The sequence below is a fragment of the Streptomyces sp. NPDC111520 genome, assembly GCF_055635295.1.
Genome location: NZ_JBVKBW010000006.1, coordinates 517212 through 573520, shown reverse-complemented (window position 1 = coordinate 573520; position 56309 = coordinate 517212). Strand labels below are relative to the sequence as shown.

Here is a 56309-nt window from a genome sequence, read left to right as displayed (position 1 = left end):
GCTTCGGACATGGAGGAAGTCCTCTTGCTGTCGTGACTCAGGAGCCGCCGTTGATCTTGGCCTCGGTGACGGCGCCGTCGGTGACGCCCCACTTCTCCATGACCTTGGTGTAGGAGCCGTCCTTGATGACGGCGGTCAGCGCGGCCTGCAGCGCGTCGCGCAGCTCGGTGTTGCCCTTGGCGACCGCGATGCCGTACGGGCCGGCCTCGACCTGCTCGCCGGCGAGCTCGAAGTCGTTGCCGCCGCCGGAGGTCTTCACGGCGTACGCGGCGACCGGGAAGTCGGAGACGTCGGCGACGACGCCGCCGGCCTTCAGGCGGGTCTGCGCCTCGGTGTCGGTGTCGAAGGGCTCGATCGACATCGGCTTGTCGCACTTCTGCGCCTTGAGCAGGTCCTGCGAGGTGGTGCCGCGCTGCACGGCGACCTTCTTGCCGCACAGGTCCGCGAGGGACGTGACGCCCTCCGGGTTGCCCTTCTTCACGATGATCGAGGAGCCCGCGGTGAAGTAGTCCACGAAGTCGACGCCCTCGCCGACCTTCTTGCCGGTGGAGGAGTCCACACCCTCCTGGCGGTCCTTGGTGTCGCTCATCGCCGACATGACCATGTCGTAGCGCTTGGCGCGCAGACCGGTCAGCAGGGTGTCGAAGGTGCCGTTGTTGAACTCGACCTTCACGCCGAGCTGCTTGGCCATGGCGTCGGCGAGGTCGGGGTCGATGCCGACGTTCTTGCCGTCCTTGACGAACTCCACCGGCGGGTACGCGATGTCGGAGCCGACCTTGAGCACGCCCGCCGACTGCACCGACTTCGGCAGCTTGTCGAACAGGGGCGCCTTGGAGGCGTCGCTCGACGCGGACGAGGAGCCGCCCTTGTCCGTCTGGTCGCCGCAGCCGGTGAGGACGAGGGCGCCGGCGACCGCGATCGCGCCGACCGCGGCGAAGCGGCTCGTCACGGTCGAGCGACGGGTGGTACGTGCGGTCATTGCTGGTTCCTCCTGCGGGGAATCCTGGGAGCAGCCGATCTTCCGGGTACACGCGTTCGGGTGTCGCGAACGCGTGTGATCTCCGCATCTTGCCATCCGGACACGTCCTCTTGGGTGTCCGGATGTGTCAAAATCGCATAACGGGCGATCCCCTGACCCCCACCAGGCCGGTACACCAGGGCCGGACCGCGGTGGGGCCGTGCCGCGAAGTTGCGTGCATCACTTTCCTTGTCCCGCTATTCGGACGACTTGTTGCGTCGTGCGCAAAAGTTCCCGATGTGCGAGGCCCTGCGGCGGCGAACAGACTCGTCAGCGGAAACCGTCTTCCGGTACAACGGACCCTCACCCCTCACCGGGGGCCCCTCGGCGTGCGTGCGGCGCGCCCGGCCTCCGTCGCGCCCGGGACCACTCGAGTCCGGGTGTACGGAAGCCGAGCCCACCTACCCCCTGTTGTAGGGGGTAGTACCCTCATAGACAATTCGGACAAAGGGGTCAGAAGTGGCAGCGGAGATTGTCAATCCTCGCACCGACAGCAGTGACGACGCCGGTGGCGCCGGTAGCACCGAACGCATGGAAGGCACCGACGCCGACGGCCCGGAAAGCCCCGTGGACCCGGTGTTCGCCCTCCACCGCGGCGGCAAGATGGAGGTGACCGCGACCGTCCCGGTGCGCAACGCCGACGACCTGTCGCTCGCCTACACGCCGGGTGTCGCCCGCGTGTGCACCGCCATCGCCGAGCAGCCCGAGCTGGTCCACGACTACACCTGGAAGTCCCAGGTCGTGGCCGTGGTCACGGACGGCACGGCGGTGCTGGGCCTCGGTGACATCGGGCCCGAGGCGTCCCTGCCGGTGATGGAGGGCAAGGCGATCCTCTTCAAGCAGTTCGGCGGCGTGGACGCGGTCCCCATCGCGCTGGCCACCACCGACGTGGACGAGATCGTCGACACCGTCGTGCGCCTCGCCCCCTCCTTCGGCGGGGTGAACCTCGAGGACATCTCCGCCCCCCGCTGCTTCGAGATCGAGCGCAAGCTGCAGGAGCGCCTGGACATCCCGGTCTTCCACGACGACCAGCACGGCACGGCCGTCGTCACGCTCGCCGCGCTGCGCAACGCCACCCGGCTGACCGGCCGCGCGCTGGGCGAACTGCGCGCGGTGATCTCCGGAGCGGGCGCCGCCGGCGTCGCCATCGCCAAGATCCTCGTCGAGGCGGGCATCGGGGACGTCGCCGTCACCGACCGCAAGGGCGTGGTGCACGCCGGCCGCGAGGACCTGAACGGCGCCAAGCGCGAGCTCGCCGGCTTCACCAACAAGGCCGGGCTCACCGGGACGCTGGAGGAGGCGCTGGCGGGCGCGGACGTCTTCATCGGCGTCTCCGGCGGCACGGTGCCGGAGGAGGCCGTCGCCACGATGGCGAAGGGCTGCTTCATCTTCGCCATGGCCAACCCCACGCCGGAGATCCACCCCGACGTGGCGCACCGGTACGCGGCCGTCGTCGCCACCGGGCGCAGCGACTTCCCGAACCAGATCAACAACGTGCTCGCCTTCCCCGGCATCTTCTCGGGCGCGCTGCAGGTGCGGGCCTCCCGCATCACCGAGGGCATGAAGATCGCGGCGGCCGAGGCGCTGGCCGCCGTCGTGGACGGCGAGCTGTCCGCCGACTGCGTGATCCCCTCGCCGTTCGACGAGCGCGTGGCCCCCGCGGTCTCCGCCGCCGTCGCCGCGGCCGCCCGCGCCGAGGGCGTCGCCCGGCGCTGAGCGCCGCCGTACGCCCGCAGACCGCGCCGCCGCGCGGTGCGGTGCCCGCCGGTCGGGGGCACCGCGCCGCGCGGCGCGTGTCACATCCCCGCGCGGTTACGCGGGGGCACCGCGCGGCGCTAGCGTCAAGGTCATGTTCGCTGCCTACGCCGCCCGAATCGACCGCGACCAGCCGCTGAACGGCCTCGAACTCGGGGAGCGCCCCGAGCCGGAGGAACGGCCCGGCTGGAGCACCGTCACCGTCAAGGCCGCCTCACTGAACCACCACGACCTCTGGTCGCTGCGCGGGGTGGGGCTCGGCGAGGAGAGCCTGCCGATGATCCTCGGCTGCGACGCCGCCGGGATCGACGAGCACGGCAACGAGGTCGTCGTCTACCCCGTCGTCGGCCTGAGCGGGCACGGGGTCGGCCCCGACGAGTCCCGCAGCATCCTCACCGAGAAGTACCAGGGCACCTTCGCGGAGAAGGTCTCCGTGCCCACCTGGAACCTGCTGCCCAAGCCGAAGGAACTCTCCTTCGAGGAGGCCGCCTGCCTGCCCACGGCCTGGCTGACGGCCTACCGGATGCTCTTCACCAACGCGGGCGTGCGCCCGGGCGACTCCGTCCTGGTCCAGGGCGCCGGCGGCGGTGTCGCCACGGCCGCCATCGTGCTGGCCAAGGCCGCGGGCCTGCGGGTCTTCGCCACCAGCCGCGACGCGGCCAAGCGCAAGCGCGCCGAGGAACTGGGCGCCGACGCGGCCTTCGAGCCGGGAGCCCGGCTGCCGCAGCGCGTGGACGCGGTCATCGAGACCGTCGGCGCCGCGACCTGGTCCCACTCGGTCAAGTCGCTGCGCCCCGGCGGCACGCTGGTGATCTCCGGCGCCACCTCGGGCCCCGACCCGAGGTCCGCCGAGCTGAACCGGATCTTCTTCCTGGAGCTCAAGGTCGTCGGCTCGACCATGGGCACCAAGGACGAGCTGGCGGACCTGCTGAGCTTCTGCGCGCTCACCGGGGTGCGCCCGGTCGTCGACACCGTGCTGCCGCTGGACCGGGCCCGCGAGGGCTTCGCGAGGATGGCGGGCGGCGAGCTGTTCGGGAAGGTCGTCCTGACCGTCTGAGGCCCGGTCCCGGGGGCGTTCCGCCGGCCGGAGGAGCGGACCCGGCAGCGCCGGCCCCACGTGCGGGCCGTGCGCCGGCGTGCGCCCCCGCTGTCGAGGGGGGCGCCGCCGGGCCCTGGTGGCTGCGGCATCACGGGGTCCGCGGCACCCTGGTCCAGCGACGTGGTGGCCTGGGACTTCGGGGTGGGGCGATGGACGCGCAGGGGACGGCGGGGACGGGAAGCGGCAGGGCGGCTGCCGCCCGCGGGCGGGGCCCGGACGGCGGCGGCCTGGCCCCTGCCTAGCCCCGGTCCTTGCGGCCGCCGCGCAGCACGACGCCGATGTGGGCCGCCGCGGTGGAGAGGTGGCGGCGCACCTCGCGCAACTGCTCGGCGTCCACGCCGTTGTCGCGGGCGGCGTCGCGGACGTCGTCGCGGAAACGGTCCAGCAGGCGTTCCAGGTCGCGGGCCGGGTCCTCGGTCACGGCGGCGTCCTCCGCGCCCCACTCGGGCGCCTCTGCGGGTTCGGGCTTCACGTACGGCGGCCAGGTGGACGTACGGCCGAACTGGCCCAGTTCCCGGGTGAGTTCCGCCAGCCCCTCACGGACTCCGGTCTGCCAGTCGCCGCGCCGGACGTGGTCCTGGACCTCCTCCTGGACGCGGCGTGCGATGCGCTGCACCTCGTCCCGGGCGGCGTCCTGGGCCTCCCGCGCGGCACGCTTGGCGGTGCGCGCCTCCTCGCGGGCCTGCCGGATCTCCTCCTTCGAGCGGCGCATCTGCTCCTTCCAGTCCGCCGGGGAGGACTTGGGCTGGGTGCGCGACGCCTGCTGGGCGGCCGCCCGGATCTCGCGCCGCAGGTCGCCGGCGGCGCCGCGGACGTCCTCGCGGATCTCGGCGGCGAGCGTGGAGACGGAGTCGCGGATCTCGTTCTCCAGGTCGGCGATCTCGTCGCTGCGGGAGACGAGTTCGGCGCGGCCCGCGTCGGTGATCGAGTACACCTTCCGGCCGCCCTCGGTGGAGTGGGTGACCAGGCCCTCCTTCTCCAGCTTGGCCAGCCGCGGGTAGACGGTGCCGGCGGAGGGGGCGTACAGGCCGTGGAAGCGCTCCTCCAGCAGCCGGATCACCTCGTAGCCGTGGCGGGGGGCCTCGTCGAGCAGCTTGAGCAGGTAGAGGCGGAGCCGGCCGTGGGCGAAGACGGGGGCCATCTCAGACGTCCTTCCGGAACGGATCGGTGTCCGCGGGCCCGTGCTCCTCCTGCGGCGGGCGGCGCAACAGCGCGATCGCGCCCGACACCGTGGTGGCCTTCAGCCGCGAGCCGCCGGAACCCATCCGGCCGGAGATCCGCTTGGCCCCCCACTGCCCGCTGACCCGCAGCTCGTCGAAGGCGCAGGAGACGTCGCCGCTGGTGGTGTTGGCGTCCACCTCGGCGTCACCGGGGTCGGGGATGCGGATCGCGATCTCCCCGGAGACGGAGGTCAGCCGGACGTCGGCGCCGCTGCGCGGGTCCAGGTCGAGCACCATGTTGCCGCTGACCGAGTCGGCCTTGACGTGGGCGCCGCTGCCCTCGACCACCGTCAGGTCGCCCGAGACGGTGTTGACCCGCAGGTCGCCGGAGACGGCCTGGGCCTCCACGTTCCCCGCGACCGTCTCGGCGGTCACCGGCCCGGCCTGGCCGACCAGCGTGATGTCGCCGTTGACGCCCCGTACGGCGGTGCGGTCGGAGATCCCGGAGACCACGGCGCTCGCCCCGACCACCCCGACCGACACGTTGGTGCGCTGCGGTACCGCGAGCGAGACGACGGCGTGCCGCCGCCAGCCCTTGCGGTCGAGCCACTTGAGCAGGCCCTTCCAGGGCAGGTCCTCGTAGGTGACGGTGAGCGTGCCGCCCTCGTGGGACACGATCAGCGGCGGGCCGTCGAGCTCGCTCACCTCCAGCCGGGCCGGGCCCTCGTCGACGCCGACCACGTTGACGGCGCCGTTGACGACCCGGACGTGCAGCGTGTCGACGCTGCCGTCGAAGACCATCTTGTGCGGCTCGGTGACCGTCCACTCCCGTGAGCCGGGTGTTCCGCTCATTTCGCCCCTCCTTGGGGTCACCCGGGCACGCCGGGGCAACGCCGACAACGCAACATATCGCGTCTCTCCGATAGACACGATATATCGCGTGGATGGGAAGTCAAGGGAGCGCCGTGCGCGCCCTGGTGGCGTTTCCCGGCGGAACGGCCGGCGTCCGCGCGGGGCCGGTTGTGCGGCGTACGGGTGAGGTCCCGCACGCGGGGGACGACCTCGCGCGCGCCGTGACGGGCCGTACGGGGCGCCGGGTGATGTGCTCGTCCGTCATGCGCCCCTCGTGCCCCCTGCGCCCCCGCGCTGCCGTCGCCGCCGCCGTCCTGCTCCTCACCGGCCCCGCCCTCGCCGGCTGCGGCACCCGGGCCGGGACCCGCGCGCCCGCCGTCGCGGTGAGTCCCGCGCACGCCCGGGCGAGCGCCTGCACGGCCGGCACGACCACCGTGCGCTTCGTGGCGGCCGGCGTGCACGCGACCGTGTGGCAGCCCGCGGTCGGCAGGGTCGAGGTCACCAACACCTCCGGCGCCACCTGCACCCTGGCCGGCGCCACGACCCTCACCGCGAGGGACGACCAGGGCAAGGCCGCCCCCGTGCGGACCGACAACTCCGCCGCCGGCACCGACGCCGTGGACCTGCGCCCCCACGCCACGGCCGTCGCCGACGTCCGCTACACCGACGTCAACTTCGAGGGCACCCCCTCGGCGCGCGAGGTCTGCGCCGTCCAGGCCTCCCGGGTGGAGATCGCCCTCCCCGACGACGTGGCCCGCACGGTCGGGGTCACCGGGGCCGACGGCGCCCCGGCCGTCCTCAGCCTCTGCGGGGAGCAGGTGGGTTTCGGCGCCTTCCGCGCCTGAGCCCGGCGGCCCGGCGGTGCGCCGTCACTCGTCCTCGTCGTCGTCCAGCCGGGCCAGCCAGGTCGCCAGCCGTTCCACCGGGATCTCGAACTCCGGGTTGAGGTCGACGAACTCCCGCAGCCGCTCGGCCAGCCACTCGAAGGTGACCTCCTCCTGGCCGCGCCGGTTCTCCAGCTCCTCGATGCCGCGGTCGGTGAAGTACAAGGGGTGCTCCGGATCAGGGTCGAAGGATGACGTACCAGGCCAGGATAGGTACTCCCGCCGCCCGGGCCCCGGCCTGCCCCTCCCGCGGGCCGGCGCACGCGGGAGGGGCCCCGCACTCGGTGAGTGCGGGGCCCCTGCGCTGCGTACCGGGGACTGCGAGCCTCAGAGCTCGAAGACCTCCTGCACCAGCTGCTCCTGCTCCTGCTGGTGCCGCTTGGCGGAACCGACCGCGGGCGACGAGGAGGACGGACGCGACACACGACGCAGCCGGTCGGCGTTGTCGGGCGCGGCGCCCAGCACCAGGTCGAGGTGGTCGATCAGGTTGAGGGCGATGAACGGCCAGGCACCCTGGTTGGCCGGCTCGTCCTGGGCCCAGACGAACTTCTGGGCCTTGGTGAACGGGGCCAGGGCGGCCTGGATCTCCAGGCCCGGCAGCGGGTAGAGGCGCTCGATGCGGATGAAGGCGGTGTCGAAGGCACCGCGCTTCTCGCGCTCGGCGACGAGGTCGTAGTAGACCTTGCCGGAGCAGAAGACGACCTTGCGGACGTCCTCGGGCCGGCCCCCGCCGGAGGTGAAGTGCGGGTCGCCGATGACCGGCTGGAACTCGCCGGAGGTGAACTCGTCCGTCCTCGACGTCGCCGCCTTCAGACGCAGCATCGACTTCGGGGTGAAGACGATGAGCGGCTTGTGGTGCGGGTTGTGGACCTGCCACCGCAGGAGGTGGAAGTAGTTCGCCGGCGTGGTCGGGACCGCGACCGTCATGTTGTTCTGCGCGCACAGCTGCAGGAAGCGCTCGATGCGGGCCGAGGAGTGGTCCGGGCCCTGGCCCTCGTAGCCGTGCGGCAGCAGCAGGGTGACGCCGGAGGTCTGGCCCCACTTCTGCTCGGCGGAGCTGATGAACTCGTCGACGACGGTCTGGGCGCCGTTGACGAAGTCGCCGAACTGGGCCTCCCAGGCGACCAGCGCGTCCGGGCGGGCCAGCGAGTAGCCGTACTCGAAGCCCATCGCGGCGTACTCGCTGAGCAGCGAGTCGTAGATGTTGTAGCGCGCCTGGTCCTCGGAGAGGTAGAGCAGCGGGGTGTAGTCCTCGCCGGTCTCCCGGTCGACCAGGACGGCGTGCCGCTGGCCGAAGGTGCCGCGGCGGGAGTCCTGGCCGGCGAGCCGGACCGGGGTGCCCTCCATCAGCAGGGAACCGATGGCAAGCGTCTCGCCCATGGCCCAGTCGATGCTGTCGTCCTCGACCATGGCCGCGCGGCGCTGCAGCTGCGGCATCAGGCGCGGGTGGACGGTGATCCGCTCGGGGATGTTGACCTGCGAGGCCGCGATCCGCTTGACCGCCTCCTCGCTGATCGCGGTGCCCACCGGGACGGGGAACTCCGGACCGGTGGCCTGGTTCTCCTCCTGCTGCGCGGCGGCCGGCGCGGTCGCCTCGCGGACCTCGGTGAAGACCTTCTCCAGCTGGCCCTGGTAGTCCTGCAGGACCTGCTCGGCCTCCTCCAGGGTGATGTCGCCGCGACCGATGAGGGACTCGGTGTAGAGCTTGCGCACCGAGCGCTTCTTGTCGATCAGGTCGTACATCAGCGGCTGCGTGAAGGACGGGTTGTCGGCCTCGTTGTGACCGCGGCGGCGGTAGCAGATGAGGTCGATGACGACGTCCTTGTTGAACGCCTGGCGGAACTCGAAGGCCAGCCGCGCGACGCGGACGACGGCCTCCGGGTCGTCGCCGTTCACGTGGAAGATCGGCGCCTCGATCATGCGCGCGACGTCGGTGCTGTACATCGACGAGCGGGAGGACTCCGGGGCGGCGGTGAAGCCGACCTGGTTGTTGATCACCACGTGCACGGTGCCGCCGGTGCGGTAGCCGCGCAGCTGCGACATGTTCAGGGTCTCCGCCACGACGCCCTGGCCGGCGAAGGCCGCGTCGCCGTGGAGCACGACCGGCATGACGGTGAAGTCCGTGCCGCCCTTGCCGATGACGTCCTGCTTGGCGCGGGCGATGCCCTCGACGATCGGGTCGACCGCCTCCAGGTGCGAGGGGTTCGCGGCCAGGGAGACGGTGATCTGCTCGCCGTCCAGGCCGGTGAAGGTGCCCTGGGCGCCCAGGTGGTACTTCACGTCGCCGGAGCCGTGCATCGACTTCGGGTCGAGGTTGCCCTCGAACTCGCGGAAGATCTGCGCGTACGACTTGCCGACGATGTTGGCGAGCACGTTGAGGCGGCCGCGGTGGGCCATGCCGATGACGACCTCGTCCAGACGCGACTCGGCGGCCGCGTCGATGACGGCGTCCAGCAGCGGGATGACGGACTCGCCGCCCTCCAGGGAGAAGCGCTTCTGGCCGACGTACTTGGTCTGCAGGAAGGTCTCGAAGGCCTCGGCGGCGTTGAGCCGGCGCAGGATGCGCAGCTGCTCGTCGCGCTCGGGCTTGGTGTGCGAGCGCTCGACGCGGTCCTGGATCCACTTGCGCTGCAGCGGGTCCTGGATGTGCATGAACTCGATGCCGACGGTGCGGCAGTAGGAGTCGCGCAGCACGCCGAGGATGTCGCGGAGCTTCATCAGGGACTTGCCGGCGAAGCCGCCGACGGCGAAGTCGCGCTCCAGGTCCCACAGGGTGAGCCCGTGCTCGGTGATGTCCAGGTCGGGGTGCTTGCGCTGCTTGTACTCCAGCGGGTCGGTGTCGGCCATGACGTGGCCGCGGACCCGGTAGGAGTGGATCAGCTCGAAGACGCGGGCGGCCTTGGTGACGTCGTCGTCGTGGCTGGCGTCGATGTCCTTGAGCCAGCGGACCGGCTCGTAGGGGATGCGCAGCGCCTTGAAGATGTCGTCGAAGAAGTTGTTCTCGCCCAGCAGGAGCTGGTTCATGATGCGCAGGAACTCGCCGGACGCGGCACCCTGGATGACCCGGTGGTCGTAGGTGCTGGTCAGCGTCATGACCTTGGAGATGCCCAGCTTGTTCAGGGTGTCCTGGGAGGTGCCCTGGAACTCGGCGGGGTAGTCCATGGAGCCGACGCCGAGGATCACCGACTGGCCGGGCATCAGGCGCGGCACGGAGTGGACGGTGCCGATGCCGCCGGGGTTGGTGAGCGAGACGGTGACGCCGGAGAAGTCGTCCATCGTCAGCTTGCCCACGCGGGCGCGGCGGACGATGTCCTCGTAGGCCTGCCAGAACTCGAAGAAGTTGAGGGTCTCGGCCTTCTTGATGGCCGCGACGACCAGCTGGCGGTCGCCGTTGGGCTTGACCAGGTCGATGGCGAGGCCGAGGTTGACGTGGTCGGGCTTGACCAGCGTCGGCTTGCCGTCCTTCTCCGCGAACGACCAGTTCATCGCCGGCATGATCTTCAGCGCCTGCACCATGGCGTAGCCGATGACGTGGGTGAAGGAGACCTTGCCGCCGCGGGCGCGCTTGAGGTGGTTGTTGATGACGATTCGGTTGTCGAACAGCAGCTTCACCGGGATGGCGCGCACGGACGTGGCCGTGGGCAGCTCCAGCGAGGCGTGCATGTTCTTCGCCACGGCCGCCGACGGGCCGCGCAGCGTCACGTACTCCGGGCCCTGGGGCGCCTCGGTGGCCGGGGCGGCCTTGGGGGCCGGCTGCGGCTGTGCCGGGGTGGGCTTCTCGGCGACGGGCTTCGCGGGGGCCGGGGCCGGTGCCGCGGGCGCGACCGGCGCGGGGGCCGGGGCCTGGGCGGCCGGGGCCGGCGCGGCGGCGGGCGTCACGGCCGGCTGGACCGGCGCGACCGGTGCCGCGGCAGCGGGTGCGGCAGCAGGAGCGGCCGGAGCGGCCGGCGGCGCTGCGGGGGCCGCCTGAGGCTGGCCCGAGGCGACTGCGGAACCCGTATCCGCTCCCGGCTTGTAATCGGCGAAGAAGTCCCACCAGGCTCGGTCCACCGAGTTCGGGTCCTGGAGGTACTGCTGGTAGATCTCATCGACAAGCCACTCGTTAGGCCCGAAGCCCGCGGCAGGGCCCTGGCCCTGCCCATCGGTTTCGGTCGGGACGCTCGAGCTACTGGGGTGTGGCGACACGGCGGCAACCGCCCTCTTCCGCTTCACAAGGTGATGGACAGCGGAAATAAAGGCTACGCCTACCGGAGCGTTTCCTGCAGGCGGGGAGGCCAGTCGTCGCCTAAGTCACATCGGAAAGGCGGTTTCGGGGCGGAGTTTGGCGGGAATGGGGTGCTGAATCGACTGGTCCGGTTGCCTCTGGCAACGTCCGCCCCGGTGGGAGCGTCAAGCCGGCGCCGCGTGCGACCCCGGGAGGGTGACGCGGATCCGGCAGCCGCGGGGGGATTCGGCCACCGCGATGCGGCCGCCGTGGAGGTCCACCGCCCAGCGCGCGATCGCCAGTCCCAACCCCGTCCCGCCGTCGCCCGGTCCCGCGGTGCCGCGGTTGAAGCGCTCGAAGACGCGGTTGCGCTCGGCCTCCGGTATGCCCGGGCCCTCGTCCAGGACCTCCAGGTGCAGGCTGCCCGGGCCGGGGCCGCGGCGGGCGCTGACGGTGACCCGGCCGCTGGGCGGGCTGTGCTTGACGGCGTTGTCGATCAGGTTGGCGACCACCTGGTGCAGCCGCTCGGCGTCCGCGTACGCCGTCAGCTCCGGCGGTGAGACGTCCAGGTGGAGGTGGACGTCCTTCCGTGTCCGGCGGCCCGGCGCCTGGCCGTCCTGGAGGCCCAGCCCGGCGGTCTTGATCACGGCCGACAGGTAGGGCCAGACCTCGAAGCGCTTGGCGTCCAGCGGCACGATGCCGTTGTCCAGGCGGGAGAGGTCCAGCAGGTGGGTGACGAGCAGGCTCAGCCGCTCCGCCTGCTGCAGCGCGGTGCGCATGGTCTCCGGGTCGGCCTCGGAGACCCCGTCGACGACGTTCTCCAGCACCGCGCGCAGCGCCGCGATCGGGGTGCGCAGCTCGTGTGAGACATTCGCCACCAGCTCCTTGCGGTGCTGGTCGACGGCCTCCAGGTCGGCGGCCATCCGGTTGAAGGTCTCGGCCAGTTCGCCGACCTCGTCGCGGCGCACGGCGGTGACCCGCCGGCTGTAGTCGCCGCGCGCCATGGCGCTGGCGACCGAGGTCATCTCGCGCAGCGGCGCGGTCAGGCCGTGCGCCACCAGCTGCGAGATCAGCAGCGAGGCGATGATCGAGAAGATCGTGATGATCCGGATCTCGGTCGCGGAGTGCATCGCCACGAAGACCAGGCCCGTGGTGATCAGCACGGAGGCCAGCACCAGGTACTGCAGCGCCGCCTTGATCGACCGGAAGGGGTCGTACGGCCTCAGCGCGGCCCAGACACGTTCCCGCAACTTCGGCGGGCGCGGCGCGCTGTAGGGGCTCACGGCGTGGGCGTCTCGAGCGCGTAGCCGACGCCGTGGACCGTACGGATGCGCTCCGCGCCGATCTTCCGCCGCAGCGCCTTGACGTGGCTGTCGACGGTGCGGGTGCCGGAGGCGTCCGCCCAGTCCCACACCTCGGCGAGCAGCTGCTCCCGGGAGAGCACCGCCCGTGGCTGCTGGGCCAGGCAGACCAGCAGGTCGAACTCGGTCGGGGTGAGGTGCACGTCCGCACCCCGGACCCGGACCCGGCGCTGGGCGTTGTCGATCTCCAGGTCGCCGAGCTGCATGTTGGCACCCCGCGGGTCGCGGGCGGCGATCGTGGCGCGCTCCACGCGGCGCAGCAGTACGTGCACCCGGGCCACCAGCTCGCGCAGTGAGAAGGGCTTGGTCATGTAGTCGTCGGCGCCCACGCCGAGCCCGACCAGCATGTCGGTCTCGTCGTCGCGGGCGGTCAGCATCAGGACCGGGACCGGGCGCGAGGCCTGCACGCGGCGGCAGACCTCCAGGCCGTCGTAGCCGGGGAGCATGACGTCGAGGACGAGGAGGTCGGGCTGCCAGGAGGCGGCGGTCTCCACGGCGGCGGGGCCGTCGCCCGCGGTGCGGACCTGGAAGCCCTCGGCCCGCAGGCGCGCCGCGATGGCGTCGGCGATCGTGGCTTCGTCCTCCACCACCAGCACGCGGCGCTGCGCCCCGGGGGTGGCCGCCACCGCTGCGGCGTCGGCGGTCGTCGGCTGTGTGCTGTCCATGTGGGGTCCCCCATGGTCGTTTACGTTGCGCAGCAGCGTACGGGGCGGGACGACGACGCGGCTATGCGGGATTGGTTGCCAGGTGCACGACATCCGGAACGCCCCGATTCACCGGGATCTCGATGGTCCGGACCTGCGTGAACTGCGCCGACCTCAGTGCGTCGTCGAACGCGGCGGACGGCTGCGCCGACCATACCGCCAGTACGCCGCCCGGTTCGAGCCGCTCCTTGCAGGCCGCGAGGCCCGCCGGACCGTACAGCCCTTGGTTGCCCTCGGTGACCGTCCAGTCGGGGCCGTTGTCGATGTCCAGGCAGAGTGCGTCGTACGTCACGTCCGCATCCCGGACGTACTCCACCAGATCGCCCTCGACCACGGTGACCCGCGGGTCCTCGAGCGCGTGCCCGGAGAAGGCGCCGAGCGGGCCCGTGCGGTGCCAGTCGACCACCGCCCGCTCCCGCTCGGCCACCGCGATCCGCGCCCAGCGCGGCTCGCCCGCCGCCCGCGCGAGGGAGAAGCCCACCCCGAGCCCGCCGATCAGCACCGACAGGCCGGACCGGTCCGCGGGCAGCGCCTCCAGGGCCGCGTCGACCAGCAGCCGCTCGGAGCGGCCGTCGGAGGTGTCCATGAGGAAGGTGCCGTTGGCGATGATCTCGTAGCGCCCGCCGCTGCGCCGCAGCGCGACCTCGCCGTAGGGCCCCTCGCGGCGGTCGATCGTCACGGGTCGTGTGTCGTCCTCGTCGTACATGCCCACACAGCGTAATGACGCGGTCGCCCGGGCTGTACCGGTTATCGGACCCCGTCCGCCGCCGGGCCCCGGACCGCCACCAGGGCCGCGCCGGCGGCGAACAGCACGACGGCCGTCGCCCAGGCGGCGGGCTGGGCGCCCGGCTGCATCGACCAGGCCCACACCGCGGCCACCCCGCCCGGGGTGCGGGGCGCCGCCAGGAAGGCGGCGCCGCCGAGGACCACGGGCGGCAGCCAGCTCAGCCGGGCGCCGAACAGCGCGGCGCCGGCCGCGGCGAGCCCGGTGAAGCCGAGCACGCCGCGGACCATCGCCGGGGCGCCGAAGTGCGCCGGGTCGCTGGGCACCGCGGTGCCCAGCCAGAGCGCGGCGAGCCCGGTGAGGCCGAGCAGGTGCGCCGCGCGCCACCGCCACCACGGCAGCGGGGCGGAGCGGTCCAGTTCGCCGGAGCGGCTGTGCAGCGAGAGCCCGGTGACCGCGGCGGCGAGCACCGGGGCCAGGACGACCAGCGGCACCCGGGCACCCGGGTCGAAGAGGGCCCGGTCGACCAGCCGGTCCGCGCTCCAGCGCGAGACGGCGAGGAGGACGGCCAGGGCGGCGACAGCGCCGGGCAGACGGCGCGAGCGCAGGTAGAGGGGGACGAGCGAGGGCGTCATGGCACTGCCTCCTCGGCGGGTAGGGTTGACGATCACGGCGCCGGGACACCACTGGTGTCGCACACCCGCGCCGCCGCCAGGTAGCGGCCCAGCCAGGCCCGGCGGTCGGCGGGTGCCAGCGTGCGCAGGCGACGTGCCGCCGCCTCCGCCTGCCGCTCCTCGGCCGCAGTGTCCGCGAACAGCGGGGGTCCGAGGTCCAGCCACTCCTGGGCGGCGTACTCGGCGGGGTAACCGGCCGGGTCGGACTGGCCCTGACAGCCGGGCGGCCTGGTGACCGCGTACACGAAGTCCCGGTACAGCATCTCCGGATCGCCCAGGCGACCGCCGAAGACCCCGCCGTACAGCTCGAACCGGACCTCCCCGGGCGGTGTGGCGTCGCCGGTGCCGCCCTCGCGGTAGCGGACGGGCGCCCCCGGCGCGCCCGCGAGCCGGGCGTCGATCCGTGCCACCACCGCCCGCACGGCGGGCAGCGCGCCGGCGTGGGTCGCGCGGACGCACACAGCGGGCGTGCCCCGGTCGCAGACCAGCGCGGTGGCGGAGGAATCGGAGCGCAGCAGGCCGTCGCCGGTGCCGTAGAGCACGGACCCGGCGGCGACCGCGGCCACGAGCGGCAGGACGGCGAGGGCCCTGCGTCGCGCATGGCCCGCCAGCAGGGCGGCGACGGCGAGTCCGGCCGACCAGACCGCGCAGAGGGCCCCGGCCCACCACACGGGGACGTCGCCGCCGAACCTTCCCCAGTCGCCGTTCGCGGGGCTCAGCCACGCCGTTCCCGCTCCGGTGTACCCCGAGACGCCGAAGCCGAGCAGGACGTACCCGGCGACGCCGACCAGCGGGGGCGAGAAGCGCCAGGGCAGGGCCCGCCCCGCCGCGAAGCCGAGCGCCCCCAGGGAGCCGAGCGCCACCGCGTCCACCGCCGCCAGGTGCCAGACGGGGTGCCCGTAGGACGCGTACGGCAGCAGCACCCCCAGGCAGACGGCGGTCGCCGCCAGGTAGCCCAGCACCGGCCAGGTCACCGACGGCAGGGCCGCCACGAGTGCCCTGCGCAGCGGCGACCGCGCGGCGGAGGCGAGCAGGTCGCCGGTGTCGCGCCGGTGCTCGCGGCCGCCCTGCCGGCAGCCCGCGGCGAGCGCGAGCGGACCGCCGAGCAGCAGGCCCGCCTCACGGAGCGCCGCCTGGGTCGTCGCCCAGGTGTCGAACAGGAAGTACCGCCTGGCCAGTACGGCGACGATCACGCTCACGGCCAGGACGGCGCCCACCCACATCCCGCCCCCGCGCAGCAGTTCGGTGCGGTGCGCACGGGGAGCGGCGGGAGGGGCCTGCGGCGCGGTGGTCAGGGTGTCCGCGGCGCTCATACGGCGGCCTCCAGGGAGGCGGCGCGCGCGGAGCGGTGGCGGCGCAGCGCCGCCGTGTAGCCGCGTTCGGTCGGGCTGTCGCCGGCCGCGTCGTCGTCACCGGCGGCGGCCAGTTCCCCCGCGGTGCCCCGGAAGGCGACCCGCCCCTCGTCGAGGAGGGTCACCTCGGTGCAGGCGGTGGCGACGTCCTCGACGAGGTGGGTGGAGACCAGGACGGTCGCCGTGGCGCCCAGTTCCCTGAGCAGCGCGCGGAACTCCACCCGCTGCTCCGGGTCGAGGCCGGCCGTCGGCTCGTCGAGCAGCAGCAGCTCCGGGTCGTTGACGATCGCCTGGGCGATGCCGACCCGGCGCACCATGCCGCCGGACAGCGTCCTGATCCGCGCGTCCGCGCGCCCGGCGAGACCGACCCGTTCCATCGCGCGCTCGACGGCCTCGGGCACCACGTCCTTGGGCAGCTCCTTCAGCCAGGCCATGTACGCCACGAACTCGCGCACCGTGAAACCGGGGTAGTGGCCGAACTCCTGCGGCAGGTAGCCCAGGCGGCGCCGCACCGAGGTGCGCCCCGCGGGGACCGCCGGATCGAGGCCCAGCAGTTCCAGGCGGCCGGAGCGGTACGGCGCCACGGTGGCCAGCACCCGGATCAGCGAGGTCTTCCCGGCGCCGTTGGGGCCGAGCAGCCCGTGGACGCCGCGCCCGATGCGCAGGTCGAGGGCGTCCAGGGCGGTGGTCCTCCGGTGCCGTACGGTCAGGCCGTCCACATGGACGGTGGTCTCGGTGGTCACGTGCGCTCCAGGTGGTCGAAGGCGGTACGGCGCAGGATCAGCAGGCCGGCGCAGGCCGCGGCCGCCGCGGCCCAAGCGGGCTGCGCCGCGGGGGAGAGCAGCAGGGGCACGGCCGCGGCGGGGAGCCCGCACAGGGTGACGGCGCCCAGCCAGGCGGCCGTGACGGCGCCGGCGGCCCGATGGCACCCCGTCCAGCTGCCGAGCGCCAGGGTGGCCCCGGTCAGCACGAGCCCCGGCAGCAGCCAGGCCACGGCCGCCCCGGCCCCCGCGAGCACGCCCCCGGCGGCGCTCAGCAGGGGCACGCACACCGCCAGCACCAGCCCGGTGCGCGTCAGCAGCAGCCGCAGCCCCCCGGAGGGCGTCGACGCGGTCAGTTCGTGGGCCGGGTCCCCGTACCTGCCGTACGCGAGCGCCACGCCCAGGGGCGGCAGCACCGGCGCGAGCGCCAGCAGCCAGGGGCGTCCCTCCGGCGCCGCGCCCAGCCGGGACATGGCCACGGCGACCGCGAGCGTGAGCAGTACGGACCCGACCCAGGCGGGCCGCAGGACGCGCGCGGACCGCAGCGCCGCCCGCCAGGGAAGGCTCCGCGCGGCCCGGGGCGCCGGCGCGGCCGAGGCGAGGACGGCCTCGCGGACGCCGGCGAGGAGTGGGCCCGCGTCGCCCGCCCTGACCAGCGCGGAGAGCCGGGTGGCGCAGGCCGTGCAGGACTCCAGGTGCTTGTCCACCGACCACGCGGCGGAGTCGGCGAGGGTGCCGTCGGCGTAGGCGGCGGCAGCAGCGTCCGGCACGTGCCAGCCGGTCCGGTCCGCGGGCGGCGCGGCGGGGGTGCGACGGGGGTTCAGCATGCGGCTCCTCCTGCGGGGCCGAGGGCGACGAGGGCGGCGCGCAGTTCGCGGCGGGCCCGGGAGGCGCGGGTCTTGACGGTCCCCTCCGGTATGCCGAGCAGGCGCGCGGTCTCCCGGGTGGTGAGGCCGTCGACCACGGTGGCCCGCAGCACGTCCCGCAACTCGGGGGAGATCCGGTCGAGTGCCGCGCCCACGTCGCCGTACTCCAGCCCGGCGAGGACGTCCTCCTCGGCCGACGGGGCGGTACCGGATTCGTGCGTCCGCGCGGCCAGCAGGTCGCGGGTGCCGGCCCGTACGGCGGCGCGGCGGGCGTCCGCCAGCCGCCGGACGGCGATCACCCAGAGCCAGCCGCCCACGGCACCGCCGCCGTGGCCGCCCGCCGAGCGCCAGGCCGTGACGAAGGTGTCCTGCAGCACCTCGCGGACGGTCTCGGGGTCGGAGCAGCGCCGGGTGAGCCGGGCGTGCAACCAGCCGGAATGTCGGTCGTACAGGTCCGCGAGGGCCTGGGCGTCACCCCGGGCGACCGCGCGCAGCAGCGCGTCGTCCCCGGGGGGCTCGTGGCTCATGGGCCGGAAGAGTCTCACACCCCTCTATCGCCCCCGCTCCCTCGCACGGTTCTCGTGCGGCCGCCCCCGTGTGCGCTTCGGCGTCTCCTTGGTGCCGGTCGGTCTCGTCGCGGCCTTAGGGGACGTCTGTTCGGTCGGCCCGGGGGTGTCCGGCGTCGGTGACGGGCGTGTGGCGCGGACGGAGGTCCGTGGCGTCGGTGCCGGAGACGGACGCGGGCCGGCGCAAGGTGGCCGGCCGTGGTGTGGGCGTCGCCTTGGTGCCGCCCTGACTTGTCGCGCGCCGAAAGGCCCCGGCTTCCGGGGAAGTGGAGGTCGGTGACGGTCCGTGGGGTGCCCTGCGCGCACGGCGGGCGCCGGGGGCGGGACCGCTCCAGCGGGGCGTCCGTGCCTGGCGGGTGGCCGATCGCTCAGAGCGAACAGGGGCTGGGGAACACGAGGGGCATCAGATGCATTGAGTCTGCATAGCTCAACTTGATTGCTTAGGGAGAGATAATGGCTCAATCGTCTTCGTCGGCGTTCGCGCCGCTCACCCTGCCCGTGCTGCCCCTCGACGACGCGGTGGTCCTGCCCGGCATGGTCGTGCCGGTGGACCTGACCGACGCCGAGGCGCGTGCCGCGGTCGAGGCGGCCCAGGCCGCGCAGCGGTCCGGTCTGCCCGGTGTCGGCAACAAGCCGCGGGTGCTGCTCGTTCCCCGGGTGGACGGCGACTACGCGGGCGTGGGCACGCTGGGCACCGTCGAGCAGGTGGGACGGCTGTCGGACGGCGATCCCGGCGCGGTGATCCGCGGCGTCGGCCGCGTGCGCATCGGCGCCGGCACGACCGGACCGGGCGCCGCCCTGTGGGTGGAGGGGACCGAGCTCGCCGAGCCGGTGCCCGCCGAGGCTCCCGGCACCGTCGCGGAGCTCATGAAGGAGTACAAGGCCCTGGCCACCAGCTGGCTGCGCAAGCGCGGGGCCTGGCAGATCGTGGACCGCGTCCAGCAGATCGAGGACGTCTCGCAGCTGGCCGACAACGCCGGCTACTCGGGCTTCCTCACCACCAAGCAGCGCGTCGAGCTGCTGGAGACCGTGGACCCGGTCGCCCGGCTGAGGCTCGCCACGCAGTGGCTGCGCGACCACCTGGCCGAGCAGGACGTCGCGGAGACCATCCGCAAGGACGTCCAGGAGGGGATGGAGAAGCAGCAGCGCGAGTTCCTGCTGCGGCAGCAGCTGCAGGCCGTCCGCAAGGAGCTGGCCGAGCTGAACGGCGACCCGGAGGACGAGGCGGACGACTACCGTTCCCGCGTCGAGGCCGCCGACCTGCCCGAGAAGGTGCGCGAGGCCGCCCTGAAGGAGGTCGAGAAGCTGGAGCGGTCCAGCGACGCGTCCCCCGAGGGCAGCTGGATCCGCACCTGGCTGGACACCGTCCTGGAGCTGCCGTGGAACACCACGACGGAGGACGCCTACGACATCCCCGGCGCGCGGGCGGTGCTGGACGCCGACCACGCGGGCCTGGAGGACGTGAAGGAGCGCATCACCGAGTACCTGGCCGTGCGCAAGCGCCGCACCGACCGCGGGCTCGGGGTCGTCGGCGGCCGTCGCGGAGGCGCGGTGCTGGCCCTTGTGGGCCCGCCCGGTGTCGGCAAGACCTCGCTCGGCGAGTCCGTGGCCCGCGCGATGGGGCGGAAGTTCGTGCGCGTGGCGCTCGGCGGCGTCCGGGACGAGGCGGAGATCCGCGGCCACCGGCGCACCTACGTCGGCGCGCTGCCCGGCCGGCTGGTGCGCGCCATCAAGGAGGCCGGGTCGATGAACCCGGTGGTCCTGCTGGACGAGATCGACAAGGTGGGCTCCGACTACCGCGGCGACCCGTCCGCGGCCCTGCTGGAGGTGCTGGACCCGGCGCAGAACCACACCTTCCGGGACCACTACCTGGAGGTCGAACTGGACCTGAGCGACGTGGTGTTCCTCGCCACCGCCAACGTCCTGGAGGCCATCCCGGAGCCGCTGCTGGACCGCATGGAGCTGGTGCGGCTGGACGGCTACACCGAGGACGAGAAGGTCGTCATCGCCCGTGACCACCTGCTGCCGCGCCAGCGCGAGCTGGCCGGACTCGGCGAGGACGAGGTGACGGTCGACGACGCGGCCCTGCGCAAGCTGGCCGGGGAGTACACCCGCGAGGCGGGCGTGCGCACCCTGGAGCGGTCGCTCGCCCGCATCCTGCGGAAGGTCGCGGCCAAGCACGAACTCGGCGAGCGAGAGCTGCCGTTCACCGTCACCGCCGAGACCCTGCGGGACCTGATCGGCCGTCCGCACCACGTGCCGGAGTCCGCGCAGGACCCGCAGGAGCGGCGCACGGCGGTGCCGGGCGTGTCCACGGGTCTGGCGGTCACCGGCGCCGGCGGCGACGTCCTCTACATCGAGGCGTCGCTGGCGGACCCGGAGACCGGTGGCAGCGGACTGCAGCTCACCGGTCAGCTGGGCGACGTGATGAAGGAGTCCGCGCAGATCGCGCTCTCCTTCCTGCGCTCGCACGGCGCCGAACTGGAACTGCCGGTCGGTGACCTGAAGGAGCGCGGGGTCCACATCCACGTCCCCGCGGGCGCGGTCCCCAAGGACGGCCCGAGCGCGGGTGTCACCATGACGACCGCGCTGGCCTCGCTCCTGTCGGGGCGCCGGGTCCGTACCGACGTGGCGATGACCGGCGAGGTGTCGCTGACCGGGCGCGTGCTGCCCATCGGCGGCGTCAAGCAGAAGCTGCTGGCGGCGCACCGCGCCGGGATCACCACCGTGGTGATCCCCAAGCGGAACGAGGCGGACCTGGACGACGTCCCCGCCGAGGTGCTGGAGAAGCTGGAGGTCCACGCGGTCTCCGACGTCCGGCACGTGCTCAAGCTGGCCCTGGAGCCCGCCGGCACCGGCGCGGACTCCGGGCTGGAGGCCGGCCCCCTGCCTTCGGCGGAGGAGCCCCCGGTCGCGGCCTGAACCAGGCCCTGACCGGGTGAACGAGAGCGGCCCCTCCCACGGCCTGAGGAGGGGCCGCTCCCGTGCGTCCGGCCTTCCCGGCAGGACACCGGCGCACGGAAGGGCCCCTGGTCACGCCGTTGGCGCCGGCCTGCGAAATACTGGGCACGCTGCGCACAGGGCGGCCGGAGACGAGAAGTTTTCACGACGGAAGGCGGGTGACCAGGTGGCCGGAACCGCCGGCTCCCCCAGGGAGGCGGACCCCGTGATGGAGGCGCTCGAACGCGAGCTCACCGTCCTGCTGCGGCGGGCCCGCGCCTCCTCCGGCGAGATGGCCCGGGAGGTCCATCCGGAACTGGAGCCCGCGGCGTACGGGATCCTCGCCCGGCTCGCCGAGACGGGCCCCGAGCGGGCCACCGTGCTCGCCGGCTACTTCGGGGTCGGCAAGGCCACGATGAGCCGTCAACTGCGCGCCCTGGAAGTGCTGGGGCTCCTCCGCCGCGAACCCGACCCGGCCGACGGGCGGGCCTTCCTGGTGCAGCTGACGGCCGAGGGCGCCGAGCGCTTCTCGCGCGTCCGGCAGGCGCGCCGGGCGCGCTACGTCAACCGGCTCCGCAACTGGGACCGGGACGAGCTGCGCGAACTGGCCCGGCTGCTGGGTCAGTTGAACGCCTCGCAGGAGTAGGAGGGCGCGCGACCCGCGCCTGTCCCCGCCCGGCGCGCGGCCACGCCGCCGTCACCACCGCGCGAACACCGCGGTCGCGTCGTCGCGCACCTTGCCGCGCGGGAAGCGGGTGCCGTCCGGGTCCGCGGACTCCGCCGCGCGCACCCGCCGCAGGAGTTCCCCGGGCCCGGCCTTGCGCAGCAGGGTGAACGTGTCCTGCCAGGCGTGCTCGTGGAAGACCTCGACCAGGCGGGCGGCGCCGTCCGTGAGGGCCGCGACCGCGCGGACCCGTGAGCGTGGCCGGCTGCCCGTGACGGCACGGGCGGCGACCGCGGGGTCCGCCGCCGCGGTGAAGAAGCCGCCCTCGGCGTTGCGCAGGGCCTCCACGGCCCGCCCGTACTCGGCGGCGGCCTCGGCGCGGGCGGCCGTGCCGCGCGGCAGGGCGCGCACCGCGGCGCGCAGCGCGGGCAGCGGAGGGGGCAGCCGGTCGAGCCGGTCGTCGCGCACGGCACCGACCTGACCTGCGGTGTCCTCGATGAGCAACACCGAGTCGGATAGCACCAGATGCTCCACGGTGTCCGCATTCCACCGGACCGCCACCACGGTCGCCTGGGGGGTGCGGCGGTGATAAAGGTCACAGGTTTCGCGGTGCGCGTCGGCGGTGCGCAGGACGGCTTCCGCGAGACACTGCGCCAGGCTCGGGGCCGTGGGCGAAACGGACAGTTCGATCATGGATCCGCCCAGCTGGGAGACGTACCAGGGCACGTCGTGGCGGCACCCCGTGGGGCCGTCGGGAGGGGTGACGCCGTCCAGCAGGACCAGTGAACCGCCGCCGCCTGACGCGGGCATGGCCACTGCCACGAAGTCCTCGTTGGGGCGTCCCGGGTCGCCGGGCTCGGTGGCCGTCTCGATGCGCATGCGGCCAGTCTGCAGCAGCCGCCCGGGGGAGCTGTTCGAACCCCGGGGGCGCCCGCCGGGGGTTACCGGTCGGTGAAGGTGCGCATCCTGCCAGGACGGCGGCTCCGATGCCAGTTCCGGGACCGCCCGGCGCGGAGGTGGGCGCGTAACGATCGTGCGGGGGAGTTGAACGTCAACTTGTCCGTGCGATTCACTCGTTCGAGTGTCGAGGCGGGGGACGCACATCTGCATTCCGGGTCGGCCTGAGAAGGTCGGGACGATGCCGGGATGAGGCCAGACGTTGCCGTGCTCGGCGCTCGGCCGATGTGTCGTCATCTCGGGACCAGTGGATCAGGCGAGACGGGATAGCGAGCACCGGTGCGAACACGACGTAACCCGCGGACCAAGCGCGTACGGCAGAGACTGCTGGTCGCCCTGCTGATCTGCGCCGTCACGGTCCTGGCCGCCTCCGCTCCTGGCGTTGCCACGGGCGTGCGCGACCTGGCCGAGTCACAGCGACTGGTCGGCATGGCCCGACTCGGGGCCCAGGCGGTCTCCTTGTCGCACGCCCTGGCCGACGAGCGCGACGACATGGCCGTCTTCGTGGCCGGCGGCCGCTCCACCGAGGGCGGCACCGGCGTCTCCGAGACCCAGCGCGAGCGGGTCGACCGCCAGGCCGAGGAGGTGCTGGCGGCGGCGGCCGGGACGGACACCGACGACGCCCCCGCCTTCGCCGCCGCGACCGCCGAGGTCGTCCGGCAGCTCGGGGAACTCCCCGACGTCCGGCAGAAGGTGCTCTCCGGTCCCGGCTCCGCCGAGGCCGCCGTCGCGGCCTACGAACCGGCGATCCGCGCGCTGAGCGGGGTCGGGTCCGCGGTCGCCCGCTCGCTGCCCGCCCGGGGCGCCTCCGCCGACACCACCGCGCTGCCGGAACTCGCCCGCGCCGTCGACCAGGCCTCCGTCCAGCGCGGCCTGCTGGTGGGCGCGCTCACCAAGGGCGGCGAGGCGTCCGGCCTGGTCGGCGCCGCGCAGACCGCCGCGGTCAGCGAACGGGCCGCGCTCGCCGACTTCCGGGGCGGGGCCTCGCAGGCCGCGGTCGAGCAGTACGACCAGACCGTCACCGGTTCCGACGTCAACGACGCCGACAAGCGGCTGAAGCAACTGCTGAACAGCTCCTCGCTCTCCGCGGCCGACCGCGCGCTCAAGCCGGGATCGGTCCAGACGGCGCTCTCCGCGCGGATCGACATGATGCGCGGCGTCGAGTCCTCGCTCGCGGCCGCGGCGGCCGAACGGCTCGCCGCGCTGCGCGACGACGACGTGACGGCCCTCGAACTCCACGTCGCCCTCGCCTCCGTGTGCTTCCTGCTGGTCCTCGGCGTCGGCGTCTCCACGGCCCGGTCCATCACCCGCCCGGCCGCCGCACTGAACCGCTTCGCCCGCGGCGACGTCCCCACCGGCGAGCAGGTCAGGATCGTCGGCTCCGACGAGTTCGCGGCCACGGCCCGGGCGGTCAACGCGCTCCGCGCCGAGGTCACCGGGCTGCGCGGCCGCGTCGCCACGCAGGACGCGGAGCACACCAGGCTCCAGGGCGTACGCGACGCCCTCGCCGCGGAACGCGACCTGCTGCACGGACAGCAGGACGCCCTCAGCACGCGCCTGGGCACCCTGCAGGACAACGTCCACGGCACCTACGTCAACCTGACGCTGCGCACGCTCGGCCTGGTCGAGCGCCAGCTCACGCTGATCGAACGGCTGGAGGAGCTGGTCCACGACCCGGAGGAGCTCTCCCAGCTCTTCAAGCTGGACCACCTGGCCACCCGCATGCGCCGCAACAGCGAGAACCTGCTGCTGCTGGCCGGCGTCGAGCACGGCCACGCGCACCCCAAGCCCGTTCCGCTGGTCGACGTGGCGCGCGCCGCGGTCTCCGAGATCGACAAGTACGAGCGGGTGCGCATCCAGCAGCTGCCCGCGGGACGGGTCGCCGGCTTCGCCTCCGACGACCTCAGCCACCTGATCGCCGAACTCCTGGAGAACGCGGCCGCGTTCTCCCCGCCGGAGAACGAGGTGCAGCTGTCCGGCTGGATGCTGGAGAGCGGTGAGCTGATGCTGTCGGTCGAGGACCAGGGCATCGGCATCCCCACGGCCCGGCTGGACGAGCTCAACGCGCTGCTGACGCAGGCCGATCCCGCGGAGCACACCGCCGTCGCCGAGGCCACCGGTATGGGCGTGTACGTCGTCGCCCGGCTCGCCGCCCGGCACGGCATCCGTGTGCAGCTCCGTGACGCCAAGCGCGGCGGCACCACCGCCGTGGTGGTGGTCCCCACGGCGCTCACCGCGCCCGCGGAGGACCCGGACGGCCCGCAGACCCCCGTGGAGGCGGCCGTCGCGGGCGAGCCGTGGCAGCCGCGCAAGGCACTGCGGCGGGCCCGCGGGGAGCAGGCGGAGGAGCCGGAGCGTACGGCGCCGGCGACCGAGGAACCCGTGACGGAGACCGGCGCGGCCCCCGTCGAAGCGGCGGGAGCGTCCGGAACGGCCGAAGCGGCCGAGCCCGGCAGCGAAGCGCCCGGTCCCGGCGAGGACGCCGTCGAGCACGCCCGCGCCGATGGGGCCGCCGCGGCCGTGACGCCCGCCGCCGAAGCGGCCGCGGCCGTGGCCCCGGCCGCCGCCGTGGAGGTGCCGGACGGCATCGCCGTCACCGGCAAGGGACTTCCGCAGCGGGTGCCGCGGTCCACGGGGCTCTCGGGCGAACCGCAGGTCCACGGGCGGGCCCGGCAGGGGGGCGGGGCGGACCCGGAGGAGCTGCGGCGCAAGCTCGGCGGCTTCGCCCAGGGGCTGCGCGACGGCCGGGCGGATGCCCAGGCCGAGACGCAGGAGGTCCGGCGCGGTCTGCCCGCGCCGAGGAAGGCCGCGGACGAGACCGCGGACGCGGCCGCAGCAGAGGGCGGTTCGGGGGGACACCAACAAGTCGAAGCCGAAGGCGTCGAGGAGGCACGCGGTTGATGTCGGCCGGTACGGACACCCAGAGCGAACGGGGCCTGAGCCACGAGGCACGTAACCTCCAGTGGCTGCTGAGCAATTTCGTGGAGGACGTGCCCGGGGTCCGCTCCGTGGCCGTCGTGTCCTCGGACGGACTGCTGCTGCTGTCCTCGGAACCCGAGGACGAGGCCGGCGCGACGGACGAAGGTGCGGCGGACGGAGCGGTCCGGCGGCCCAGGGGCCCGGCGGGCACCTCCGCCGACCTGGCCACGGTGGTCTCCGGCATCGCCTCGCTGACCGACGGCGCCGCGCGTCTGATGGACGGCGGCGGCGTGCGCCAGACGGGCGTGTCGATGGAGAACGGCAGCGTGTTCGTCATGACGATCGGGGACGGCTCGCTGCTCGGCGTCCACGCCGACGCCGAGTGCGACATGAGCGTGGTGGCCTACCACATGGCCCTGTTCGTGGGCCGGGCCGGACACGTGCTCACCCCCGCGCTCCGCACGGAGCTGCGCCAGGCGATCGAGGAGAGCCGCTGATGCGCCGTCCGCTGATTCCCGCCGCCCAGGCCGCCGCCGCCCTGCCGGTACGGGGCGCCGGGCGCAGGGCCGCCCGCGTGCGGCCGTACGCGCTGACCGGCGGCCGTACGTCCTTCGGCCACGTGCTGCTGGTGGAGACCTTCGTCGCGACGATCGACGGTTCCACCGAGCGCCGCGAGCTGACCTCGGGCAACTGGGCCGAGCGCGTCATGCCGGAGATGCGGGCCATCGTGGAACTGTGCCGCCGCATGCGCTCGGTGGCGGAGATCTCGGCGCTGCTGCGCATGCCGCTCGGTGTGGTCCGGGTGCTGCTCAGCGACCTGGCCGATCAGGGAAGGATCCGCGTGTACGGGACCGGGCACGGGCCCGGCGCCCCGGATCGCGCGCTGCTGGAGAGGGTGCTCGGTGGACTTCGCAGGCTCTGACATGTCGTCCCTCGCGGAAGAAGACGGCCTGCAGGAGTGGCAACTGGACGTGAGCCACGCCCCCACCTCGACCAAGATCGTCGTGGCGGGCGGCTTCGGGGTGGGCAAGACCACCTTCGTCGGCGCGGTCTCGGAGATCACCCCGCTCACCACCGAGGCGGTGATGACGCGGGCCAGTGAGGACATCGACGACCTCGGTTCGACCCCGGACAAGACCACCACCACGGTGGCGATGGACTTCGGACGCATCACGCTCGACCGCGAGCTGGTGCTGTACCTGTTCGGCACCCCCGGCCAGCAGCGCTTCTGGTTCATGTGGGACGACCTGGTGCGCGGGGCGATCGGCGCGGTCGTCCTCGCCGACACCCGGCGGCTGGCCGACGCCTTCCCGGCGCTGGACTACTTCGAGAGCAGCGGCCTGCCCTACGCCGTGGCGGTCAACCGCTTCGAGGGCACCACCGCCTACGAGGAGATCGACGTCCGCGAGGCGCTCGCCGTGCCGGAGGAGATCCCGGTGGTGATATGCGACGCCCGTGACCGCCAGTCGGTGATCCAGGTGCTGCTGGCCCTGGTCAAGCAGGCACTCACGGCCTAGGACGACACGGCCGAGCAGTCTTCCGGGGGCGTCGTGGGGACGCCCGCCGGACGCATCCCAGCCGCACCCGTACGAGAGAGCGTGCCGCCTTGCGCAAGATACTGATCGTGGGAGCCGGCCAGTCCGGGCTCCAACTGGCCCTCGGCCTGCAGTCCCGGGGATACGAGGTCACCGTCATGTCCAACCGCACGGCGGACGAGATACGCCAGGGGCGTGTCATGTCCACGCAGTGCATGTTCGGCACGGCGCTGGCGCACGAGCGTGACCTCGGCGTCAACTTCTGGGAGGACCAGGCGCCCCGGATCGAGGGCCTGGGCGTCTCCGTCGCCGCCCCTGACGGGTCCCGGCCCGTCGACTGGGTCGGGCGGCTCGACGCGTACGCGCAGTCCGTCGACCAGCGGGTGAAGATGGCCGGCTGGTTGGAGACCTTCGTCGAGCGCGGCGGCAAGCTGGTCGTCCACGGCGTGACCGTCGGGGACCTGGACTACTTCGCCCGCGCCTACGACCTGGTGATGGTGGCGGCGGGCAAGGGCGAACTGGTCTCCCTGTTCGGCCGGAACGCCGAGCGCTCCCCGTACGGCACCCCCCAGCGTTCGCTGGCCGTCGCCTATGTGCACGGCCTCGCCCCGCGCCCGGAGCACCCCGACCTCCACGCGGTGCGGCTCAACATGGTGCCCGGCGCCGGCGAGCTGATCGTGATCCCGGCGCTCACCACCTCGGGACCCTGCGACATCCTCTTCTGGGAGGGGCTGCCCGGCGGTCCGCTCGACGTCTTCGACGGGGTGAAGGACCCGCAGGAGCACCTGCGCATCACCCTGGAGCTGATGGAGCGTCACATCCCCTGGGAGTACGACCGCGCGCGCGAGGCCGAGCTGACCGACGCCGGCGGCACCCTGTCCGGGCGGTTCGCCCCGGTCGTGCGGCACCCCGTCGCGGAACTGCCCTCCGGCGGGCTGGTCCTGGGTGTCGCCGACGTCGTCGTCGCCAACGACCCGATCACCGGCCAGGGCTCCAACAGCGCCTCCAAGTGCGCGGCCGCCTACCTGGACGCCATCATCGAGCAGGGCGACAAGCCCTTCGACCGGGACTGGATGGAGTCGGCCTTCGCCCGCTTCTGGGCCACCGCCGAGCCGGTGACCAAGTGGACCAACGCCCTGCTCGGCCCGCCGCCGGAGCACGTCCTGGGCCTGATCGGTGCCGCCGGGCAGCTGCCGGCCGTGGCGGACCGCTTCGCCAACGGCTTCGACGACCCGTCGGACTACGAGTCGTACTTCTACGACCCGCAGGCGGCGAGCGCCTACCTGGCCTCGGTCACCGGAGCCTGACCGCTCGTCGGCGCCGGCGGTGCACGCCGCCGGTGCCGCGACGCCGGACGGCCTGCCGGTCCCAGCCCCGCAGCCGCGTCCGCTGCATCGAGGCGAACCTCAGCACCACACCGATGCACAGCGCCCCCGCCAGAACCCAGAGCGCGGCGCCTGCCGTCTCCGTCGCCGCCGGGTCCCCGGTGGCGGTGGGGGAGGCCAGGAGCTGGGCCGCCACGAAGAGCAGCCACCACGAGGTCAGCAGCACACTGGTGCGCCGTGGACGTCCGGGCGGCGAGCCGGCCGCCCGTATGTCGTTGATGATCCGCTGGGGCAGGACGAAGCCGGCCAGCGGGATCAGCCACGCGCCCGTGGTCCAGCCGCGCCGCATCCGGTGTCCACCGGGCGCCGGCGCCTCGGCGTTCACCCGCATCGGCCACAGCCGGCGCAGGAAGACCACGCCGGTGAGCACGAAGGCGACATGGCTCAGACCGGTCGGGGTGACGACCTGGTCCTTCCGCACGAGCGCGGCGTCCGAGCCGGCGGCGGCGCGGTCGCGCAGCAGCCGGTCGACGAGGAGCGCGGCGTCCACCGGCACGCACACCCCGAGCGCGGCCACGACGACGACGGTCGTCGCCCTCGGGACGAAGACCGGCTCGCCCCGGGGCGGACGTGCGGGCGGGGAGATGATGACGGCGTCGTCGTGGGTCACGGCGCCGCAACCCACCGCCGTCCCCGCTCTCCGGTCCACCGCCGCCCGCGTCCCGCCGTCCGCGCAGCGGCTCGTACGCGCGCCCCGGGTGCTCGCGGTCCCGCCGTGGCGGGGTCCGCGGGGCTGTGAAACGCTCGTCGTACGGGACATCTGTCCGGCGTCCGCACACAGATCCCGCACCGGTGGGCCGGGCCGTCCGCCGCGCAGCCCCGGGCCCCGCGCTCCCGTACGGGAGAGGGAACGGCCATGACGACGACCGAGCACGACCGCGACGGCCACCTCGACCCCACCCTGTACCGCACCCCGGCGGACGCGGTCGCCGCGCCGCCGGAACGGCTCGCCTACGTCGTCGGCTTCGACCCGGCCGGCGAGCGCCCGGACGCGCTGTTCACCGTCGTCACCGATCCGGCGTCCCCGGCGTACGGCCGGGTGGCCGCCCGGGTCGAGCTGCCGGGCCTGGGCAACGAACTGCACCACTTCGGCTGGAACGCCTGCTCCAGCGCGCTGGCGCACCCCGGCCACCACCACGCCGCACGCCGCTTCCTCATCGTCCCGGGACTGCGTTCCTCCCGGCTGCACGTCCTCGACACCGTTCCCGACCCGGCCCGCCCGCGGCTGGTCAAGGTGGTCGACGCCGGGGAACTCGCCGCCAGGGCCGGGTACTCGCGGCCGCACACCCTCCACTGCGGCCCCGACGGGGTGTTCCTGTCCTGCCTGGGCGGCGCGGACGGCACGGACGGTCCCGGCGGTGTCGCGCTGCTGGACCACGAGACCTTCGACGTGCTGCGCGCCTGGGAGAGCGAGCGCGGACCGCAGCGGCTCGCCTACGACGTCTGGTGGCACCTGCGCCGGAACATCGCCGTCACCAGCGAGTGGGGCAGCCCTTCGATGATCGAGGACGGGCTCGTCCCCGAACTGCTGCTGGACCGCCGCTACGGGCACGCGGTGCACTTCTGGGACCTGGAGACGGGCCGGCACCTGCAGCGCGTCGACTTCGGCGACCGGAACCAGATGGTGCTGGAGCTGCGCCCCTCCCACGACCCCGAGGCGACCTGGGGGTTCGTGAACACCGTCGTCGACGTCGAGGACCTGTCGGCCTCGGTGTGGCTGTGGACGCGGGAGGGCGGGGAGTTCACGGTACGCAAGGTGATCACCCTGCCCGCCGAGCCCGCCCGCGCGGAGGAGCTGCCCCCGGCGCTGCGGCCGTTCGGCGCGGTGCCCCCGCTGATCACCGACATCGACCTGTCGGTGGACGACCGGTGGCTGTACGTCTCCGCGTGGGGGACCGGTGACCTCCTCCAGTACGACGTGGGCGACCCGCTCCGGCCGCGGCTGACCGCGTCCGTACGACTGGGCGGCATCGCCGGCCGGCAGGCGCACCCCGCGGCGCCGGACGTCCCGCTGAGCGGCGGCTCGCAGATGGTCGAGCTCAGCCGCGACGGGCGGCGCGTCTACGTGACGAACTCGCTATACGCCGCCTGGGACGAGCAGTTCTACCCCGAGGGCATAGACCCGTGGATGGTCAAGCTCGACGCCGACACCGCCGGCGGCGGGCTGCGCGTCGACCCGGGCTTCTTCCCGCACGGCCCCGACTTCGGGGGACTGCGGGTGCACCAGACGCGCCTTGAGGGCGGTGACGCCTCCTCGGACTCGTACTGCTACCGGCACTGACTGTGTGGGCCGGCCGGGCGGTGCCGCCGGTGGGTGGGTGCGGGTACGTCTCGCGCCCTTCGGGCGCAAGGCGGCGGGCTGCGGACGGGGAGGGTGGGAGCGGGCCTTCGCGGCGGTGTGCGGGTTGGTCCTCGGCGGGGGTTCAGGCGCCGGAGCGGGGCCGGTTGTCCGTACGGTTGCGGTCTCGTCGCCGTCCGCGGGTGCAGATGGCCGGGTGCGACGTCCACCGTTCGTGGGTGGCGCGCCCGTCGTGACCTGCGTCTGCGGGTGCTTCCCCGACATCGGGCTCTGTCCGCCGAATATGTCGGCGAAAGCGAGCCCGATGTCTCCTGACCGCTCGACAGCACCCCGAATCAGCCGCAGTCGCCGGTCACGGCGGGCGCGCCCACCACCGGGAGTGGGCGTGGAGCCGCCATCTGCACCTGCGGACGGCAACGAGACCCAAGGCACCGGAAAGGCAACCCGCTCCGGCGCCTGAACCCCCACCACCCACCACCCGCACACCGCAAACAAGACCAGGCCCCCACCCTCCCCGTCCGCAGCCCGTTGCTTTGCGCCCGTAGGGCGCGAGACGGCGGGACAGCCGAGCCACCCACCCGCCTGGCACCGTCACCCGGCACCGTCACCCGGTGCCGTCACCCGGCGCCCTCACCCGGCGACGTCGACGACGACCTTGCCCCGGCCCTCGCCCCGCTCCACCACGGCGTGCGCCTCGGCGGCCGTGGCCAGGGTGAAGCGGCGCGGGTCGAGCAGCGGCCGTAGGGCCCCGGCCTCGGCGAGGGCGGCGGCCTCGCGCAGGATCCCGCCGTGGTGTTCGCGCCCGCGGCCGGTGAGCATCGGCAGCAGCGTGAAGACCCCGGAGTAGGTGGCGCCGCGGAAGGACAGCGGCGCGAGGCTGTGGCTGCCCCAGCCGAGGGCGCTCACCACGTGCCCGGTGTAGGTGCGCACCGCGGCGAAGGAGGCGTCGAGCGTCTCCCCGCCGACGGTGTCGACGACGACGTCGAAGCCCTCGCCGCCGGTGTGCTCGGCGACGTAGGCGTCGACCGGGGTGGTGGTGCGGTCGACCGGGGTCGCCCCCAGGCCGGCGATGGTCTCCAGGCTCCGCGGCGAGCCGGTGGCGAAGACCTCCGCGCCCCGGGCCCGGGCGAGCTGGACCGCGACGTGGCCGATGCCGCCGGCGCCGCCGTGGACGAGCACCTTGTGCCCCTCGCGCACGCCCGCCCGGTCCACCAGACCCTCCCAGGCGGTGATGAAGACCAGCGGGAGCGCCGCCGCCTGACGTGCCGTCAGGCAGGCGGGCCGGCGGGCCAGCAGCCGGGCGTCCACGGCCGCGTACTCGGCGAGGGAGCCCTGCAGGCCGCCGACCCCGCCGGTCATGCCGAAGACCTCGTCCCCGGGCGCGAAGCCGGTGACGTCCGCCCCGACCTCCTCGACCACGCCGGCGAGGTCCAGGCCGAGCACGGCGGGCGGCCGGGTCCTGGCGTGCGGAGCCTTCCCGGCGCTGATCTTGGTGTCCAGGGGGTTCACCCCCGAGGCCGCGATCCGGACCAGCACCTCGCCGGGGCCGGGCGCGGGGGTGCGGATCGTGCCGAGGACGAGGGGGCTGCCGAACTCTTCCAGCAGGACGGCGCGCATGGTGGCGCCCACCGGGGGGCGGGAGGTGGTCATCGGATGTCCTTTCGAACAGACAGGTCTGTTTGATTCGGGTCGGAGGAAAGCCCTCGTCCCGCGGCGGGGCGAGGGCGCGACGGGGTCAGACGGCGGGCGGGCAGGCCCGCTCGACCGCGGCGCGGGCGGCGGCCTTGGCGGCGGCCGGCATCGCCGGGTCCTGCTCCAGCCTGCCCGCGGCCAGGGTGCCGTCCACGAGCAGGGTCAGCTGCAGCGCGAGCTCGTCGGGGTCCGCGGCGCCGGCCGCCTCGGCCAGCCCCCGCACCCATGCCCGCACCGCCCGCTTGTGCGCCACGGTCACCTCGTGCGGGGGGCTGCCGGGCTCGCTCTCCGCGGCGGCGTTGATGAACGGGCAGCCGTGGAAGCCGTGGCGCTCGTACGAGGCCGAGACCGCGTCGAACAGGCCGACCAGCTGCTCGCGGGGATCGTCCCCGGCCGCCAGCGCGGCGGCGCGCAGCCTGCCCCGCCAGGAGTCGTCGACCCGGCGCAGGTACGCGGCGGCCAGCTCGTCCTTGGAGGGGAAGTGCACGTACAGCGTGGACTTGGCCACGCCGGATTCGGCGATGATCCGGTCGACGCCCACGCCGCGCAGGCCGTGGGCGGCGAACAGCGCCTCGGCCGTGGTCAGTATCCGCTCCCGCGCCGGGAGGCGCTTCGCCGTCGTGGGCATGGTGCTCACCGTGGTCCTCGCCGGGGCCCGGCGGGCCCCTCACGGCAAAACTAACAGACAGGTCTGTCCGATGCCGGTGAGACCCCGGTCACACCGGTGCCGGCGCCCGTGCGCACGAGCCGCCGGCGCGGCTTCAGGAGCGGGTGCCGAGCGGGGTCGGGTCGTGGGCCGACTTGGGGGCCGACGGCGAGACGTAGTGCTTCATCGGCGGGTTGCCGGAGTCCGGCCGGACCGCGCCGAGGACCGGGTTGGCCGCGATCGGGGAGATCTTGACGACGCCGCCCGGGCGCGGGGCCTGGATGACCATGCCGTTGCCGATGTACATCGCCACGTGGGTGGCGCCGGGGAAGTAGACCACCAGGTCGCCGGGGCGCAGCAGGTTCAGCGGGACGTGCGGCAGCTGCTTCCACTGCTCCTGGCTGGTGCGCGGGATGGTGGTGCCCGCGTGCTCCCAGGCCTGCGAGGTGAGGCCCGAGCAGTCGTACGCCTTCGGGCCCTCGGCGCCCCACACGTAGGGCTTGCCGAGCTGGGCGTAGGCGAAGCTCAGCGCCCTGTTGCCGGCCATCGACGGGGCGAGGGCCACGTTGCCGAGCTTGCCGGAGCGCAGGAAGGCGGCCTGCGCCTGGTCGATGCCCTGCTCCTCCAGCTTCTGCAGGTCCTCGATCTGGGTGCCGGTGAGGCCGGCCAGGATCCGTTCGACGTCGGCGAGCTGCCGCTCGATCTCGTCCCTGGCCTCACGCTGCTTCTCCTCCAGCTGCTCCGAGCCGTCCAGCGCGTGCTGCTGGGCCCGGTTGAGCGCGGCGATCCGCTTCTCGCCGTTCTCCAGCTGCGCGACGAGCTCGGCCTGGCTGCCCGCGGCGCGGTCGAGCATGTGCCCCTGGGTGAAGGCGTCCTGCGGGTCGTTGCTGAGCAGCAGGTTGAGGTACGGGGAAACGCCGCCCGACTTGTACTGCTCCCGCGCCAGCTGCCCGGCCAGCGCGCGGGCGTCGCTGAGCGCGGTGCGCTCCTCGGCGAGCTGCCGGTCGAGGCGGTCGGCCTTGCTCTGGTTCTCCTCGAGTTCGACCTTGGCCTGGTCGTAGGTCTCGGTGGCCTGCTCGGCCCTCTGGTAGAGGTCCTGGAGCTGTTCCAGCAGCACGACGAGCGTCCGGTCGCCCGGCGTGGGGTCGTCGGGTACGGCGTAGGCCTGGGCGGGGATGCCCAGGGCCGCGGCGGCCAGCAGCGCCCCGCAGACGAGTGCCCTGCGCACCCATTCCTTGGGCCGGTGTGCTGCTGACATTCCGTCACCTCCGCCTGTCCGCCGATGTCCGCGGGTAGATCCTTACATGATCGGGTCGGCTGCGACAGGGGGACGGGCCGGAACGGGCGGCTCCGGCGGTCCCGGAGCCACCCGTTCGTCCGGCGTCAGCCGAAATAGCCGTCGAAGTTCCGCTGGAATTCCCCATTGCCGAACCTGTCCCAGTTGATCGACCAGGTCATCAGGCCGCGCAGCCCGGGCCAGGTGCCGTGGGTGGCGTAGCCGCCGCAGTTGACCTTCCGGGTAAGGCAGTCCAGCGCCTTGTTCACCTCGGACGGGGTCGTCCAGCCGTTGCCGGCGTTGCTGGTCGCGGGCAGGCCGATCGCGACCTGCGAGGGGGAGAGCGGCGGGAAGACCCGGGAGGTGTTGCCCGCGACCGGGAAGCCGGTGAGCAGCATGTCGGTCATGGCGATGTGGAAGTCCGCGCCGCCCATCTGGTGGTACTGGTTGTCCAGTCCCATGATCGGCCCGGAGTTGTAGTCCTGGACGTGCAGCAGGGTCAGGTCCGCGCGCAGGGCGTGGATCACCGGGAGGTAGGCGCCGGCCCGCGGGTCCTGGGCGCCGTTCGGGCCCGGGCCGTAGAACTGGTAGCCGAGCTGGACGAAGAAGGTCTCGGGGGCCATGGTCAGCACGAAGGCGCTGCCGTACTTGGCCTTGAGGGTCTTCAGCGCGGAGATCAGGTTGACCACGACGGGGGTGGTCGGGCTACGGAAGTCGGTGTCACCGGCGTTGAGGGAGAGGGAGTGGCCCTCGAAGTCGATGTCGAGCCCGTCCAGTCCCCAGGTGTCGATGATCCTGCCGACGGAGGCGACGAAGGCGTCGCGGGCGGCGGTGGTGGTGAGCTGGACCTGGCCGTTCTGGCCGCCGATGGAGATCAGCACCTTCTTGCCCTGCGCCTGCTTGGCCTTGATCGCGGCCTTGAACTCCGCGTCGGACTCCACGTTCGGGCACTCGGCGACCGGGCAGCGGTTGAAGCGGATGTCGCCGGAGGTGGTGGAGGTGGGCTCGCCGAAGGCGAGGTCGATGTAGTCCCAGCTCGCCGGGACGTCGGCCATGCGGACGTAGCCCGAGCCGTTGGCGAAGCTGGAGTGCAGGTAGCCGACCAGGGCGTGGGAGGACGGCGCCGGGTCGGTCGGGGTGGGGGTCGGTGTCGGCGTCGGGTCGGTCGGAGTGGGCGTCGGCGTCGGGTCGGTGGGGGTCGGACTGGGCGTGGGGCCGCCGGGCCCGGTGAGCGACAGGTCGTCGGCGTAGTAGGTGGGCTGCGCGTACCAGCCGTGCACGTAGACCGTCGCGCTGGTCTGGTTCGGGCCGGTCGTGAACGCGACGTTCAGCTGCTGGTAGCCGCCGCCGGTGCCCGGGGTCCAGGTGCCGGCACCGCCGTCCACGCCGATGTAGACGTAACTCCCCTTGACCTGCGCCGAGAAGGTGTACGCGGTGTTGGGGGCGACGCTCACCGTCTGCTTGCACTGCGCGGTCCCGGTGCCGCTCGGGGTGCCGGCGAGGGCGCGACTGCCGCTCTTCGCCTGCCCGGTCACCACCTGCGTGGTGCCGGAGTCGCAGCTCCAGCCGGACAGGTTGCCCGACTCGAAGCCTCCGTTGGCCAGGAACTCACCGGCGTGCGCCGTGGGGGCGAGGGCGACCAGCCCGCCGAGCACGGCGGAGCAGGCGAGGGTCGCGGTCGCGGCGACGAGGTGTCTCATGGGGGCCGCTCCTTCGGGGGCGAGAAGAAGTGCGCATGACAACTCGCAGCAAACAGGTCTGGACCAATCCTGTCAATGGTCCGGACCATCCCGGCGGCCCGTCGCCCCCGTCACCCGGGTGGCGCCGCCCGTCGCCCGGGCGGCCGCCCCGCGGTCACCCCCGCGGCTTCGACCAGGGCCAGCGAGGCCCCTCCGGCCGGTTCCCCTCCGGGTCGTAGACGAAGACCCAGCGCGTACGGCGCTGCGCGCGCGGGCCGGGACTGGGCTCGCGATGATAGACGTGCACCACCGGGGGTGCGCCGTCCTCCTGCGGCACCGGCACCTCGTACACCTTCGGGGGCTGCCCGGTGATGCCGGTCAGCACCCCCAGCACGCGGCCGTCCAGCGGCCCTCCGACGAATTCCGTGTCCTCATGCCTCACGGGGTCAGGGTAGGCCCTGTGGAGGGGGTCACGTTCAGGAAACGGCAGGTGGGAGCAGATGTGCGACTGCCTGGGCCAGCGGGGTCACCCGGCGGGCCAGGTCCCCGGCGGGGCTTCCGGCGCTCTCCCGCTCCAGCGCGGCCAGCGCGACCTCGGCGGTCTCCTGGTCGGTGGTGGAGCTGACCAGCAGCAGGGCGATGAAGTGGTCCACCAGCCACTGCCGCAGCTCCTGGGCGGGGGGCCGCTTGCCCTCGTCCAGCCAGGTCAGCGAGACGGCCTCGACGCTGGCGATCCAGGAGCGCACCATCATGGCCAGCCGCGGCCCCGGGTGCGGGGCGCCCAGGTGCATGAGGATCTGCTCGGCCGCGCCGCGCCGCACGCCGTCCACGATGGCGTCGGTCCGGCTGGTCTCGGCCACGCTGCCGCCGCGCAGCAGCGCGGAGTACGCCGCGTCGTGCTCGTCCACGTAGGCGAGGTAGCGGTCCAGCGCGTTGGACAGGCGCTGGGTCATCTCGCCCTCGGCGGGCTCGACGAAGCAGGTCCTCAGCTCCTCGGCGGCGTTGCGCATGGCGGCCTCGTACAGTTGCTGCTTCCCGCCCGGGAAGTAGCGGTAGACCAGGGGGCGGGAGACCCCCGCGGCCGCGGCCACGTCGTCGACCGAGACGTCCTCCGGCCTGCGGTGCCCGAAGAGGTCCACCGCGGCGGCGAGCAGCTGGGTGCGGCGCTGCTCGACGCTCAGCCGGCGGTAGGCGGGAGCGGCGGGCGCCGGCGTCGAACGGCCGTTCATGGACGCCAGCGTATCCGCCCGGGCGGTGTCCTAGCCGAGAAGCCCCGAGGTGCGCCACATGCGCCGTACGCCCGGGCCCTCGAACATGCCGATCTCGTCCAGGAAGTCCATGAGCTTCCGCGCGGCCTGCCGCATCACGTCCCGGCGGTGCGGGCTGGTGCGGGCCAGCTCGGCGGCGTACCGGGGATCCAGTCCCACCGAGGCGTACACCCGCGGGCTGATCAGCGACCGGGCGATCACCCGGGCGGCCTCCGCGGAGGAGACCCGGGTGAAGGCGAGCTCCCAGCGCGGCGCCGAGGCCATCTGCCGGCGCAGCTCATCACGGGCGTAGCGGATGTGCCGGGCCTCCTCCACCACGTGGATGCGGGTGACGCCGCGGGTCAGCGGCTGCACGCGCTCGTCCGGGAAGGTCAGCCGCTGCATCCAGTCGAGGATCTCCTCGGCGAGCAGGGTGCCGGTGAAGGAACCGGGCGTGGTGGAGACCGTCTTCAGCACCCGGCCGAGGTTGTGGTCCAGGCGGGAGGGCCGGTACACGGGCGTGCCGAGCCGGGTCACCAGCCGCGCGAACATCTTCGAGTGGCGGCACTCGTCGGCGATCTCGGTCAGCGCGTAGCGGACGTGCCCGCTGGTGGGGTCGAGGTCGTAGGAGTGCCGCAGTAGCAGCTGCATGAGGATGATCTCGAACCAGATGCCGATCGAGGCCAACGACGCCGCCTCGTGCCGGCTCAGTTCGATCCGCTGCTCCTCGGACATGTGCTTCCACAGCGGGGTGTCGTACAGGGAGACCAGTTCGGGGGGCCAGAACCAGGCGCCGTCCTCGAACGGGGCCTCCCAGTCGAGCTCGGTGTCGGGGTCGAAGGAGTGCTTCGCGGAGGCGTCGAGCAGCCGCTCCGCCACTTTCTCACGCGTTGCAAGAGGGGTGCCAGCGGTCATGCTCTTATGAGACTGTGTGTCAGCAAGCCCGTCAAGAGTCGAGGAGACGCCAATGCCGTCGCAGGACAACTTGTGGGAGATCCCGGCTTCCGGAGCCGCCCGCTTCTCCTGGGAGTACGACGACGGGCGCGACCGGCTGCTGGCCCTCTACCAGAAGGGCAAGGACAAGCAGTGGGACGCGGTCACCCGCATCGACTGGGACATCGAGGTCGACCCGTACGACCCGCTCGGCGTGCCGGACCAGAACATGACCGTGTACGGCACGTCCCACTGGGACAGGATGTCCGAGCGGAACAAGCGCGACATGCGCCGTGCCTACGCCTCCTGGCAGTTCAGCCAGTTCCTCCACGGGGAGCAGGGCGCGATGGTCTGCGCCGCCCGCATCGTGGAGTCGGTGCCCGACCTCGACGCCAAGTTCTACTCCGCGACCCAGACGATGGACGAGGCCCGGCACGCCGAGATCTACTCCCGCTTCCTGCGCGAGAAGGTCGGCATGGTCTACCCGGTCAACGACTCGCTGCAGGCGCTGCTCGGCGACACCCTGCGCGACTCCCGCTGGGACATGCCGTACCTGGGCATGCAGGTGCTCATCGAGGGCCTGGCGCTGGCCGCGTTCGGCATGCTCCGCGACACCACCGACAAGCCGCTGCCCAAGCAGATCCTCACCTACGTCATGCAGGACGAGGCCCGGCACGTCGCCTTCGGGCGGATGGCGCTGCGCGACCACTACAAGCAGCTGTCCGACGCCGAACTGCGCGAGCGCGAGGAGTTCGTCATCGAGGGCTGCTACCTCATGCGCGACCGGCTGCGCGGCGCCGAGGTGCTGGAGGACTTCGGCATCCCGCGGCAGGAGGCCGAGGAGCTGAGCGAGCGCTCCGAGTACCTGCAGCTCTTCCGCAAGCTGCTGTTCAGCCGCATCGTGCCGTGCGTGAAGGACATCGGGCTGTGGGGCGAGCGACTGCAGCGCGCCTACGTCGACATGGGCGTGCTGGAGATGGGCGACTCCGACCTCGACCTGCTGATGGCCCAGGACGAGGAGATCGCCGAGAAGCTCGACGCCGAGCGCTTCGCGAAGGAGGAGGGCGAGCGGGCCGCCGAGGTCGAGGAGGCCATCGCGCTGGGCGCCGAGGACTGACCGGGCCCGGGCGCGGGGGTCAGTCCCCCAGCACCGCGCGCATCACGGCGCGGGCGACCGGGGCCGCCTTGCCGCCGCCGCTGATGTCGGCGCGGTCCGCGGCGGCGTCCTCCACGACGACGGCCACGGCCACCTTCGCCGGGGCCCCGCGGCTCTCCTTCGCCCAGGAGATGAACCAGGCGAACGGGTTCCCGCGGTTGTCCTCGCCGTGCTGGGCCGTGCCCGTCTTGCCGCCCACCAGCACGCCCGGCAGGGCGGCGTTGCGGCCCGTGCCGTGCCGCACCACGGCGACCATCAGATCCTGCATCGTGAAGGCCACGGCCACGTCCATCACCTGCCGGTAGGCCCGGTTCCCGGTGACCTCCAGGGGGAGGCCGTCGGCGTCGGTCGTCCGGTCCACCAGGTGCGGGTACATCAGCGTGCCGTCGTTGGCGACGGCCGCGGCGACCATCGCCATCTGCAGCGGGGTCGCCCGGGTGTCGTACTGCCCGATCGACGACATCGCCAGCTGCGCCCGGTCCATGCGGCGGTCGAAGACGCTCACCGCGGGGCGCGACGGGACCCCGATGGAGGGGTCGTTGAAGCCGAAGGCCTCGGCCGTCTCGCGCATCGCCCGCAGCCCCACGTCGTCACCGAGCTTGCCGAAGACGGTGTTGCAGGAGACGACGTACGCGTACCGCAGCGGCGCGTCCTCGCAGCGGGAGGACGCCGACTCGTTCCGCAGCGACGTCGTGGAACCCGGCAGCGGGTAGGGGTCGGGGGAGTCGGTGGGCCGGTCGACGTCGGTGACCACCCCGGAGGCCAGCGCCGCCACCGCGGTCACCGTCTTGAAGGTCGAACCCGGCGGGTACGTCTGGCGCAACGCCCGGTTGAGCATCGGCTGGTCCTCGGCGGCGACCAGCGCGCGCCAGGCGCCGAGCGCCTCCGGGCCGGTCCCGGCGATCGTCGCCGGGTCGTACGAGGGCGTGCTGACCAGTGCCAGGATCCGGCCGGTCGCCGGGTCGAGGGCGGCCACCGCGCCCTTCTTCCCGGCCAGCGCCTTGTACGCGGCCTTCTGCGCGGCGGGGTCGATGGTGGTGCGGACGTCGCCCGGGCGCTGCGGCTGTCTGCTGATCGCGTTCCACAGCGGGAGCGCGGACAGGCCGGGGGAGGAGCCGGACAGCACCTCGTCCTCGGCGGCCTCCAGCAGGGCGGTGCCGTACGTCTGGGAGGAGAAGCCGGTCACCGGGGCGTAGAGCGGGCCGTCGGCGTAGGTGCGGACCCAGTCCAGCTGCGCGCCGGTGGAGCGGGAGCCGGTCACCGGCCGGCTGCCGACGAGGATGTCGCCGCGCGGCTGCCCGTAACGGTCGATCGGCACCCGCCGGTTGGCGGGGTTGCCGTCGTACGCCGGGGCCCGCACCACCTGGATCCGGAGGGCGTTCACCAGCAGGGCCACCAGGAGCAGCAGGCACAGTGCCGCGGCCCGGCGGGCGTACGTGATCACGCGGCGTCCGCCCGGCCCGCGTCCGCCCGGCCCTCGTCCGCCCGGCCCGCGGCGGTCGCGCCGGTGTCGGGACCGGGCAGCGGGCGGCGCGCGGTGTCGCTGAGCAGGATCAGCAGCGCGACGATCACCCAGTTGGTGACGACCGAGGAACCCCCCTGCGCGAGGAAGGGCATCGCCATCCCCGTCAGCGGGATCAGGTCCGTCACCCCGCCGGCGATCACGAAGACCTGCAGCGCGACGATCGAGGCCAGCCCCACGGCCAGCAGCCGGCCGAAGGGCTCGCGGACCGCCAGCCCCGCCCGGTGGCCCCGGGCCACCAGCAGCCCGTACAGCAGGAACAGCGCGGTCAGCCCGGTCAGCCCCAGTTCCTCGCCGGCCGTGGCCAGGATGAAGTCGGACTTGGCCGCGAAGCCGATGAGGATCGAGTGCCCCTCGCCCAGGCCCGCGCCGAGCAGCCCCCCGGCGGAGAAGGCGAACAGCGACTGCGCCAGCTGGCCCGGCCCCCGGCCCTCCTCGATGCCGGCGAAGGGGTGGAGCCAGTCCGCGACCCGGGAGTGGACGTGCGGTTCGAGGGAGCCGACGAGGAAGGCGCCGGCCGCCGACAGCAGCAGCCCGATCGCGATCCAGCCGGTGCGGCCGGAGGCGACGTAGAGCAGGATCACGAAGAGGCCGAAGAACAACAGCGAGGTCCCCAGGTCGCGTTCCACCACCAGCACGCCGAGGCTGATCGTCCAGACCGCCAGCACCGGGCCGAGCACCCGGCCGGGCGGCAGCTGCAGCCGGCGGAACCCCCGGACCCTCCGTCCGGCGTGGGCGAGCGCGGCGCGGTTGTCGGCCAGGTACGCCGCGAAGAACACCGCCAGCAGCACCTTCGCGAACTCGCCCGGCTGGAAGGAGAAGCCCGCGACCCGGATCCAGATCCGCGCGCCGTTCACGGCGGGGAAGAGGCTCGGCACGATCATCAGCACCAGGGCCGCCGCGACACCGAGGTAGGCGTACCGGGCCAGGGTGCGGTAGTCGCGCAGCAGCAGGACGACCGCGGTGAACAGGGCCACGCCCAACCCCGACCAGATCAGCTGGGCCGGGGCGGCGTCGTCGGGGGTCTCCAGGTCGAGGCGGTAGATCAGGACCAGGCCGAGGCCGTTGAGCAGCACCCCGATCGGCAGCAGCAGCGGATCGGCGTACGGGGCGCGCAGGCGCACCGCCAGGTGGGCCACCAGCGCCAGGCCGCCGAGCGCCGCGCCGTAGCCGGCGGCGCCCTGCGGCACGGCGCCGTCGTGCGCCAGGCCCACGGCGCAGTAGCCGTACACCGGGATCAGCACCGCGCCGACCAGCAGCGCCAGCTCGACGCCCCGGCGCCGGGGCAGCCGGACGGCGGGCACGGCGACGGCCGGCGACGAGGTCCCGGGGGCGGGGGCGGTCATGGGACGCAACGTAGCAAGACATCACGGACAAATCGCTCATATTCATGAAGGGTGGCGTTGTCACAGGGGGCCACTAGCGTGGCCGCCATGACCTTCAAGGCACCGCAGTCCCTGTCCGAGCTGCCGTACGCGGAGGTGCTGGAGCCCTTCGGCGAGTCCGCGCTGGGCGTCGAGGAGCGCTACGACACCGTCCACTTCGACGGCCTCGTCCTCGGCGAACAGGAGGCCGGTGGCGCCGTCTTCCTGGAGTGCGCGGTCACCGACACCGTCCTGGAGGGCGGCAGCCTGCGGCGGGCGCGCTTCAACGAGGTCTGGCTCCAGGGTGCCCGGTTCGTCGGCACCTCGGCCGCCGAGACGAACTGGACGGACGTCACCGCCGACTCCTGCGTGCTCGCCGGGGTCGAGGCCTTCGGCGCGGTGCTGCGGCGGGTGGTCTTCCGGCGCTGCAAGTTCGACTCCGTCAACCTGCGTGCCGCCCGGCTGCACGAGGTCGTCTTCGAGGACTGCGTGCTGCGCGACGTCGACCTCGGCGGAGCCCGGCTGAAGGACGTGTCCTTCCCCGGCACCGCCCTGGAGCGCCTGCGCATCGGCCGTGCCGAGCTCGACGCCGTCGACCTGCGCGGCGCCACCCGCCTCGACCTCGCCGACGGCCACGACTCGCTGCGCGGCGCCGTCATCGGCAGCGCCCAGCTGCTCGACCTCGCCCCGGCGCTCGCCGAGGCGCTGGGCATCGTCGTCCGCGACGGCGAGGACGACCGCCCGCGCCCTCCCCGGCGGCGCTGACCCGCCCGCGGCCGGAAAGGTGCGGCGCGCGCCGCACCCGCGACCGGAGAATCGCAGGCATGGGAAAGACGTACGAACGCATCGACGGGCGCCTGCGCGCCTTCATCGAGGAGCAGAAGGTCTTCTTCACCGCCACCGCGCCCCTGTCCGGCGACGGGCACGTCAACGTGTCGCCCAAGGGCCTCGACGGTTCCTCCGCCCTCGTCGACGACCACACCTTCGCCTACGCCGACCTCGGCGGCAGCGGCGCCGAGACCATCGCCCACCTGCGGGAGAACGGCCGCATCACCCTGATGTGGTGCGCCTTCACCGGACCGCCCACCATCGTGCGGGTGCACGGGCGCGGCGAGCCCGTCTTCCGCGACGACCCGCGCTGGGACGGCCTCCTGCCGTACTTCTCCGACGACATCCGCAAGCGGACCGACCTGCGCGCCGTGATCGTCGTCACCGCCGAACGCATCAGCGACAGCTGCGGGTTCGCCGTCCCCTACCTGGACTTCCGGGAGGAACGGCCGCTGCACACCCAGCGCTTCGCCCGTGAGACCGAGGAGTCCTTCGGCGACTACTGCGCGGCCAAGCCCTACGTCGAGGTCAGCCTCGACGGCCTGCCGGGGCTGCCGCTCCCGCTGCCGCCGCGTACCTCCTGAGGCGGCGCGCCCGCCTCAACCCGGTTCCGGAGCGCGCGGTTTGGGACGACAGAGTCTCAAAAGCACCCTTGCGGCGACAAGATCCTTCTGTCGTACTTGTACGGCCGTGTGTCCGGAACCGAGAGGTGGTCCCCCATGCCCGTACGGTCCGTGCGCGGTCGCCACCGCAGACCCCAGCCGCCGAGCCGGCTCTCGCCGGTGTCGGTCGCCGTCACCGCCGCCTCCGGCGCGGGGCTCGCGCTGCCGTTCATCGCCGCCCCGGGGGCGGGCGCGGCCACGGCCGGGACGTGGGACAAGGTCGCCGCGTGCGAGAGCAGCGGCAAGTGGCACATCAACACGGGCAACGGCTACTACGGCGGGCTGCAGTTCGCGCAGTCGACGTGGAAGGCGTACGGCGGTGCGAAGTTCGCCGCGCGGGCCGACCTGGCGACGAGGTCCGAGCAGATAGCGGTGGCCGAACGCGTCCTGGACGGTCAGGGCCCCGGGGCGTGGCCGGTGTGCTCGCAGCGGGCCGGGCTCTCCCGGGACGAGCCCCGGCGTGAGGCGGCGGCCCCCGCGAAGAGGGCCGAGGGGAAGCAGCCCGGGGGGAAGCACGGCAAGGGGGCCGCGAAGGAGGACGACCGGCGGGAGAAGCCGGGGACGGACCGTCGTCCCGCGGGCCGGGGCTCCTACACCGTCGTCGGCGGGGACACGCTCTCCGGCATCGCGGACGAGCAGGACGTCAGCGGCGGCTGGCAGCGGCTGTACGACGTGAACCGCCGGGTCGTCGGCGCCGACCCCGACCTGATCCTCCCCGGGCAGCAACTCTCCGTGCCCCGCGGCCCGAAGGCAGCCAAGGCCGCGAAGCCCGCCAAGGCTTCCAAGCCCGCGAAGACCACGAAGCCCGCGAAGAGCACGAAGCCCGCGGAGCGGCGCGCCGCGCCCGCCTCGGCCGCGCAGGCCTTCGTCGCGCCGGTCAGCGGTGGGCTCGGCACCCCGTACCACCGCAGCGGAGCCCACTGGGCCAGCGGTTACCACACCGGCCAGGACTTCACCGTGCCCACCGGCACCTCCGTCAAGGCGGTCGCCGCGGGGACCGTCGTCGAGGCCGGCTGGGGCGGGGCCTACGGCTACCAGGTGGTCATCCGGCACCACGACGGCATGTACACCCAGTACGGCCACCTGTCCTCGCTGACCGTGCGCGCCGGCCAGTCCGTGGCCGCCGGCCGTCAGGTCGGCCGCTCGGGCTCCACGGGCAACACCACCGGCCCGCACCTGCACTTCGAGGTCCGCAGCGGCGAGGGGTACGGCTCCGACGTCGATCCGGTCGCCTACCTGCGCCGGCACGGCGTGCGGCTGTGAGGGGGCCGGTCGTCGCGGTCCGCACGGCCCCGGTGGGGCCGCACGGACCGGGCGTGGTGCGCGGGCGCGCGGGGGTGCCGTCTAGTGCTCGCGCTCGACGAGGTCCTTGAAGCGTTCGAGGTCGTCACGGACCGTGCGCTCGATCGCGCTGACCTGGGCGAAGCCCTTCGGGCCGCCGAAGGCGTCGTGGATCTCGGCGGGGTCGTACTCCATGCGGACCTGGACGCGGCTGTGCTGCTCGTCGATCGGGAGGACCGAGCACGTTCCGGTGATCTCGGCACCGCCGCTGGTGCGCCAGGTCATCTCACGGGTGTCGCTCCGGGCCTTGGTGCGGTCGGAGAACTCCGCGTCGAGCGAGTCGCCGGTCGTTCCCGACACGCCGAGCCGGGCCTTGCCGTCCCCGGCCGCGCTCGCCTCCCGGACGCCCCCGACGAACTGCGGGTAGTCCTCCAGGCGGTGCAAGTGCCGCCACGCCACCTCGGTCGGAACGTTCAGGTCGATCTGCTCTTCGAGTCTGCTCATGAGCCGCCACCTCCTTCCTCCCTCCAGCCTGCCCCCTGCCCCCGGCTCACGCCACGCTGACCTCCGGGACCTCCGGGACCCCCGTGACCGCTTCCGTCACGGTCGGCACGGTGTCCGGGCGGCGAGCGCGGGCGCGCCGGGGACGGGAGCCGGGGCGGGCGCCCCGCCCCCGATCACGCCACGCTGACCTCCGGGACGTCGGGGAACCCGGGGACCCCGGAGACCCCGGGGAGACCGGGGACGTCCGCGACGCCGGGGACCACCGGGACCTCGGTGACCGCCTCCGTCACGGCGACCCGGCCGCCGAGCCGGGGAGCGGTGCGGAGCCCGGCGTCGCCCTGGGTGAGCAGGCGGACGGCCGCCCAGGGCAGGTTCACCCCGGTGAAGGCGGTCTGGAAGATCCCCGCGGAGGGCCGGGGGTTGGCCTCCAGGAGGACGGGCTCGCCGTGGCGGTGGCGCAGCTGCACATTGGAGAGGTAGGCGAGGCCGAAGTGACCGACGAGACGCCGCGCGATCTCCGTGATCCCCGGGTCGTCCAGCAGCAGCCGGTAGCGGCCCTCCTTGGCCCGGGGGATCGCGGCGAGCAGCTGCCCGCCGGGGGCGGACAGGCAGTCGACGCTGACCTCGGGGCCCTCCAGGTACGGCATGACGATCATGCGCGGGACGTGCTCGCCCTCGTCCGCGGCCCGTTTCATCGCCTGGGCGACCGCCTCGACCGAGGCCATGGGGCGGGCGGGGGCGAGCAGGTCGCGGATGACCATCGGCCGGTCCTCCAGGATGCGGAAGCCGAAGGCCGAGTACTCGCCGGCGGGCTTGATGCAGAGGGTCTCGCCGGTGGCCGCCAGCTCGTCCACCGCGGCCCGCAAGCCGTCGGCGTCCCTCACCACCCGCCACGGTGGCACCGGGATGCCGGCGGCGAGCGCCTCCTCGTACGTACGGCTCTTGCTGGTCAGCACCTTGACCGAGGCGGGCGGCGAGCACATCAGCCGGGTGCCCGCGGCGGCGAAGTCGTCGGCCCGCCCGGCGAGGGCGGCGAGCCGGCGCGGTGGCACGAGGACGTCGATCCCGTGCCGGCGGCAGAAGTCGAGGGCGAAGTCGGCGTAGGCGTCGTCGCCGACGTGACGGGGTTCCAGCTCGGCCACGTCGCACGCGGCCAGGGCGGGTGCCGAAGGGTCGACGTTGGTCCCGTAGACGCGGACGTCCACGGAGTCTGGGTTGCCGCGCAGCATCCGCATCACCTGGGTGGTGGCCACCCCCGCGCTGCTGAGCCATATTCGAAGGGCTATCGGACGTCTCCCCTCATGCATGGGAGGCGGCAGGAAGGCATGCGGAACGCACGTCTTCCGGCCGTCCGGGATCTTGTGTGAGGCGGATCATATCCGTGTTCGATGACGCCGGTGTTTCACGTCCGCGGAGCGCAGGGGAAGAGCGGACGTCCCGCCGTCACCCGTCCGTCACTCGTCCGTCCCCCGGGAACGAGCGGGACGGGCGCGGCGGGCCAAGGCTGGGAGACGACAGCAGCACCTCCGGCCGGAAGAGAGAACAGCATGGCTGGGCCGTCCTCCTCCCCCGTTCCGCTGAACCGGCGTCACATGGCGCGCGCGGGCGCGCTCGTCGCGGCGCTCGCCTCGACGGCGTTCGCCGCCGGTCCCGCCCTCGCCTCGTCGGTCGCCGACGGCTCCGCCGGCGGGGCCCGGCCGACGGTGGTGCTGGTGCACGGCGCCTTCGCCGACGCGTCCAGCTGGAGCCCGGTCGTCGAGCGCCTGGAGAGCGCCGGTTACGAGGTCGTCGCCCCCGCGAACCCGCTGCGCGGGCTGACCGGCGACTCCACCTACACGGCCAGTGTGCTGAAGGACATCGACGGCCCCGTCGTGCTCGTCGGCCACTCCTACGGCGGCGCGGTGATCAGCGCCGCCGCGGCGGGCAACCGGAACGTCAGGGCGCTGGTCTACGTCGCCGCCTTCATGCCTGACACGGGGGAGACCCTGGGCGGGCTGTCGGCCCGGTTCGCCCCGAGCGAGCTCGCCTCGGCGCAGCGTTCCGTGCCGTACCGGGACGGCACGGGCAGCGGCACCGACATCTACATCCGCGACTCCCTCTTCCGGAAGGTCTTCGCCGCAGACCTGCCCGCGGCGCGGACCCGGCTGATGGCCGCCGAGCAACGGCCCGTCGCGCTGCGGGCGTTCACCGACAAGGCGCCGGGCGCGGCCTGGCGGACCGTCCCCTCCTGGGCGCTGGTCGCCACCGCTGACCACGCCATCAACCCGGCACTGGAACGCTTCGGGGCCAGGCGGGCGGGGTCGCACACCGTCGAGGTCGACTCCTCGCACGTCGCGATGCTCTCCCACCCCGACGCCGTCGTGCGGATGATCCGCGAGGCCGCCGACAGCACCGCCGCCGGTTCCGCGGAGCGCCCCGCGCTCGCCGACACCGGCCCGCGGGACAGGGTCCTCACCGGCGTGGGCGGCGTGGCGAGCCTGGCCCTCGTGGCCGGCGCGGTCCTCGTCGCGGCGGTGCGCCGCAACCGCCGCTGAACGGCGGCGCGGTGGGGGCAGCCGCCCCCACCGCGCCGCCCCGGCCCGGCACCCGAGTCCCGCGTGCCTGCCGGGCTACGCCGCGGCCGGCTTGCGGGCCAGGAACACCGCGGCCAGCACGGCCGCCACGAAGGACACCCCGGCGACGACCAGAAGACCGGTGTGGATGCCCACCGTGAAGGACGCGCCGATCGCCTCCGTCACCGCGGGCGTCGAGCGGCCGCTGCCGCTCCCGCCGCTGCGCGCCACCTCCACGACCGCCCCGGCGACCGGCGGCGGCACATGGGCGGCCGTCAGCCGCTCCGGCAGCGCGCCGATGAACCTGACCGCCAGGACGGCGCCGAGCACCGAGGTCGCCAGCACCGAACCGATCTGCCGGAACGCGGTGACGGCGTTCGACGCGGCACCCATCTGCTCGGGCCGCACCACCGCGAACGCGGCCGCCGTCGACGGTGCGACGACCAGCCCGCTGCCCAGCCCGACCAGGGCCAGCCCCACCGCCGTGACCGCGTACGGGCTGTCCGGCTGCTGCCGCACCAGCACCACGGCGGCGGCGGCCGTCACCAGCGAACCCGCGGCCAGCAGACGGGCCGCGCCGACCCGCCCGGCGATCCGCTGCGCGGCCAGCGTGGACAGCACGAAGAACACCATCGCGGGCAGCAGCCGCACGCCCGTGGCCATCGGCGCGACCTCCTGCACCCGCTGCAGGAACAGCACTTGCAGGAAGATGACCCCGACGAACGCGAACAGCGCCGCCGCGGCCACCACCAGCGCCGCCGACACCCGCACCGAGCTCATCATGCGCACGTCCAGCATCGGCATCGCCGTACGCCGCTCCACCAGCACCAGCGCGACCAGCGACACGACGGCCACCGCCAGCGCCGTCACCACCACCGGGTCGTCGTAGCCAGTCCGGCCGCCGACCGCGATCCCGTACACCAGCGTGCCCAGGCCCAGCACGGACAGGCCCTGGCCGGGCAGGTCCAGCGGACGGTCGGGCACCTTCGACTCGCCCACCGCGTACAGCGCGACGGCGACCGTGACCACCGCGAGCGGGGTGTTGACCAGGTAGACCGCGGGCCAGTCGAAGCGGTCGAGCAACGCGCCGCCGAGCAGCGGCCCGACGGCCAGGCCGAGCCCGGACACCGACACCCACACCGTGATGTAGCGCAGCATGCGCGGCAGGTCGACGAAGAAGGTCGTCGTGATGATCGCCAGCGAGGTGGGCAGCACCAGCGCCCCGCCGATCCCGCTGACCGCCCGCCCCACCAGCACCTGCGGGTAGCCGCCGGCGGTGGCCACGACCAGTGAGCCGGCCGCCAGCGCGACCACGCCGGCCACGAACACCCTCCGCCGCCCGTAGCGTTCGCCGAGCGCGCCGCCCGACAGCACGCACGCGGCGACCACCAGGGTGTAGGTGCTGGACACCCAGCTCAGGTCGGCCGGCGCGACGTGCATGTCGACCTGCAGGGCGCGCAGCGTCGAGATCGCCGCCGTCACCTCGATGAACGACATGAACAGCCCGAGGCACGCGGCGAGCAGCACCAGCCGGCCGCGCGGCACCACCGGCTTCTGCGGTGCCTGCGCGGACGCCGCGCCCGCCACGGTGCTCACTTGGCCCGCTCCTTCTCGGCCAGACGCCGGGTGGCGTCGTCCCAGGCCACGGGCAGCCCGTCACGGGCGGTGGGGTAGAAGACGAACACCGAGCGGTCCATCACCTTGCGCAGCCGCGCCACGATCCGCGCGTGCGGGTCGGTGCGGGCGAAGGCGTCCAGCGCCTCCTGGTCCCGCCACGCCGACAGCGTCCAGAACGTCCGCTTCAGCGGCTCCGCGCGCAGCGAGGCGCCGTACACACCCGGCGCGGACCGCACCTGCTTCCACACCACCAGCGACAGCAGGAAGAAACGCGGCACGCTCAGCAGCGACTTCACTTGGAGCTTGGAGGCCATGACCACGGCCTCGCCCGAGCCGGCGGACTCCTCGGCGGCGGCCCCGGGCATCCAGGGAATGGTGGGCATGGCGGCTCTCTCCTCTTCGGTACGGGTGCGCGGTCCACCGCGCCGTCGCGGCGGGAACTCCCGCCACCCACATGAGTCCCTCCCGTGAGCCTTCCGGACACCTCCGGGACGCCGATCGGCCCGTCCGCGCGGCAGTTGGCCTGTTCGCGCCCCCGGTGCCCGCCGGCCACCGATCCGGACACCCGGGACGGGCCGTATCGGCGGCCCCGATGGGCCGGAAACCGTCGGTGATGCGGTGTTTGACCCTCCGCCCCGCGCCGCCCTACGTTCCCTGTGCGCCGCCCGCCGCGCCGATCCGCGCGGGACACGGACGACTTCACGCCTTCAGAGGTCCCAGCCCTCTGCGCTCCAGCCGCCGTCGCCCAACGCGACCGGTTCCTGAGAACTGCTCGAGCCGAGGGGCCGCCTGCCATGACCACCCGTGTCGCTGTCGTCGGAGCCGGCATATCCGGTCTGTCCGCCGCGTACCACCTGCCCGACGACGTCGAAGTCACCGTCTACGAGAAGGAGGACCGCCCCGGCGGCCACGCCCTCACCGTCGAGGTGGAGGAGGACGGCCGCACCATCGGGATCGACACCGCCTTCGTGGTCTTCAACTCCCGGACGTACCCGCAGCTGACCGCCTTCTTCCAGGAGCTCGGGGCCACCGCCCTGGACCACACCGGCGGCTTCGACTTCTTCGACCTCGACCGCGGACTCGACTACGGCACCGCCGAGTTCGAGCTCACCGAGGAGGAGATCGCGCGGCGCTACCCCGCGGACTTCCTGCCCCTGTGGCGGGACGCCGAGCGCTTCCACCGCGAGGCCCCCCGCGACTTCCTGCGCAAGCGCACCGACATGGCCCTCGGCGAGTACCTGGACCGGGGCGGCTACTCCGAGGCCTTCAAGTACGGCTACGTGGTGCTGCTGGCCACCGCCGTCTGGTCGGTGCCGGCGGAACTGATCTGGGAGATGCCGGCGACCACCGTCATCGCCTTCTTCATGTCGCACGACCCGGGCGGCCTCGGCGGCCGCTCGGTGGCGTGGAAGACCGTCTCCGGCGGCAGCGTCGAGTACGTCCGCCGGGTCGTCGCCGCGATCAACGGCAAGGTCCGCACCGGCAGCCCGGTCACCCGGGTCCGCGAGGAGCCCGGCCCGGACGGCGGCGTCGTCATCGGCACCGCCGCCGGCGAGGAGCGCTACGACTACGCGGTGCTCGCCTCGCACGCCGACCAGACCCTGGCCGTGCTGGAGCAGCCCACCGCCGCGCAGGCCGGCGTCCTCGGCAAGGTCCGCTACAGCGCCACCCGGGCCGTGCTGCACACCGACCCGTCCGGCATGCCGCCGGACCGCTCCCGCTGGCAGAGCTGGAACTACGGCCTGAAGACCGTCGACGGCCGCACCCGCACCTGGGTCGCGTACCACATGAACTCCCTGCAGGGCTTCACCGCCCGCGAGGACTACTTCGTCACCCTCGACTGCCCGGTCGTCCCCCGCGACGAACTGGTCATCCGCGAGCTGCCGTTCACCCACCCGGTGATCGACCTGGACGTGCGCTCCATGCAGCGCACCATCTACGCCGTCAACGACACCGGCCGGATCAAGCTCGCCGGCTCGTACTTCCACTCGCCCAAGATCGGCCACGACCTGATCGGCTCCCACGAGGCCGGGTACGTCTCCGGGCTCAAGGCCGCCGAGTCCATCGCCCGCGACATCAAGAAGTGAAGTGAGGGAATCCCCATGCAGCGTGTCACCGCCGAGGAAGCGCAGGCCTGGCTGGTCGAGAAGCTCGCGGTCCGGCTGGAGGTCGAGCCGTCCCAGATCGACGTCGACCGCTACTTCGACGAGTTCGACCTCGACTCCACCGAGGCGCTGATCCTCGCCGGCGAACTGGAGAAGTGGCTCGGCTTCGAGCTGGAGGCGACCGCGCTCTGGTACCACCCCACCATCGCCGCGCTGTCGGAGCACATCGCCGAGGAGAACGCCCGCCATGTCGCAGCGGCCTGACCGCACCGCCGCCCGCCCGGCGCCCCGCCCGGTCCTCACGCCGCTGCGCGAGCCGGCCGGCGGGGCGGCCCGCCGGCTCTACGCCGTCCACCCGGGCGCGCTGGCGCCCACCGCGTGGCAGCCGCTCGCCGAACGGCTGCCCGAGGACACCGCGCTGTCCCTGCTCGACCTCGGCAACGTCCCGGAGTTCTTCGCCGCCGCCCTCGACCCGGACGCCTGCGGGGTCACCGTCGCCGGCCTCGCCGAACGCTGCCTCGCGGAGATCACCGCCTCGGCCCCCGCGGACACGCCGTTCTCGCTGGTCGGCTGGTCCTTCGGCGGGGTCGTCGGCTACGAGGTCGCCGCCCGGCTCGACGCCGCGGGACACGGCGCCCGGCTGGAGGAGCTCGTCCTCCTCGACAGCATCGCGCCCGTCCCCGCCTTCAAGCGCGCCGACGAGCTCCTGGACCCGGCGATGCTGCTCGACTGGTTCGCCATGTACCTCGGCGCCAAGCGCGGCCGCCCCCTCGTCCTGAGCGTCCCGCCGGTCGCCGGCACCGACGAGGGCCTGCCCGCGCTGCTGGCCGCGGCCACCGCCCAGGGCGTCCTGCCCCCCGGCACCGAACTCGCCGGGCTGCGCAAGCTCTACGCCGCCTACCACGGCGGTCTGCTGCGCAACAACCGCTGCACCGCACCGTACGAACCCGCTCCGCTCGACCGCACGGTCACCCTCGTCAAGCCGGAGCGCTCCCTGCTCCCGGACCGCGGTGACCTCGGCTGGAGCAGGCTCAGCACCCGCCCCGTGCGGCGGCTGGGCGTCCCCGGCGACCACTACACGATGCTCCGGGAGCCCACCGCCGTCGCCGTGCTCGCCGGACTGCTGGCCGCCCCGGCCGTCGCCTGAGCACTCGTGGATCCGCGCCCCCGCCACCCGGCGCCCATGACCGAGAGGACCGTCGTGCATCACTCACGTCTGGCCGAGACACCGATCGCCATCGTCGGGTTGGCCGGCCTGTTCCCCAAGTCGCGCGACCTGCGCGAGTTCTGGCACAACATCGTGGACGCCCGCGACTGCATCGAGGACGTCCCCGCGAGCCACTGGAACCCCGACGACCACTACGACCCGGACCCCGCCGCCGAGGACAAGACCTACGCCCGGCGCGGCGGGTTCCTGCCGGAGGTCGCCTTCAACCCCATGGAGTTCGGCCTGCCCCCGAACACCCTGGAGGTCACCGACATCCTCCAGCTGCTCTCGCTGACCGTCGCCCGTGACGTGCTGCGCGACGCGGGCACGGAGGGCGCGGACTGGTACGACGCGAGCCGGACCGGCGTGATCCTCGGCGTCACCGGCGCCAACTCCCTCACCCAGCCGCTCTCCGCGCGCCTGCAGACGCCCGTGCTCAAGGAGGTCGTGCGCAGTACCGGACTGAGCGAGGCCGACGCCGAGGAGATCGCCCGCCGTTTCAAGAAGGCCTACGTCCCGTGGGAGGAGAACTCCTTCCCCGGCATGCTCGGCAACGTCGTCGCCGGGCGCATCGCCAACCGCTTCGACCTGGGCGGCACCAACTGCACCGTCGACGCCGCCTGCGCCAGCTCGCTGGCCGCCGTCAAGCTCGCCGTCAGCGAGCTGATCGAGGGCCGCGCCGACCTGATGCTCACCGGCGGCTGCGACGCCGAGAACACCATCCTCATGTACATGTGCTTCAGCAAGACCCCGGCGTTCTCGAAGAGCCAGGTCATCAAGCCCTTCGACGAGTCCGCCGACGGCACGCTGATCGGCGAGGGCATCGGCATGCTCGCCCTCAAGCGGCTCGCCGACGCCGAGCGCGACGGCGACCGCGTCTACGCCGTGCTCCGCGGCATCGGCACCTCCAGCGACGGCCGCTTCAAGTCCATCTACGCGCCGCGCGCCGAGGGCCAGCAGCTCGCGCTGCGCCGCGCCTACGAGGACGCCGCCGTGCCCGCCGGCTCCGTCGAGCTCTTCGAGGCCCACGGCACCGGCACGGCGGTCGGCGACCACACCGAGCTGTCCGCCCTCGGGTCCTTCGTCGGCGACCAGCCGGGCTCCGGCGAGCTCGGCTACGCCGCCATCGGCAGCGTCAAGTCCCAGATCGGGCACACCAAGGCCGCCGCGGGCGCGGCCGGCCTCATCAAGCTGGCGCTCTCCCTGCACCAGAAGGTGCTGCCGCCCACCATCAACGTCGACCGGCCCAGCGAGGCCGTCGACCCGGCGCGCACCCCCTTCTACGTCAGCCCCCAGGCCCGCCCCTGGATCCTGGACCCCGCCCGCGACAAGCGGCGCGCCGCGGTCTCCTCCTTCGGCTTCGGCGGCACCAACTTCCACATGGTGCTGGAGGAGCACGACCCCGCCGCCGCCCGCACCGTGCTCGGCCCGGTGGCCCGCACCGGCCTGTGGCACGCCGCCGACCCCGAGGCGCTCGCCCGCCGCCTGGAGCAGGGCGCCGCCCCCGACCCGGCCGGCTGGATACCCGCGGGCGACGCGCGGCTCGGCATCGTCGCCCGCGACGACGCCGGCTTCGAGGAACTGCGGGCCGCCGCGGTGGAGCTGCTGCGCGCCAAGCCCGACGCGTCCTCCTGGCAGCACCCCAAGGGCATCACCTACCGCCGCGCCGGCCTCCCGTCCGGGACGAAGACGGCCGCCGTCTTCGCCGGGCAGGGCAGCCAGTACGTCGGCATGGGCCGCCGGGCCGCCCTCGCCCTGCCGCCCGTCCTCGCCGCCTACGACAGGGCCAACCGCATCAGCACCGGCCCGGAGACCCTCGGCCGGGTCGTCTTCCCGCCGCCCGCGTTCGACGACGCCACGCGTGCGGTCCAGGAGGGGGCACTGCGCCGCACCGAGTTCGCGCAGCCCGCCATCGGGGCCCTGTCCGCGGGGCAGTTCGCCTGGTTCCGCGAGCTGGGCTTCGCCCCCGACGGCGCCGTCGGCCACTCCTTCGGCGAGCTCACCGCGCTGTGGGCGGCCGGCGCCCTCGACGACGACGGCTTCGCCGAACTGGCCCGCGCCCGCGGGCTGGCCATGGCCCCGCCGAGTGCGGCCGCCGCGGACTTCGACCCGGGCGCCATGGCCGCCATACGCGCCGAACTCGGCGAGGTGCAGGGGCTCGTCGCCACCTACCGCAGCGTCGCCATCTGCAACGTCAACGCCCCCGGCCAGATCGTCGTGGGCGGCCCCACCGCCGAGGTCGACCGCCTCGTCGCCGACGTCGCCGCCCGCCGGATCCCGGCCAAGCGGCTGCCGGTCTCCGCCGCCTTCCACACCCGCTTCGTCGCCCACGCCGCCGACGCCTTCCGCGCGGCCGTCGACCGCGTCGGCCTCGGCACGCCGCGCATCCCCGTCTACGCCAACACGCCGGGCGCGGCCTACGGCACCGACGCGGACGCCAACCGCGCCACGCTCGTCGAGCAGCTGCTGCAGCCCGTCGCGTTCCAGACCCGCATCGAGGAGATGTACGCGGACGGCTACCGCGTCTTCGTGGAGTTCGGGCCCAAGCGCGTGCTGTCCGACCTCGTCGACCGCATCCTCGACGGGCGCGGCGACGTGGTCACCGTCGCGGTCGACGGCGGGCCCAGCAAGGACGGCGAGGTCTCGCTGAAGCGGGCCGCCGTCGAACTGGCCGTCCTGGGCCTCCCGGTCACCGGCATCGACGACCACGCCGAGCCGCTCCCGGAGGCACCCGTGCGCAAGGGCCTCACGATCCCGCTGCGGGGCGTCAACTACGTCTCCGACGCCCGGCGCGAGGCGTACGCGAAGGCCCTGGCGGAGCCCGTGGTCACGCTCGCGGCGCAGGCCCCAGTGCCGGTGCCGGTGGCGGTGCCGGTGGCGGTGCCGGTGGCGGCTGTGGAGGCGGCCCCGTCCGACGCCCTCGGCGACCTCGTCCGCGAGGGGCTGGGGCTCCAGGCCGAGATCCTCGACGCCCACGTCACCACCGTCCGCGAGGCGATCACCTCCCTGGAGCGGACCGTCCGTGCGGGCGGTCACCCCGACACGGACGCCGCCCTGCGGCTCATCGAGCAGCACGGCAGCTCCATCACGGCCGCCCACGAGCGTGCGACCCGCCTGCTGATCGACGCCCTCCGCGGTGACGACGCACCCCCGCCGGCCGCCGCGCCGGTGCCCGCCGCCGAGCCCGCGGAGGCCGCGGAGGCCGTCGAGCCCGCCGAGCCCGTGGAGGTCGCGGAGGTCGCCGCGGAGGTTCCCGCTCCTGCGCCTGCGTCCGCGGTTCCCGCCGTGAGTGGCGCGGTGCTGGATGCGTTGCTTGAGGTGGTGGCGGAGAAGACGGGTTATCCGGCGGAGATGTTGGA

General features: G+C 73.6%; 49 protein-coding genes (1 of these 49 only partly in view). 20 read left to right on the top strand and 29 right to left on the bottom strand.

From position 1 onward, the window contains the following. Both ACZ7MY_RS17465 and ACZ7MY_RS17460 read right to left on the bottom strand, forming a co-directional pair. Nucleotides 1–11, bottom strand: partial view of an amino acid ABC transporter permease gene (locus tag ACZ7MY_RS17465; protein ID WP_499602707.1) — the beginning only. Its footprint begins 940 nt before the window's first position; only the first 11 of its 951 coding nucleotides appear in the window; its start codon is at nt 9–11; the stop codon falls past the left edge of the window. Between the two features lie 26 nt (nt 12–37). After that, nucleotides 38–979: an ABC transporter substrate-binding protein gene (locus ACZ7MY_RS17460; protein ID WP_499602706.1), complete on the bottom strand. Its 942-nt coding sequence runs from the start codon at nt 977–979 to the stop codon at nt 38–40. Between the two features lie 498 nt (nt 980–1477). Here ACZ7MY_RS17460 and ACZ7MY_RS17455 point away from each other — a divergent pair, with 498 nt between their 5' ends. Continuing rightward, nucleotides 1478–2734: an NAD(P)-dependent malic enzyme gene (locus ACZ7MY_RS17455; protein WP_499602705.1), complete on the top strand. Its 1257-nt coding sequence runs from the start codon at nt 1478–1480 to the stop codon at nt 2732–2734. Nucleotides 2735–2867: 133 nt separating this feature from the next. Beyond that, nucleotides 2868–3830, top strand: a complete 963-nt coding sequence (locus ACZ7MY_RS17450; RefSeq protein WP_499602703.1) for a zinc-binding dehydrogenase — start codon at nt 2868–2870, stop codon at nt 3828–3830. 280 nt (nt 3831–4110) lie between these two features. Here ACZ7MY_RS17450 and ACZ7MY_RS17445 read toward each other — a convergent pair whose 3' ends face one another. Together ACZ7MY_RS17445 and ACZ7MY_RS17440 are read right to left on the bottom strand one after the other, a co-directional pair. Next, a complete protein-coding gene (locus tag ACZ7MY_RS17445; protein WP_499602702.1) occupies nt 4111–5013 on the bottom strand; it encodes a PadR family transcriptional regulator in 903 nt (300 codons plus the stop codon). A 1-nt stretch (nt 5014) separates the two neighbouring features. After that, nucleotides 5015–5884 carry a DUF4097 family beta strand repeat-containing protein gene (locus ACZ7MY_RS17440; protein ID WP_499602700.1) on the bottom strand — a complete coding sequence of 290 codons (870 nt, stop codon included), beginning with the start codon at nt 5882–5884 and terminating at the stop codon, nt 5015–5017. A gap of 92 nt (nt 5885–5976) precedes the next feature. Here ACZ7MY_RS17440 and ACZ7MY_RS17435 point away from each other — a divergent pair, with 92 nt between their 5' ends. Then, nucleotides 5977–6729 (top strand): DUF4232 domain-containing protein, encoded by a 753-nt coding sequence (locus ACZ7MY_RS17435; RefSeq protein ID WP_499602698.1) that lies wholly within the window; start codon nt 5977–5979, stop codon nt 6727–6729. A 24-nt stretch (nt 6730–6753) separates the two neighbouring features. On the opposite strand, the gene ACZ7MY_RS17430 is transcribed toward ACZ7MY_RS17435, so the two are convergent. The 10 genes from ACZ7MY_RS17430 to ACZ7MY_RS17385 all read right to left on the bottom strand — a co-directional run bounded on the left by ACZ7MY_RS17430 (nt 6754) and on the right by ACZ7MY_RS17385 (nt 17941). Beyond that, nucleotides 6754–6933, bottom strand: a complete 180-nt coding sequence (locus tag ACZ7MY_RS17430) for a DUF6104 family protein (RefSeq protein ID WP_431967379.1) — start codon at nt 6931–6933, stop codon at nt 6754–6756. A 162-nt stretch (nt 6934–7095) separates the two neighbouring features. Beyond that, nucleotides 7096–10953: a multifunctional oxoglutarate decarboxylase/oxoglutarate dehydrogenase thiamine pyrophosphate-binding subunit/dihydrolipoyllysine-residue succinyltransferase subunit gene (locus ACZ7MY_RS17425; RefSeq protein WP_499602696.1), complete on the bottom strand. Its 3858-nt coding sequence runs from the start codon at nt 10951–10953 to the stop codon at nt 7096–7098. A gap of 204 nt (nt 10954–11157) precedes the next feature. Beyond that, nucleotides 11158–12255: a HAMP domain-containing sensor histidine kinase gene (locus ACZ7MY_RS17420; protein WP_499602695.1), complete on the bottom strand. Its 1098-nt coding sequence runs from the start codon at nt 12253–12255 to the stop codon at nt 11158–11160. Continuing rightward, on the bottom strand, nt 12252–12998 hold the full coding sequence (locus ACZ7MY_RS17415) for a response regulator transcription factor (protein ID WP_499602693.1): 747 nt from the start codon (nt 12996–12998) through the stop codon (nt 12252–12254). Before ACZ7MY_RS17415 ends, ACZ7MY_RS17420 begins: the two co-directional genes overlap by 4 nt. 61 nt (nt 12999–13059) lie before the next feature. Beyond that, nucleotides 13060–13743 (bottom strand): spermidine synthase family protein, encoded by a 684-nt coding sequence (locus tag ACZ7MY_RS17410; protein WP_499602691.1) that lies wholly within the window; start codon nt 13741–13743, stop codon nt 13060–13062. A gap of 41 nt (nt 13744–13784) precedes the next feature. Next, nucleotides 13785–14396, bottom strand: a complete 612-nt coding sequence (locus ACZ7MY_RS17405) for a hypothetical protein (protein WP_499602690.1) — start codon at nt 14394–14396, stop codon at nt 13785–13787. Between the two features lie 32 nt (nt 14397–14428). Then, nucleotides 14429–15748 carry a hypothetical protein gene (locus tag ACZ7MY_RS17400; protein WP_499602689.1) on the bottom strand — a complete coding sequence of 440 codons (1320 nt, stop codon included), beginning with the start codon at nt 15746–15748 and terminating at the stop codon, nt 14429–14431. Beyond that, entirely contained in the window at nt 15745–16530 is a 786-nt protein-coding gene (locus ACZ7MY_RS17395) for an ABC transporter ATP-binding protein (RefSeq protein ID WP_499602688.1), read from the bottom strand. Before ACZ7MY_RS17395 ends, ACZ7MY_RS17400 begins: the two co-directional genes overlap by 4 nt. Then, nucleotides 16527–17375: a zf-HC2 domain-containing protein gene (locus ACZ7MY_RS17390; RefSeq protein WP_499602687.1), complete on the bottom strand. Its 849-nt coding sequence runs from the start codon at nt 17373–17375 to the stop codon at nt 16527–16529. The genes ACZ7MY_RS17395 and ACZ7MY_RS17390 overlap by 4 nt, the downstream gene beginning before the upstream one ends. Then, nucleotides 17369–17941 carry an RNA polymerase sigma factor gene (locus ACZ7MY_RS17385; protein WP_499602686.1) on the bottom strand — a complete coding sequence of 191 codons (573 nt, stop codon included), beginning with the start codon at nt 17939–17941 and terminating at the stop codon, nt 17369–17371. The genes ACZ7MY_RS17390 and ACZ7MY_RS17385 overlap by 7 nt, the downstream gene beginning before the upstream one ends. Before the next feature lie 492 nt (nt 17942–18433). On the opposite strand from ACZ7MY_RS17385, the gene lon reads away from it, so the two are divergent. Both lon and ACZ7MY_RS17375 read left to right on the top strand, forming a co-directional pair. Continuing rightward, complete coding sequence (gene lon / locus ACZ7MY_RS17380) at nt 18434–20902, top strand: endopeptidase La (protein WP_499602684.1); 2469 nt, start codon at nt 18434–18436, stop codon at nt 20900–20902. A 247-nt stretch (nt 20903–21149) separates the two neighbouring features. Further along, nucleotides 21150–21566 (top strand): MarR family winged helix-turn-helix transcriptional regulator, encoded by a 417-nt coding sequence (locus ACZ7MY_RS17375; protein WP_499602762.1) that lies wholly within the window; start codon nt 21150–21152, stop codon nt 21564–21566. 51 nt (nt 21567–21617) lie between these two features. On the opposite strand, the gene ACZ7MY_RS17370 is transcribed toward ACZ7MY_RS17375, so the two are convergent. Then, the gene (locus tag ACZ7MY_RS17370) at nt 21618–22463 is read right to left on the bottom strand and encodes a hypothetical protein (protein WP_499602683.1); all 846 of its coding nucleotides are present in this window, start codon (nt 22461–22463) and stop codon (nt 21618–21620) included. 357 nt (nt 22464–22820) lie between these two features. Between ACZ7MY_RS17370 and ACZ7MY_RS17365 the strand changes: the two genes are divergently transcribed. The 5 genes from ACZ7MY_RS17365 to ACZ7MY_RS17345 all read left to right on the top strand — a co-directional run bounded on the left by ACZ7MY_RS17365 (nt 22821) and on the right by ACZ7MY_RS17345 (nt 28302). Further along, a complete protein-coding gene (locus ACZ7MY_RS17365; RefSeq protein ID WP_499602681.1) occupies nt 22821–25442 on the top strand; it encodes a sensor histidine kinase in 2622 nt (873 codons plus the stop codon). Further along, nucleotides 25442–25957 (top strand): roadblock/LC7 domain-containing protein, encoded by a 516-nt coding sequence (locus tag ACZ7MY_RS17360; protein ID WP_499602680.1) that lies wholly within the window; start codon nt 25442–25444, stop codon nt 25955–25957. The genes ACZ7MY_RS17365 and ACZ7MY_RS17360 overlap by 1 nt, the downstream gene beginning before the upstream one ends. Then, nucleotides 25957–26382: a DUF742 domain-containing protein gene (locus ACZ7MY_RS17355; RefSeq protein ID WP_499602678.1), complete on the top strand. Its 426-nt coding sequence runs from the start codon at nt 25957–25959 to the stop codon at nt 26380–26382. Before ACZ7MY_RS17360 ends, ACZ7MY_RS17355 begins: the two co-directional genes overlap by 1 nt. A gap of 1 nt (nt 26383) precedes the next feature. Next, nucleotides 26384–26977: a GTP-binding protein gene (locus tag ACZ7MY_RS17350; protein ID WP_499602677.1), complete on the top strand. Its 594-nt coding sequence runs from the start codon at nt 26384–26386 to the stop codon at nt 26975–26977. Between the two features lie 89 nt (nt 26978–27066). Next, the gene (locus ACZ7MY_RS17345; protein WP_499602675.1) at nt 27067–28302 is read left to right on the top strand and encodes a styrene monooxygenase/indole monooxygenase family protein; all 1236 of its coding nucleotides are present in this window, start codon (nt 27067–27069) and stop codon (nt 28300–28302) included. On the opposite strand, the gene ACZ7MY_RS17340 is transcribed toward ACZ7MY_RS17345, so the two are convergent. Continuing rightward, complete coding sequence (locus tag ACZ7MY_RS17340) at nt 28289–28990, bottom strand: DUF4328 domain-containing protein (RefSeq protein WP_499602673.1); 702 nt, start codon at nt 28988–28990, stop codon at nt 28289–28291. The genes ACZ7MY_RS17345 and ACZ7MY_RS17340 overlap by 14 nt on opposite strands. Before the next feature lie 246 nt (nt 28991–29236). Between ACZ7MY_RS17340 and ACZ7MY_RS17335 the strand changes: the two genes are divergently transcribed. After that, nucleotides 29237–30661 (top strand): selenium-binding protein SBP56-related protein, encoded by a 1425-nt coding sequence (locus tag ACZ7MY_RS17335; RefSeq protein WP_499602672.1) that lies wholly within the window; start codon nt 29237–29239, stop codon nt 30659–30661. Between the two features lie 648 nt (nt 30662–31309). On the opposite strand, the gene ACZ7MY_RS17330 is transcribed toward ACZ7MY_RS17335, so the two are convergent. The 7 genes from ACZ7MY_RS17330 to ACZ7MY_RS17300 form a co-directional block, all read right to left on the bottom strand. Next, nucleotides 31310–32329: a zinc-dependent alcohol dehydrogenase family protein gene (locus ACZ7MY_RS17330; RefSeq protein WP_499602670.1), complete on the bottom strand. Its 1020-nt coding sequence runs from the start codon at nt 32327–32329 to the stop codon at nt 31310–31312. 85 nt (nt 32330–32414) lie between these two features. Further along, entirely contained in the window at nt 32415–32999 is a 585-nt protein-coding gene (locus tag ACZ7MY_RS17325) for a TetR/AcrR family transcriptional regulator (protein ID WP_499602669.1), read from the bottom strand. A gap of 133 nt (nt 33000–33132) precedes the next feature. Then, nucleotides 33133–34275 (bottom strand): C40 family peptidase, encoded by a 1143-nt coding sequence (locus tag ACZ7MY_RS17320; protein ID WP_499602667.1) that lies wholly within the window; start codon nt 34273–34275, stop codon nt 33133–33135. A gap of 125 nt (nt 34276–34400) precedes the next feature. Beyond that, nucleotides 34401–35993 (bottom strand): chitinase, encoded by a 1593-nt coding sequence (locus tag ACZ7MY_RS17315; protein WP_499602666.1) that lies wholly within the window; start codon nt 35991–35993, stop codon nt 34401–34403. 154 nt (nt 35994–36147) lie between these two features. After that, on the bottom strand, nt 36148–36414 hold the full coding sequence (locus ACZ7MY_RS17310) for a DUF8847 domain-containing protein (RefSeq protein WP_499602665.1): 267 nt from the start codon (nt 36412–36414) through the stop codon (nt 36148–36150). 34 nt (nt 36415–36448) lie between these two features. Then, nucleotides 36449–37201, bottom strand: a complete 753-nt coding sequence (locus tag ACZ7MY_RS17305; protein ID WP_499602664.1) for a TetR/AcrR family transcriptional regulator — start codon at nt 37199–37201, stop codon at nt 36449–36451. Between the two features lie 30 nt (nt 37202–37231). Further along, entirely contained in the window at nt 37232–38134 is a 903-nt protein-coding gene (locus tag ACZ7MY_RS17300; RefSeq protein WP_499602663.1) for an AurF N-oxygenase family protein, read from the bottom strand. A gap of 52 nt (nt 38135–38186) precedes the next feature. Between ACZ7MY_RS17300 and ACZ7MY_RS17295 the strand changes: the two genes are divergently transcribed. Continuing rightward, entirely contained in the window at nt 38187–39269 is a 1083-nt protein-coding gene (locus ACZ7MY_RS17295) for a ferritin-like domain-containing protein (protein WP_499602661.1), read from the top strand. 19 nt (nt 39270–39288) lie between these two features. Here ACZ7MY_RS17295 and ACZ7MY_RS17290 read toward each other — a convergent pair whose 3' ends face one another. Continuing rightward, nucleotides 39289–40752, bottom strand: coding sequence for a penicillin-binding transpeptidase domain-containing protein (locus tag ACZ7MY_RS17290; RefSeq protein ID WP_499602658.1), 1464 nt, complete (start codon nt 40750–40752; stop codon nt 39289–39291). Then, nucleotides 40749–42176 (bottom strand): FtsW/RodA/SpoVE family cell cycle protein, encoded by a 1428-nt coding sequence (locus ACZ7MY_RS17285; RefSeq protein WP_499602656.1) that lies wholly within the window; start codon nt 42174–42176, stop codon nt 40749–40751. The genes ACZ7MY_RS17290 and ACZ7MY_RS17285 overlap by 4 nt, the downstream gene beginning before the upstream one ends. An 87-nt stretch (nt 42177–42263) precedes the next feature. Here ACZ7MY_RS17285 and ACZ7MY_RS17280 point away from each other — a divergent pair, with 87 nt between their 5' ends. The 3 genes from ACZ7MY_RS17280 (at nt 42264) to ACZ7MY_RS17270 (ending at nt 44947) form a co-directional block, all read left to right on the top strand. Further along, nucleotides 42264–42959 (top strand): pentapeptide repeat-containing protein, encoded by a 696-nt coding sequence (locus ACZ7MY_RS17280; protein WP_499602655.1) that lies wholly within the window; start codon nt 42264–42266, stop codon nt 42957–42959. Nucleotides 42960–43018: 59 nt separating this feature from the next. After that, nucleotides 43019–43606 (top strand): pyridoxamine 5'-phosphate oxidase family protein, encoded by a 588-nt coding sequence (locus ACZ7MY_RS17275; RefSeq protein WP_499602652.1) that lies wholly within the window; start codon nt 43019–43021, stop codon nt 43604–43606. Between the two features lie 135 nt (nt 43607–43741). Next, a complete protein-coding gene (locus ACZ7MY_RS17270) occupies nt 43742–44947 on the top strand; it encodes a transglycosylase family protein (protein WP_499602650.1) in 1206 nt (401 codons plus the stop codon). 81 nt (nt 44948–45028) lie between these two features. Here the strand turns inward: ACZ7MY_RS17270 and ACZ7MY_RS17265 are convergent, their stop codons facing one another. Further along, entirely contained in the window at nt 45029–45469 is a 441-nt protein-coding gene (locus ACZ7MY_RS17265; RefSeq protein ID WP_499602647.1) for an SRPBCC family protein, read from the bottom strand. Between the two features lie 173 nt (nt 45470–45642). Further along, complete coding sequence (locus ACZ7MY_RS17260) at nt 45643–46722, bottom strand: ATP-grasp domain-containing protein (protein ID WP_499602646.1); 1080 nt, start codon at nt 46720–46722, stop codon at nt 45643–45645. 294 nt (nt 46723–47016) lie between these two features. Between ACZ7MY_RS17260 and ACZ7MY_RS17255 the strand changes: the two genes are divergently transcribed. Then, nucleotides 47017–48003 (top strand): alpha/beta fold hydrolase, encoded by a 987-nt coding sequence (locus tag ACZ7MY_RS17255; RefSeq protein ID WP_499602644.1) that lies wholly within the window; start codon nt 47017–47019, stop codon nt 48001–48003. A gap of 75 nt (nt 48004–48078) precedes the next feature. Here ACZ7MY_RS17255 and ACZ7MY_RS17250 read toward each other — a convergent pair whose 3' ends face one another. Then, nucleotides 48079–49617: an MFS transporter gene (locus ACZ7MY_RS17250; protein WP_499602642.1), complete on the bottom strand. Its 1539-nt coding sequence runs from the start codon at nt 49615–49617 to the stop codon at nt 48079–48081. Next, on the bottom strand, nt 49614–50021 hold the full coding sequence (locus tag ACZ7MY_RS17245) for a DUF3291 domain-containing protein (RefSeq protein WP_499602641.1): 408 nt from the start codon (nt 50019–50021) through the stop codon (nt 49614–49616). The genes ACZ7MY_RS17250 and ACZ7MY_RS17245 overlap by 4 nt, the downstream gene beginning before the upstream one ends. 411 nt (nt 50022–50432) lie before the next feature. Between ACZ7MY_RS17245 and ACZ7MY_RS17240 the strand changes: the two genes are divergently transcribed. From ACZ7MY_RS17240 to ACZ7MY_RS17225, 4 genes are all read left to right on the top strand, one after another. Further along, entirely contained in the window at nt 50433–51725 is a 1293-nt protein-coding gene (locus ACZ7MY_RS17240) for an NAD(P)/FAD-dependent oxidoreductase (protein ID WP_499602638.1), read from the top strand. A gap of 15 nt (nt 51726–51740) precedes the next feature. After that, entirely contained in the window at nt 51741–52007 is a 267-nt protein-coding gene (locus tag ACZ7MY_RS17235) for an acyl carrier protein (protein WP_499602637.1), read from the top strand. Beyond that, on the top strand, nt 51991–52890 hold the full coding sequence (locus tag ACZ7MY_RS17230; protein ID WP_499602635.1) for a thioesterase domain-containing protein: 900 nt from the start codon (nt 51991–51993) through the stop codon (nt 52888–52890). Before ACZ7MY_RS17235 ends, ACZ7MY_RS17230 begins: the two co-directional genes overlap by 17 nt. Before the next feature lie 36 nt (nt 52891–52926). Then, nucleotides 52927–56309, top strand: a 3383-nt coding sequence (locus ACZ7MY_RS17225; RefSeq protein ID WP_499602632.1) for a beta-ketoacyl synthase N-terminal-like domain-containing protein, incomplete at its 3' end; no start/stop codon positions are given.

Bases quoted from the DNA above. Each gene is read 5' to 3' on its own strand.
- ACZ7MY_RS17460 (WP_499602706.1), bottom strand. From the start codon at position 979: ATGACCGCACGTACCACCCGTCGCTCGACCGTGACGAGCCGCTTCGCC.
- ACZ7MY_RS17450 (WP_499602703.1), top strand. From the start codon at position 2,868: ATGTTCGCTGCCTACGCCGCCCGAATCGACCGCGACCAGCCGCTGAAC.
- ACZ7MY_RS17445 (WP_499602702.1), bottom strand. From the start codon at position 5,013: ATGGCCCCCGTCTTCGCCCACGGCCGGCTCCGCCTCTACCTGCTCAAG.
- ACZ7MY_RS17440 (WP_499602700.1), bottom strand. From the start codon at position 5,884: ATGAGCGGAACACCCGGCTCACGGGAGTGGACGGTCACCGAGCCGCAC.
- ACZ7MY_RS17435 (WP_499602698.1), top strand. From the start codon at position 5,977: ATGGGAAGTCAAGGGAGCGCCGTGCGCGCCCTGGTGGCGTTTCCCGGC.
- ACZ7MY_RS17415 (WP_499602693.1), bottom strand. From the start codon at position 12,998: ATGGACAGCACACAGCCGACGACCGCCGACGCCGCAGCGGTGGCGGCC.
- ACZ7MY_RS17410 (WP_499602691.1), bottom strand. From the start codon at position 13,743: ATGTACGACGAGGACGACACACGACCCGTGACGATCGACCGCCGCGAG.
- ACZ7MY_RS17405 (WP_499602690.1), bottom strand. From the start codon at position 14,396: ATGACGCCCTCGCTCGTCCCCCTCTACCTGCGCTCGCGCCGTCTGCCC.
- ACZ7MY_RS17400 (WP_499602689.1), bottom strand. From the start codon at position 15,748: ATGAGCGCCGCGGACACCCTGACCACCGCGCCGCAGGCCCCTCCCGCC.
- ACZ7MY_RS17390 (WP_499602687.1), bottom strand. From the start codon at position 17,375: ATGCTGAACCCCCGTCGCACCCCCGCCGCGCCGCCCGCGGACCGGACC.
- ACZ7MY_RS17385 (WP_499602686.1), bottom strand. From the start codon at position 17,941: ATGAGCCACGAGCCCCCCGGGGACGACGCGCTGCTGCGCGCGGTCGCC.
- lon (WP_499602684.1), top strand. From the start codon at position 18,434: ATGGCTCAATCGTCTTCGTCGGCGTTCGCGCCGCTCACCCTGCCCGTG.
- ACZ7MY_RS17375 (WP_499602762.1), top strand. From the start codon at position 21,150: ATGGAGGCGCTCGAACGCGAGCTCACCGTCCTGCTGCGGCGGGCCCGC.
- ACZ7MY_RS17370 (WP_499602683.1), bottom strand. From the start codon at position 22,463: ATGCGCATCGAGACGGCCACCGAGCCCGGCGACCCGGGACGCCCCAAC.
- ACZ7MY_RS17360 (WP_499602680.1), top strand. From the start codon at position 25,442: ATGTCGGCCGGTACGGACACCCAGAGCGAACGGGGCCTGAGCCACGAG.
- ACZ7MY_RS17355 (WP_499602678.1), top strand. From the start codon at position 25,957: ATGCGCCGTCCGCTGATTCCCGCCGCCCAGGCCGCCGCCGCCCTGCCG.
- ACZ7MY_RS17350 (WP_499602677.1), top strand. From the start codon at position 26,384: ATGTCGTCCCTCGCGGAAGAAGACGGCCTGCAGGAGTGGCAACTGGAC.
- ACZ7MY_RS17335 (WP_499602672.1), top strand. From the start codon at position 29,237: ATGACGACGACCGAGCACGACCGCGACGGCCACCTCGACCCCACCCTG.
- ACZ7MY_RS17330 (WP_499602670.1), bottom strand. From the start codon at position 32,329: ATGACCACCTCCCGCCCCCCGGTGGGCGCCACCATGCGCGCCGTCCTG.
- ACZ7MY_RS17325 (WP_499602669.1), bottom strand. From the start codon at position 32,999: ATGCCCACGACGGCGAAGCGCCTCCCGGCGCGGGAGCGGATACTGACC.
- ACZ7MY_RS17320 (WP_499602667.1), bottom strand. From the start codon at position 34,275: ATGTCAGCAGCACACCGGCCCAAGGAATGGGTGCGCAGGGCACTCGTC.
- ACZ7MY_RS17315 (WP_499602666.1), bottom strand. From the start codon at position 35,993: ATGAGACACCTCGTCGCCGCGACCGCGACCCTCGCCTGCTCCGCCGTG.
- ACZ7MY_RS17305 (WP_499602664.1), bottom strand. From the start codon at position 37,201: ATGAACGGCCGTTCGACGCCGGCGCCCGCCGCTCCCGCCTACCGCCGG.
- ACZ7MY_RS17300 (WP_499602663.1), bottom strand. From the start codon at position 38,134: ATGACCGCTGGCACCCCTCTTGCAACGCGTGAGAAAGTGGCGGAGCGG.
- ACZ7MY_RS17295 (WP_499602661.1), top strand. From the start codon at position 38,187: ATGCCGTCGCAGGACAACTTGTGGGAGATCCCGGCTTCCGGAGCCGCC.
- ACZ7MY_RS17285 (WP_499602656.1), bottom strand. From the start codon at position 42,176: ATGACCGCCCCCGCCCCCGGGACCTCGTCGCCGGCCGTCGCCGTGCCC.
- ACZ7MY_RS17280 (WP_499602655.1), top strand. From the start codon at position 42,264: ATGACCTTCAAGGCACCGCAGTCCCTGTCCGAGCTGCCGTACGCGGAG.
- ACZ7MY_RS17275 (WP_499602652.1), top strand. From the start codon at position 43,019: ATGGGAAAGACGTACGAACGCATCGACGGGCGCCTGCGCGCCTTCATC.
- ACZ7MY_RS17270 (WP_499602650.1), top strand. From the start codon at position 43,742: ATGCCCGTACGGTCCGTGCGCGGTCGCCACCGCAGACCCCAGCCGCCG.
- ACZ7MY_RS17265 (WP_499602647.1), bottom strand. From the start codon at position 45,469: ATGAGCAGACTCGAAGAGCAGATCGACCTGAACGTTCCGACCGAGGTG.
- ACZ7MY_RS17255 (WP_499602644.1), top strand. From the start codon at position 47,017: ATGGCTGGGCCGTCCTCCTCCCCCGTTCCGCTGAACCGGCGTCACATG.
- ACZ7MY_RS17245 (WP_499602641.1), bottom strand. From the start codon at position 50,021: ATGCCCACCATTCCCTGGATGCCCGGGGCCGCCGCCGAGGAGTCCGCC.
- ACZ7MY_RS17240 (WP_499602638.1), top strand. From the start codon at position 50,433: ATGACCACCCGTGTCGCTGTCGTCGGAGCCGGCATATCCGGTCTGTCC.
- ACZ7MY_RS17235 (WP_499602637.1), top strand. From the start codon at position 51,741: ATGCAGCGTGTCACCGCCGAGGAAGCGCAGGCCTGGCTGGTCGAGAAG.
- ACZ7MY_RS17230 (WP_499602635.1), top strand. From the start codon at position 51,991: ATGTCGCAGCGGCCTGACCGCACCGCCGCCCGCCCGGCGCCCCGCCCG.